The 46,788-nt window shown below is 58.8% G+C and carries 33 protein-coding genes, 1 tRNA gene and 1 pseudogene (1 of these 35 running past the window's edge); 24 read left to right on the forward strand and 11 right to left on the reverse strand.

Annotated features, from left to right (window positions below):
* From HMPREF9463_RS07790 to metK, 4 genes are all read right to left on the reverse strand, one after another.
* A protein-coding gene (locus tag HMPREF9463_RS07790) for an efflux RND transporter periplasmic adaptor subunit (protein ID WP_052044162.1) crosses the window boundary here: on the reverse strand, positions 1–1,185 show its 5' portion. It extends 252 nt beyond the left edge of the window; 1,185 of the gene's 1,437 nt are visible here — the first part of the coding sequence; the start codon lies at positions 1,183–1,185; its stop codon lies beyond the left edge, outside the window.
* A 132-nt stretch (positions 1,186–1,317) separates the two neighbouring features.
* Entirely contained in the window at positions 1,318–3,051 is a 1,734-nt protein-coding gene (locus HMPREF9463_RS07795) for a L,D-transpeptidase (protein WP_052044163.1), read from the reverse strand.
* Positions 3,052–3,200: 149 nt separating this feature from the next.
* On the reverse strand, positions 3,201–4,808 hold the full coding sequence (gene sdaAA / locus HMPREF9463_RS07800; protein WP_035138243.1) for an L-serine ammonia-lyase, iron-sulfur-dependent, subunit alpha: 1,608 nt from the start codon (positions 4,806–4,808) through the stop codon (positions 3,201–3,203).
* A 311-nt stretch (positions 4,809–5,119) separates the two neighbouring features.
* Positions 5,120–6,400, reverse strand: a complete 1,281-nt coding sequence (gene metK, locus HMPREF9463_RS07805) for a methionine adenosyltransferase (protein WP_035138245.1) — start codon at positions 6,398–6,400, stop codon at positions 5,120–5,122.
* 318 nt (positions 6,401–6,718) lie between these two features.
* On the opposite strand from metK, the gene gltX reads away from it, so the two are divergent.
* The 5 genes from gltX (at position 6,719) to HMPREF9463_RS07830 (ending at position 13,931) form a co-directional block, all read left to right on the forward strand.
* Entirely contained in the window at positions 6,719–8,194 is a 1,476-nt protein-coding gene (gene gltX, locus HMPREF9463_RS07810) for a glutamate--tRNA ligase (protein ID WP_035138247.1), read from the forward strand.
* 89 nt (positions 8,195–8,283) lie between these two features.
* Positions 8,284–10,737 carry a replication restart helicase PriA gene (priA, locus tag HMPREF9463_RS07815; protein WP_035138251.1) on the forward strand — a complete coding sequence of 818 codons (2,454 nt, stop codon included), beginning with the start codon at positions 8,284–8,286 and terminating at the stop codon, positions 10,735–10,737.
* 18 nt (positions 10,738–10,755) lie between these two features.
* A complete protein-coding gene (gene def, locus HMPREF9463_RS07820) occupies positions 10,756–11,292 on the forward strand; it encodes a peptide deformylase (RefSeq protein ID WP_035138252.1) in 537 nt (178 codons plus the stop codon).
* A 321-nt stretch (positions 11,293–11,613) separates the two neighbouring features.
* Complete coding sequence (fmt, locus tag HMPREF9463_RS07825) at positions 11,614–12,534, forward strand: methionyl-tRNA formyltransferase (RefSeq protein WP_035138253.1); 921 nt, start codon at positions 11,614–11,616, stop codon at positions 12,532–12,534.
* The gene (locus tag HMPREF9463_RS07830; RefSeq protein WP_035138255.1) at positions 12,531–13,931 is read left to right on the forward strand and encodes an RsmB/NOP family class I SAM-dependent RNA methyltransferase; all 1,401 of its coding nucleotides are present in this window, start codon (positions 12,531–12,533) and stop codon (positions 13,929–13,931) included. The genes fmt and HMPREF9463_RS07830 overlap by 4 nt, the downstream gene beginning before the upstream one ends.
* Before the next feature lie 161 nt (positions 13,932–14,092).
* Here the strand turns inward: HMPREF9463_RS07830 and HMPREF9463_RS07835 are convergent, their stop codons facing one another.
* The 7 genes from HMPREF9463_RS07835 to glgB form a co-directional block, all read right to left on the reverse strand.
* On the reverse strand, positions 14,093–14,329 hold the full coding sequence (locus HMPREF9463_RS07835) for an FmdB family zinc ribbon protein (RefSeq protein ID WP_035138256.1): 237 nt from the start codon (positions 14,327–14,329) through the stop codon (positions 14,093–14,095).
* An 89-nt stretch (positions 14,330–14,418) separates the two neighbouring features.
* Positions 14,419–17,715, reverse strand: coding sequence for a 4-alpha-glucanotransferase (locus tag HMPREF9463_RS07840; RefSeq protein ID WP_035138257.1), 3,297 nt, complete (start codon positions 17,713–17,715; stop codon positions 14,419–14,421).
* A 431-nt stretch (positions 17,716–18,146) separates the two neighbouring features.
* On the reverse strand, positions 18,147–20,267 hold the full coding sequence (glgA, locus tag HMPREF9463_RS07845; RefSeq protein ID WP_035138259.1) for a glycogen synthase GlgA: 2,121 nt from the start codon (positions 20,265–20,267) through the stop codon (positions 18,147–18,149).
* An 89-nt stretch (positions 20,268–20,356) separates the two neighbouring features.
* Positions 20,357–21,484, reverse strand: a complete 1,128-nt coding sequence (glgD, locus tag HMPREF9463_RS07850) for a glucose-1-phosphate adenylyltransferase subunit GlgD (protein ID WP_035138261.1) — start codon at positions 21,482–21,484, stop codon at positions 20,357–20,359.
* 4 nt (positions 21,485–21,488) lie between these two features.
* Positions 21,489–22,637, reverse strand: coding sequence for a glucose-1-phosphate adenylyltransferase (locus tag HMPREF9463_RS07855; RefSeq protein ID WP_035138263.1), 1,149 nt, complete (start codon positions 22,635–22,637; stop codon positions 21,489–21,491).
* Positions 22,638–22,745: 108 nt separating this feature from the next.
* Complete coding sequence (locus tag HMPREF9463_RS07860; RefSeq protein ID WP_035138264.1) at positions 22,746–25,172, reverse strand: glycogen/starch/alpha-glucan phosphorylase; 2,427 nt, start codon at positions 25,170–25,172, stop codon at positions 22,746–22,748.
* A 94-nt stretch (positions 25,173–25,266) separates the two neighbouring features.
* A complete protein-coding gene (gene glgB, locus HMPREF9463_RS07865) occupies positions 25,267–27,528 on the reverse strand; it encodes a 1,4-alpha-glucan branching protein GlgB (RefSeq protein ID WP_035138265.1) in 2,262 nt (753 codons plus the stop codon).
* A gap of 331 nt (positions 27,529–27,859) precedes the next feature.
* On the opposite strand from glgB, the gene HMPREF9463_RS07870 reads away from it, so the two are divergent.
* The 19 genes and pseudogenes from HMPREF9463_RS07870 to rfbA form a co-directional block, all read left to right on the forward strand.
* Positions 27,860–28,549 carry an HAD family hydrolase gene (locus HMPREF9463_RS07870; RefSeq protein ID WP_035138266.1) on the forward strand — a complete coding sequence of 230 codons (690 nt, stop codon included), beginning with the start codon at positions 27,860–27,862 and terminating at the stop codon, positions 28,547–28,549.
* A 9-nt stretch (positions 28,550–28,558) separates the two neighbouring features.
* Positions 28,559–29,200, forward strand: coding sequence for a thiamine diphosphokinase (locus tag HMPREF9463_RS07875; RefSeq protein ID WP_035138267.1), 642 nt, complete (start codon positions 28,559–28,561; stop codon positions 29,198–29,200).
* Between the two features lie 99 nt (positions 29,201–29,299).
* Positions 29,300–29,375 (forward strand) — tRNA-Ala (locus tag HMPREF9463_RS07880).
* A 766-nt stretch (positions 29,376–30,141) separates the two neighbouring features.
* Entirely contained in the window at positions 30,142–30,693 is a 552-nt protein-coding gene (gene loaP / locus HMPREF9463_RS07885) for an antiterminator LoaP (protein WP_232219779.1), read from the forward strand.
* Between the two features lie 53 nt (positions 30,694–30,746).
* Positions 30,747–31,541, forward strand: coding sequence for a sugar transferase (locus HMPREF9463_RS07895; protein WP_198019959.1), 795 nt, complete (start codon positions 30,747–30,749; stop codon positions 31,539–31,541).
* Between the two features lies 1 nt (position 31,542).
* Positions 31,543–32,646: a glycosyltransferase family 4 protein gene (locus HMPREF9463_RS07900; protein ID WP_035138271.1), complete on the forward strand. Its 1,104-nt coding sequence runs from the start codon at positions 31,543–31,545 to the stop codon at positions 32,644–32,646.
* Positions 32,646–33,929, forward strand: a complete 1,284-nt coding sequence (locus HMPREF9463_RS07905) for a glycosyltransferase family 4 protein (RefSeq protein WP_035138272.1) — start codon at positions 32,646–32,648, stop codon at positions 33,927–33,929. Before HMPREF9463_RS07900 ends, HMPREF9463_RS07905 begins: the two co-directional genes overlap by 1 nt.
* Before the next feature lie 3 nt (positions 33,930–33,932).
* The gene (locus tag HMPREF9463_RS07910) at positions 33,933–35,069 is read left to right on the forward strand and encodes a radical SAM protein (protein ID WP_035138273.1); all 1,137 of its coding nucleotides are present in this window, start codon (positions 33,933–33,935) and stop codon (positions 35,067–35,069) included.
* 45 nt (positions 35,070–35,114) lie between these two features.
* A complete protein-coding gene (locus HMPREF9463_RS07915; protein ID WP_082421946.1) occupies positions 35,115–36,245 on the forward strand; it encodes a polysaccharide pyruvyl transferase family protein in 1,131 nt (376 codons plus the stop codon).
* Positions 36,246–36,303: 58 nt separating this feature from the next.
* Positions 36,304–37,377 (forward strand): Coenzyme F420 hydrogenase/dehydrogenase, beta subunit C-terminal domain, encoded by a 1,074-nt coding sequence (locus HMPREF9463_RS07920; RefSeq protein WP_070100765.1) that lies wholly within the window; start codon positions 36,304–36,306, stop codon positions 37,375–37,377.
* Between the two features lie 46 nt (positions 37,378–37,423).
* Positions 37,424–38,362: a glycosyltransferase gene (locus HMPREF9463_RS10755; protein ID WP_082421944.1), complete on the forward strand. Its 939-nt coding sequence runs from the start codon at positions 37,424–37,426 to the stop codon at positions 38,360–38,362.
* 1 nt (position 38,363) lies between these two features.
* Complete coding sequence (locus tag HMPREF9463_RS07925) at positions 38,364–39,641, forward strand: glycosyltransferase family protein (protein WP_035138279.1); 1,278 nt, start codon at positions 38,364–38,366, stop codon at positions 39,639–39,641.
* 94 nt (positions 39,642–39,735) lie between these two features.
* Positions 39,736–41,010, forward strand: a complete 1,275-nt coding sequence (locus tag HMPREF9463_RS07930; protein WP_148334207.1) for a hypothetical protein — start codon at positions 39,736–39,738, stop codon at positions 41,008–41,010.
* Positions 41,011–41,012: 2 nt separating this feature from the next.
* The gene (locus HMPREF9463_RS07935; RefSeq protein WP_035138282.1) at positions 41,013–42,086 is read left to right on the forward strand and encodes a polysaccharide pyruvyl transferase family protein; all 1,074 of its coding nucleotides are present in this window, start codon (positions 41,013–41,015) and stop codon (positions 42,084–42,086) included.
* Positions 42,079–43,584 (forward strand): lipopolysaccharide biosynthesis protein, encoded by a 1,506-nt coding sequence (locus HMPREF9463_RS07940; RefSeq protein ID WP_052044164.1) that lies wholly within the window; start codon positions 42,079–42,081, stop codon positions 43,582–43,584. The genes HMPREF9463_RS07935 and HMPREF9463_RS07940 overlap by 8 nt, the downstream gene beginning before the upstream one ends.
* An 8-nt stretch (positions 43,585–43,592) precedes the next feature.
* On the forward strand, positions 43,593–44,810 hold the full coding sequence (locus HMPREF9463_RS07945; protein WP_052044165.1) for a Coenzyme F420 hydrogenase/dehydrogenase, beta subunit C-terminal domain: 1,218 nt from the start codon (positions 43,593–43,595) through the stop codon (positions 44,808–44,810).
* Positions 44,811–45,053, forward strand: a pseudogene (locus HMPREF9463_RS11605) (acyltransferase family protein); the annotation flags it as partial.
* Positions 45,038–45,766, forward strand: a complete 729-nt coding sequence (locus HMPREF9463_RS07950) for an acyltransferase family protein (RefSeq protein WP_369796804.1) — start codon at positions 45,038–45,040, stop codon at positions 45,764–45,766. The pseudogene HMPREF9463_RS11605 and the gene HMPREF9463_RS07950, both read left to right, overlap by 16 nt.
* 341 nt (positions 45,767–46,107) lie before the next feature.
* Positions 46,108–46,788: glucose-1-phosphate thymidylyltransferase RfbA (rfbA, locus tag HMPREF9463_RS07955; RefSeq protein WP_035138286.1), on the forward strand; the 681-nt coding region annotated here is incomplete at its 3' end.

Raw genomic sequence — 46,788 nt, forward strand, 5'->3', positions numbered from 1 at the left:
GTTGACGTAATAATGTTCGCCGTCTTCGGTCATGAGCGCCATCGTCGGCACCATCACCACGTCGTCGAGCTGCTCGGTCACCACCGATACCTCGGCCGTCATGCCCGGCTTCAGGCGCGCGTCGGGCGCCTCAATGAGAATGTCGACGTTAAAGGTTACGCTGCCGCCGCCACCGTTGGCGGCGTCGGAGTTTGCCACCGATGCGATAGCCGTGACGGTGCCCTGGCTCACGATATCGGGAAACGCAGGATACGTGACGTTGGCGCTCTGCCCAACGGCGATCTTGGCGATGTCCTTTTCGCCTACCTGCACGGTCACCTTCATCTTGGATAGGTCGGCGATTTGCATGCACTGCTTGCCGCCGCTCGTATCGCTTTCGCCCATGATCATGCCGCCTGTTACCGTGGCGCCCACCTTGGCGTTGAGCTCCACGATGCTACCCGAGCTCGGGGCCGTGACCGTACGGCTGGCTGCCTTGGCGTTCGCCTGATCGAGGTTTGCCTGGGCCGATGCGAGGCCGCGCTGTGCGGCCGATACGGCGTTTGTGTCCGCTGATGCGGCGGTGATGCCAGCTGCTGCGGAAGCTCCATCATCGTCCGTCGTTGGGGTGGCCTGCGCGGCAGCGGCGGCTTTCTGCGCGTTGGTGAGGTCTTCCTGGGCGGCTGCAACTGCACGCTGCGCCTCGGCAACGTTGCGATCGAGCTCGTCGTTTTTAATGGTCATAAGCACGTCGCCCTCGTTAACGGATTGGCCCGGCTGAACGTTGATCGAATCGACCGTGCCGTCGACAGAAGGGGAGACCACTGAGGACGAAATGGGTTTGAGCTGGCCTTTCGCCTCGACCGTTGTGGTAAACGTGCCCTCGGTCACCATGTCGGTCACAGGCTCGCTAGCGCCCTGTGGCTGCGCATTGATAACCAGGGTTGCGACAATGGCAATGAGCGCGATGGCACCCACGACGCCGGCGGCAATACCGCGTCGAATCAGCTTTTTGCGCCGACGTTCGGCACGTTTTGCCTTGAGCTTGGCGTATGCCTCTTCATCGGAAATCTCGGCCGCATCGTTCGCGCGTCCGTTCTGCTTATCGGCATGCACGTTTGTAATCAGAGGAATCGTTTCGGTGGCACCTTCGGGCGTGTGCTCGGTATCATCCGGGCCCGGGGTAATGGTGGGGACATTCGGCATAGCGTCTCCTTTATAGAAAGAACCTCGATAATTATATGCGCCCACCGGTTGGGGCGGGCGCATAGGACGGTTTCTTTCGGAACTGTTAGATTGGTCGCAGCGGTTCCACGTTGTAGGAATGCGCGCGCTGCACTACGAGTGGACAACCACGCACAGGCCGACTTTGATGCAGTCGTGAAGTGCCTTGGCGTCTGCCAGGCGCAGGTTGATGCAACCGTGGCTGCCGCACCACTTGTACGACTCGGCATTATCGAAGCTCTTGTCGTTTTGCCATGTAGCGTCGTGGAAGCCGATCATATTGCCCTCGAACGGCATCCAGTAGCTCACCGGGCTCTCGTATTTGGGCTTACCGGTCTCGGGGTCCTTGGCTCCGATCAGGGTGCTGCCACCGTCGTTGCTGTTGATCTGCCACACGCCCTCGGGGGTGGCGTCTTCGCCCGGTTTGCCGGAAATAAAGTTGGCCTCCCACACGATATTGCCGCTCTCGTCGTAGTAGCGCGCGTGCTGCTCGGACAGGTCGACGTCGATATACGCCTTCCAGTCGGGCTCTCCCTTTGCGGTAAAGGTGTCAGCCTTCTGGGAGTACTTGATCTCGATATCGCCGGTCTGCTTGTTGTTAATGGCGTCCTCGACCTGCTTGGCGAGCGAGCTGCTGTCGATGGACCAACCAAAGTCGCCGCCTTCGACGGCGCACTGCTTGCCATCGGCGCGCGTCCACCAGCGAGTGGAGCCCACGGTATTAAAGCCGTTGGCGAGCTCGGCTGCCCAGCTACTGATCTGCGACGTATCGAGCGTGGGGTTGGCCGGATCGGCAAAGCTGATCCACTGCAACACGGAGCTGCCGTCGACCTTGCCGGCATCCTCGCCGTTGAGCTTGAGGGTCACGTTGACGCCCAGGAAGTTGTTGGCGGCATCACATGCGTCCTGAATCTGATCATCTGTCAGCGTTCCATTGAGTGGCTCATAGGCATCGTTGCCGAGCTTGGAAAGATCTACGGTCTCGGCCAGCGAGGCAAGCTCGAGCTCGGCATACTTAATGACATGCTCGCGGTTGATTTTTTCGTTGGAGCGCGCCTTCTCGACGGTAAACTTGCCGGCCTGCTCGTCATAGGAGCTATTGGCCTCGAACGTGCCCGAACGGCCCTCGTTAAACTCGTCGATAGCGGCGCCCAGGTCCTCCTCAAACTTCTTTTGGTCAAAGGTATCGGAGAGCATGGACAGGTCGACGTCTTGATCAAGATCGACTTCGTTGGAGGTAGCAGTTGTTTTGGTCTTGCCGCTTAAGGATTCCACAAGGCGGACCGGCCAAATAAAGGCTTCGTTGTGGTTGATGATTTCTTTTGCAGCAGCTTCACCGTCGACGATGGGTTCATCGGACTCGGGCTGATAGGTCCAGCTAAAGTCATCTCCTGTCACGGTGAGTTTATAGTGCTTCCATGCCGAGTTGACCTTGGTGGCGGCAGACGACGCGTTGGAGAACGAGACGTCGACGCCGGCGACGGTGGTGTTGGGGTAGGCTACCTGCGAAAACGCTACGACGCCTACGATATAGACAATGACGATTAGACCAAGGACGACAAAGAGCGTTGTCTTTTTGCCCGACTTATTGTTCTCGGCGGACTTGCGCGCGGGGCCACGATCGCCTCGAGCGTGCGTGGGGGGCTGCTTGGGCGCATTGCCGTTTGCCTGACGCTGCTGACGTTGTTGACGCTGCTGTCGCTGTTGGTTCGGGCGTTGGGAAGCGTTTGCTGCACTACGCTGCTGACGGTGGCTCGGCGCGATAGGACGCGGCGACTGAACGCCGCCGGTGTGCCTGTTCGGCTGCTGCGGATCGGGAATCAGTTGAGTTCGATCGTTTTGCGACATCGTATGCATATCCTTCGATTTTCGCCTTGCGGTTCATCGTGTTTTTACTGGGCTTGCATTATAGCGATTGCCCTGCTGTTTGTGGTACGGAAACGGTGGCATTCGAAAGAGCTGGGACAAATGTCCCACCTTTGAGTCGTTCTTAGTCGCTATCCGCACACACCGCATTTTGCACAGGCCGAAAGTGCGGCCGGAGCCTGCGCGATGCCGCCCTTTGCCGTCTCGCGCAGCGTGGCTGGCAACGCGTGGCCCACCGAGAGCATTACATGTGCCATCTGGTCAAACGGCACCAAGCTCTTAATGCCTGCGAGGGCGAGTTGTGCCGAGTTAAAGGCCGCTGCTACGCCGATGGCGTTGCGGTTTTGGCAGGGCACCTCCACGAGGCCACCGACGGGGTCACAAACGAGGCCCAGCAGGTTACTCAGCGCGATGGAACTGGCGTCGAGCGCCTGCTCGGGCGTGCCGCCGAGCATCTGCACCAGCGCGGCGGCTGCCATGGCGGCGGCGCTTCCCACCTCGGCCTGGCATCCGCCCTCGGCGCCGGCGACGCAGGCGCTCGTGGTGAGGTTGAGGCCGATGGCGGCTGCGCAGTAGAGCGCGTCCATGACCTGCTCGTCGTCGAGCTGCAGGCGATCGGCGAGCGCCAGCACGCAGCCGGGCACAACACCCGCTGAGCCTGCCGTGGGGGCGGCGACGATCACGCCCATGGTGGCGGAGCGTTCGAGCACGGCCATCGCGCGGGCCACGGCATCGGTCTGAACGGGGCCCATCAGGCTTGCGCTCAAATCGTTGCGGCCGGTGGCTTCGACAAGCTTGGCCTCGCCGCCGATAAGCCCGCCGAGCGAACGCTGCGGATTGGCGATGGGGGCCGTGGTCTCCTCGCGCATGACGTCGAGCACGCGGCGCATGGCAGCGACGGCGTGGGCCTCGCCGGTCAGACGCGCCTCGCGAACGGCCATGACGGCGCCGATGCTGAGCCCCAGTTCCTCACACGCATCGAGCAACTGCTCGCCGTCGTCGAAGATTTCCTTGGCCGAGACGCCGGGGGAGAGCGACGAGGCAGAACCGGGGAGTTCGATAAACGTTGCGTAATCGACATTGTCGAGCTTGCGCAGCATGGGGACGACGGTGTCGTCGGGCGCGCCGTCGGTCTCAAAGACGGAGTAGGCCTGGCCGCCTACTTCGGTGCGGTAGGTGCGGCAGAAGGCGATGTTCACGTGTGCGTAGGCGAGCAGGTTGGTGAGCGCGGCGAGTACACCGGGGACGTCCTTGTGCGCCACGAAGAGCGTGGAGTACATGCCCGAGATGTCGACGCCGACGCCGTTAATGCGGCTGATGCGCATCTTGCCGCCGCCCAGGCTCTCGCCGCGAACCTGTGCCGTGGCGCCCGTGTCGTCTACCATGTCAATGTCGACGGTATTGGGGTGGATGGAGGCGTCGTCGCCCTTGATGTCAAAGTGATATTCGAGGCCCTGCTCGCGAGCGAGGTCGAAGGCCTGCTTGATATTCTCGTCATCGGTGTCGAGGCCTAGGATGCCCGCGACGAGCGCACGATCGGTGCCGTGGCCGCGGTAGGTGTGGGCGAAGGAGTTCCACAGGCCAAAGGTGACTTTGGTGATGCGGCCTTCCAGCAGGCTGGCAGCAACTTGGGCGCACCGCAGGGCGCCGGCGGTGTGCGATGAGCTGGGGCCGACCATGACGGGGCCCAAGATCTCGAATGCCGAGGTCGTAGCTAGTGTTTGCGGCTTGCCTGCCATGGGTGCTCCTTTGTTTTGTCCCATCGTCCCGAGGGCGGGGCATAAGGTCGCCTGCTCGGACAGTCCTGCTCGCACGGAGAGCACATTAAGTGCTCTCCGGCTCGTGCGGAACTCGCGATCGACCTTATGCCCCGCCCTCGGGACTAAGGATACATGGTAGAAGTGCCCGTGCTGCAAAATTCATTAGCTGGTGGCGCAGCGTAGGATCATTTCGAAGCATCTTCACCACTGGATTAATAAAAAAGAGGTACCGGTTGTTTCGGTACCTCTTTTTGGTGCGTTTCTATTTGGCTGTAGCTTTAGCCGCGTGCTTACAGGCCGCAGGCTGCTTTGAGTTCTTCGACTCGGTCGGTTTTCTCCCAGGTGAAGTCGGCGTCTTCTCGGCCGAAGTGACCGTAGGCTGCCGTCTTTTCGTAGATGGGGCGGCGCAGGTCCAGGTCGCGGATGATTGCGCCCGGGCGCAGGTCGAAGGTCTTCTCTACGGCTTCAACGATCTTATGCTCAGCAACATGTGCGGTACCGAAGGTGTCGACCATGATTGAGAGGGGCTTGGAAACGCCGATGGCGTAGGCAAGCTCGACTTCGCAGCGGTCGGCCAGACCGGCGGCGACCACGTTCTTGGCGACCCAGCGCGCGGCATACGCGGCGGAGCGGTCGACCTTGGTGCAGTCCTTGCCGCTAAAGGCACCGCCGCCGTGACGGCCGTAGCCGCCGTAGGTGTCGACGATGATCTTGCGGCCGGTGAGGCCCGTGTCGCCCATGGGGCCGCCCACGACAAAGCGACCGGTGGGGTTCACGTAGATGTCGGCGTTGTCCCACGGCATGTTCTCGGCGGCCATGACCGGGGTGATGACGTGCTCGATGAGGTCGGCCTTGATCTTGCCCATGTCCTCGATCTCGGCAGCGTGCTGCGTGGAGATGACGATGGTCGTGACCTCGACGGGCTTGCCTTCCTCGTAGCGCACGGTGACCTGGGTCTTGCCGTCGGGACGCAGATAGGCGAGGGTGCCGTCGTGACGCACGGCGGCCAGGCGCTCGGCTAGGCGACTCGCCAGGTAGTGCGGCATGGGCATGAGGGTCTTGGTCTCGTTGGAGGCATAACCGAACATCATGCCCTGGTCGCCGGCACCGATCAGGTCGATCGGGTCGGTGGTAGCGCCGGTCTGGGTCTCGAAGGACTCGTCGACGCCCTGGGCGATATCGGGCGACTGCTCGTGGATGAGGCTCATGACGCCGCAGGTGTCGCAGTCAAAACCGAACTTGGCACGGTTGTAGCCAATGCGGCGGATGACGCCGCGGGCGATTTCCTGCACGTCGACGTAGGCCTGGGTGCGAATCTCGCCGGCTACAATGACGGTGCCGGTGGTCACGAGGGTCTCGCAGGCGCAGCGGACGTTCTCCACGTTGGCAGGCACGCCGTTGGGGGCGATGTAGCCCTGCTCCTGTAGCTCTATTTCTTTGGCGAGGATTGCGTCGAGGACGGCGTCGCTGATCTGGTCAGCGATCTTATCGGGATGACCTTCGGTCACCGACTCCGACGTAAAAACAAAGGACCCGTGTTGGGGCGGGATGGAACGAAGTTCTTCTGACATGATTGTCCTTTCAAAAACGTGTCCCGGCGACCGTTACCATTCCGCCGGGCTCTCTATGCAAGGGCACATCATAGCGCGTAAATCAAACATTCACACCCTTTCCGCACCTACTCATTGGGGACAGGCTTAAATGGCCGGCCGGGTACTCATTGGGGACAGGCTTAAACGAACAGTCTTACCTAAATGCCGACAGGTTGCCCAAAGACTGGTCATTTAAGTCTGTCCCCAATGAGTAGGTCAGTGCCCTTTGTGCGGAGGTTGCTTTGATGCTTTATACTGGTGCGGTTAGACATCCATCCTGCAATCGAGGAGATTTCCATGGCATCAGACGTTCGCGTCCGCTTTGCACCCTCACCGACGGGCAAGCTGCACATCGGCGGCGCCCGCACCGCTATCTATAACTGGGCTTTTGCCCGTGCTAACGGCGGCACGTTCATCCTGCGCATCGACGACACCGACCCCACCCGCTCCACCGACGAGAACACGCAGATCATCCTGCGCGCCATGCGTTGGCTGGGCCTGGACTGGGACGAGGGTCCCGAGGTGGGCGGCGACTTTGGCCCCTACGCCCAGACCGAGCGCCTGGACCTGTACAAGCAGGCCGCCCAGAAGCTTTGGGATGAGGGCAAGGCCTATCCCTGCTTCTGCACCAAGGAGCAGCTTGACGCCGACCGCAAGGCCGCGCAGGAGCGCAAGGATCCCTTTCAGGGCTATCAGCGCCGTTGCCGCGATCTTGATCCCGAGGAGGCCCGCCGCCGCATCGAGGCCGGCGAGTCCTACGTCCTGCGCATCAAGGTGCCCGAGGACCGCGGCGACGTCGTCATCCACGACGCCGTCCACGGCGAGGTAACCTTCGACGCTAAGGAGCTCGACGACTTTGTCATCTTCCGCTCTGATGGCACGCCCACGTACAACTTCGCGACCGTCGTCGATGACGCCATGATGAAGATCACCCACGTCATCCGCGGCGACGATCACCTGTCCAACACCCCGCGCCAGGTCATGGTCTATGAGGCCCTCGGCGCGCCTGTGCCCACGTTCGCCCACATCTCCATGATTCTGGGCGCCGACGGCAAGAAGCTCTCCAAGCGCCACGGCGCCACCTCGGTGGAGGAGTACCGCGACGCCGGTTACCTGTCCGATGCCTTCGTCAACTACCTGGCGCTGCTCGGCTGGTCGCTCGACGGCGAGACCACGATCATCCCGCGCGACGTCCTGGCTAGCAAGTTCTCGCTCGACCGCATTTCCAAGAACCCCGCGACCTTCGACCCCAAGAAGCTCGACTGGGTCAATGCCGAGTACATCAACGGCATGTCCGACGCGCAGTTTGCCGACGAGATCATGGTCCCCGAGTTGCACGAGGCAGGCCTCATCGAGGGTAATGTCGAGTACGGTAAGGACTGGATCGACGCGCTTGCCGCCATCGTTAAGCCGCGCACCAAGATGCCGTCCGACGCCGTGACCGTCGCCGCTCCCATCTTTGCCACGGCCGAGACGCTCGAGTATGACGAGAAATCCGTCAACAAGGGCCTGGCCAAGGAGGGCATGGGTGCCATTCTGGACGCCGCCAAGGCCGCGCTCGAGGGTGTTACCGAGTGGACCGCCGCGAACATCGACGCCGCGCTTGAGCCGCTGCCCGAGCAGATGGACCTCAAGAAGCGCGTGGTGTTCCAGGCCGTGCGCGTCGCCGTTTGCGGCAACATGGTGAGCCCTCCGCTGGGTGAGACCATGGCGCTCGTCGGCCGCGACGACTGCCTGGCGCGCATCGACCGCGCCCGCACGATGGCGCTGTAATCGCTGCGCAAACGTATGTATCCGAGCCCCGTTCACCTCGAGCGGGGCTCTTGTTTCTGTAGACGAATGGGATAGGAGGTGCTGGGGCCATGGCCGAGCAACTTTCGCTGTTTGGTTCGCTGGATCCGGAGGAGACTCCGGCGGCGCCGGCATCCGGTGCTGCCCCGGCCAAGCCCGAGCCTTCACCTGAGCCCATTACCGCCTACACGAGCGTGGTTCTCGACATCCCCACCCGTGCGCTGTCTGAACCGTTTGCTTACGGCATTCCCGAGTCCCTTGCCGACGAGGCCCAGGTCGGATCGACGGTTCTGGTCCACTTTGGCAACCGTGCCGCCGCAGGCTACATTGTCGATATTGCGCCCGAGCTGGGCGACCTGCAAGGCAACAGGGCCCTCGATCCTGCGCGCATCAAGCCCGTCGAAGCCATCCTCAGCAAACCGCTCTTTACCGCCGAGGCTGCCCGTATCGCGCGCTGGATGAGCCGCGAGTACGTCGCGACGCTTTCTGAGTGCCTGCGCCTTTTCTTGCCTCCAGGCGGCAGCCCGCGCGTGGTCAAGGGCGATGACGGCGCATGGTCGGTTGAGCGCCCCGCCGTCAAGCCTATTCAAAACCGCTGGGTCATGCTCGCGCCCGAGGGCTTCGACTATACGCCGCCCAAGACCGCCGTGCGCCAGCGCCAGCTCATCGAGGCGCTCCAGTGCGGACCGGTCACGACGCGCGATCTCAACCTGCTCTACAACAGCATGTCGGCGACCATCAAGGCGCTCGAAAAACGCGGCGTCGTGGTGGTGGAGGAGCGCCGTGCCTGGCGCGGTTGCAGCGAGCAGACTTCGCTGTCCTCCGCGAGCGGCAAAGCGCCGGTCGCACTTACGAACGGCCAGCAGCAGGCGCTCGCGCAGATTGAGCGCGCCCGACTGGATGCGCACGGCGACGTGGTGCTCGTGGATGGTGTTACAGGCTCCGGCAAAACCGAGGTCTACCTTTCCGCTATCGAGCGCGTGCTCGCGGCAGGCCGCTCTGCCTGTGTGCTCGTGCCCGAGATCTCGCTGACGGCCCAGACCGTCGGCCGTTTTCGCTCGCGTTTTGGCGAGACGGTTGCGGTCTTTCACTCGCGTCTTTCTGCTGGCGAGCGTCTGGACCAATGGGATATGGTTGCCAGCGGGGCCGCGCGTGTGGTCGTGGGAGCCCGTTCGGCGCTCTTTTGCCCGCTCAGCGACCTTGGCCTCATCATCATCGACGAGGAGCACGAGACCAGTTACAAGCAGGGTTCCAGTCCGCGCTACCATGCGCGCGAGGTGGCGGCCGAGATGGCGCGCCGCTACCGCTGCCCGCTCGTGTTGGGCTCCGCCACGCCCTCGGCCGAGGCCCTCGATCGCTGCCGCCGTGGCACGTATAACGGTGTCACCTGGACGCGCGTCGAGATGCCCGAGCGCCCGGGACACGCCGTGCTGCCTACGGTTCGCATTGCCGATCTGCGCCGTGAGTTTTCTCACGGCAGTCGCTCCATGTTCTCAAAACCGCTGATGGAAGGCCTGGAGCGTGTGGTCGAGCGCCGTGAAAAGGCCGTGCTGTTGCACAACCGCCGTGGCTTTGCGCCGTTCCTGATGTGCCGCGAGTGCGGCTGCGTCCCCACCTGCAACCACTGCTCCACCGCGCTTACATATCACGAGCGGACGCACACGCTGCAATGTCACACCTGCGGTTCGTCTTGGCGCGTGCAGCCGTATCCCGCGCCCACGAGCCGTTGCCCCAAATGTGGCAGTCGCTACCTGGCAAAAATGGGTCTGGGCACTCAGCAGATCGAGGACGCACTGCATCAGATGCTTCCCGAGGATGTCGCCATTATTCGCATGGATGCCGATTCCACGCGCGGAAAGGACGCGCACAAAAAGCTGCTTGAGCAGTTCGATGCCGCCGATTGCGCCGTGTTGCTGGGCACCCAAATGATCGCAAAGGGCCTCGACTTTCCCGAGGTCACGCTTGTGGGCGTGGTCAATGCCGACTTCGCCCTCAAGCTGCCCGACTTTCGCGCAGGGGAGCGCGCCTACGATCTGCTGGAGCAAGTCGCCGGCCGTGCCGGTCGTGGTGATCGCCCCGGCGAGGTCATCATCCAGACCTACCTGCCCGAGGACCCGGTCATTCGCGCCGTCGCTGAGCATGACCGTTCGATCTTTACCGACTACGACCTGGATCAGCGCCTCGACGCGCTGTACCCGCCGTTTGTTCGCCTGGTCAACATCTTGGTGTGGTCGGCGAACCGAGACGACGCGCAGAATTACATCGGACGCATCGCAAAGCTCCTCAAGCGCCGCTGGCATGCCGCCGCGCCCGACTTTTTGCGGGCGGGCAGCGCGGTGCCGCAGGTGCTGGGCCCGGCTTCGTGTGTAATCGAGAGAGCCAAGGACCGTTACCGCTTCCATCTGCTTGTGAAGTCGCCCGTGGGGTACCATGTCTCTGATGATATCGACGCCTGCCTCAAAGAGGTGGGCTCCGTGCGTGGCGTGAGCGTGAGCGTTGACGTCGACGCCTATGATTTGATGTAACAACCCGAAAGGATGGCCATGGAAGCCAACGGAATCGTACTGTCGCCCGACCCTCGTCTGCGCCAGGAGTGCGCCGTCATCGAGGAGATCACCCCGGCGATCGAGGCGCTTGCCGAGAAGATGAAGAAGATGATGTTCGAGAACGGCGGCTGCGGCCTGGCTGCCCCGCAGATTGGCGAGCTTATTCAGCTCGTCACCATCGACTGCGACTACAGCGACAAGAATGACTATGATCCGTACGTGCTTATTAATCCCGTCATTGTTGAGCAGAGCGACCATCTGGTGCCCTTTAGCGAGGGCTGCCTGTCCATCCCCGGCATTAGCTGCGAGATCGAGCGTCCCGACCATGTCGTCGTCGAGGCGTACGACTTGGATGCCAACCTGATTCGCTATGAGGCCTCGGGCGATCTGTTCTGCGTGTGCCTGCAGCACGAGATCGATCACTTGCACGGCAACACCATGTTTGAGCGACTGAAGCCCATGCAGAGGATCAAAGCAGTCAAGGAGTACCAGGACGCCCTAGCCCGCGGCGCTCGACCGGGCGAGACGGAGTAGGTTTGTCCGTCCCCGGGGCGCCCGCCTATATCATCCCGTGCTCAAACATTCTCGCTGCGCTGCGAAACTGCGCGCGAGACGATATAGGCGGGCGCCCCGGGGACTACGTTGACGCTGCTTGACTCGCCCGGGTGCCGTCGGGCCAGGGAAGGGCGTCTTCGCTGATAGGTGCTTTGTTGGGAGGGCTGCTTTTATGCGGCTCTTTCTTTGGTTTTGGGTATATTTGTTCTTGTTGAACTGTTCTTGCGGCAGGGCGCGCTTGCGACCTGGAACGCTATTTTGTAGCCGTCTCGGCTCGTTATTGAGAGGAGACTAACTTTTATGCGTATTGTGTTTATGGGTACGCCTGATTTTGCTGTGCCTTCGCTGGTTTCGCTTGTTGAGGCTGGGAATGAGATTGCGCTTGTTATTACTCGCCCTGATGCTGTTCGTGGGCGTGGTAAGAAACTTGAGCCTTCTCCTGTTAAGGCTAAGGCGCTTGAGTTGGGGTTGCCGGTTGTTGAAGCTAATCGTATGACGGCCGAGGTTGTTGAGGCACTTCAGGCTGCCCGGGCTGAAATATTCTGCGTGGCTGCTTATGGGTGCATTTTGCCCGATGAGGTGCTGCATATGGCGCCGCTCGGCATTGTGAATGTTCATGCGTCCTTGCTGCCTCGTTGGCGTGGGGCTGCTCCTATTCAGCGTGCGATTCTCGCTGGTGACGAGGTTGCTGGCGTTTCTATCATGCGCATCGGGCATGGCGTGGATACTGGCGCTTATTGTGCTCAGGCTTCCACGTCGGTTGCCGTTAAGCATGCTGAGGCGCTGACCATGGAGCTTGCTGAGCTTGGCGGTAAATTGCTTGCCGATACGCTTCCTTCGCTTTCCGATGGCACCGCCGTGTGGACTGAGCAGGATGAGTCGCTTGTTACCCATGCCGCCAAGATTTCTAAGCAGGAGATGCGTCTTGATCCGCAGATGGGGGCGCTCAATTGCGTGCGTCATGTGCTGGCCTCGTCCGATACCGCGCCTGCTCGTTGCGTGATTGCCGGCAAGAGCGTGCGTGTGCTCGATGCTGCGCTGGCCGATGTGTCGCTTGGCGAGGGCGCCGTTGACGTTAAGAACAAGCGTGTTTACCTTGGTCTTTCCGATGGCTCGGTTGAATTGCTCGAGGTTAAGCCCGATGGCAAGCGTGCTATGTCTGCTTCTGCCTGGGCTGCTGGCCTGCAGGGCGCCGATCTTTCGTGGGGTGTTTTGTCATGAGCAAGCTGTCACCCGCGCGCAAGCTTGCGCTCGATGTATTGATGGAGGCCGATCGCCGCGGTATGTATGCACGCGACGTGTTGTCTTCCCGTGCTTCTGCCAAGGCCATTGATCAACGCGATTCCGCGTTTGCCGCTCGCTTGGCGCTGGGTGTCGCCGCCACGCAGGGTATTTTGGACGAGCTTCTCGATCAGTTTCTCGATAAGCCTAAAAAGGTTGCGCCGCGTGTTCGCATGGCGCTTCGTATCTCGGCCTTCGAGATGCTCTACCTTCATACCCCAGGCCGCGTTGCCGTAAGTCAGGGTGTTGAGCTGGTGCGCAGCGGAGCTAAGTCCGCCGCTGGCTTGGCCAATGCTGTACTGCATAAGGTTGCGGACAATGTTGAGGACTTTGCTACTGCATCCGATGTGGATGAGTCTGAGCGACGCTTGGTACGTCTGTCGCGCCTGATGGGTCTGCCGCGTTGGCTGTGCGCTCGTATTATGGCATCGTTCGACACGCCTGAGGGTGCGCTTAACTTTGCTGGCAATCTGGCCCCCGCCCCGCTGGCCCTGCATGAGAACGCCTTTGCGACCAAGGCCGACCCGTATATCTCGCAGCTCGTTGCGCCTGTCTTCCCGGGCTGCCATGCCCCGGTTGATGCCCAGGTTACCGTTGCTTCGGGTGTGTTTGAGCGTGCTGCCGCGGTGGCCTCGGACCTTAACGCCCAGCTCATTGCCACGGCAGCCACGCGCCCCGGAAGCTGCCTTGAGATTGGTGCCGGTCGTGGCACCAAGACCTATGTGATGATGTGCCAGGCCAAGCGTGCGGGCTATGAGCGTCAGCATACGGCGCTTGATCTTCATGACCGTAAGTGCGACCTGAATCTCGCGCGCCTTCACAAGGCGGGTATTCAGGGCGTTCGTACGGTTTCGGGTGATGCCTGCGAGCTTGATGAGGTGCTCACATCGTTTGATGCCATGCTTGGCGAGCCGGTTAAGTTCGACACGGTTTTTATCGATGCGCCGTGCTCGGGCACCGGCACCATGCGCCGTCATCCCGAGATCCCTTGGCGACTGACCGAAAAGGACGTGACGGTTGAGCTGCCCAAACTGCAGCTGACAATGCTCAAGGAAGCTGCCGCGCGCGTGGCTACCGGCGGCGAGCTCATCTATGCGACGTGCTCGGTCTTCGACGAGGAGAACACACAGGTGGTGGACGCGTTCCTTGCTTCTCCCGAGGGTTCCGGCTTTAGCGTGGCGCCGCTTTCCAAAGCACAGATTCTGCAACTCCCCGAGTTCGATCAGGCCAAGAAGCTCGTATCCGTACGCCAGAACGATCGAGGCCTCTTCCAAAGCGTCCCTGTAAACGCCGACTCCTACGACGGCCACTTCTGCGCCAGACTGGTCCACAAGTAACGACTAAGTTGCGGTGAAATAGGGATTGAAAAGCCGCTTCTGTCCGCCAAACAGTCCTTATTTCACCGCAACTCACAAGGAAACCTGGGTAGCTTGATTAGCTACCCATAGAGCAAAGAAATAGCCCCGCGATCGGCGTTGATCGCGGGGCCGCGTTGTTTCTAGCGGCTATGCGGGTAGTTGGCGCAGCAGCCACTGGTGGCGTTGGTACTGGAGCCGCCGCTTCGTTGATCGGTGTTGTAGAAACCGCTGCCCTCAAATTTTATGCCGCTGGCTGAGAACGTCTTGGCCGCCGGGGCACCGCAGCTGGGGCACACGACCTCGGGGGTCTCGGACATGGGATGCTCAACCTCAAACACGTTGCCGCAGCTCGAGCACTTGTAATCGTAGCGCGCCATAAATACTTCCTTTTCAGCACAAAGCGGGCAGATTACTCTGCCCGCAAAAATTCAAACGTCTGTAACTGTACCCTATATCGGGGGTTTTATCACGCTTCGCCCCAGAATCTATGGTTGTTGCGCAGGAGCCGCGCGGTTTTGCCCTCGGCGGCTGCAATGTCCGCCTCGTCAGCCTGCCAGGTCCAGTTGCCCGTGGCCACGCCCGGCACGTTCATGCGTGCGTCGTCGCCCAGCCCCAGCACGTCCTGCAGCGGCATCATCACCAGGGGAGCGTCGCTTGCTAGCGCGTCGCTCATCAGCTTGGCCGCCACCTCAACACCGCTCGGTTCATCGCCGCCCGCAAAAGAACGCGTACACCAGCCGGCGAGCGTCGACGTGTCGTGCGTCGAGGTGTACAGAATCTTGCCGGGCGTGGGATGCACACCGCAACGAACGTCGTAGTCGCTAAACTCCAGCACGTCCATGCCGGGGAAACCGCAGGTCGATGCCATGGCGCGAACACCGGGCGTCAGATAGCCCAAGTCCTCAGCGATAAAGTTGAGCGGACCCAGCTCGTCATAAGCGGTCTGGAACAGGTCCTTGCCCGGTCCCGCCAACCAGCGACCTTCGGCGCAAGCCTTGCCTGCGGGGATACTAAAGTAACTGTGGAATCCCAGGAAGTGATCCAGGCGCACGCGGTCGTAGAGCGAAAACGCACGACGCAGGCGATCCATCCACCAGCTATAGCCGTTCTGCTTCATGTGGTCCCAGCGGAACGTCGGGTTGCCCCACACCTGGCCCTCGGGCGCAAAGTTGTCGGGCGGCGCGCCGGAAATCTCGATTGCCTTGCCGGTATCGGACAGCCAGAAGTTCTCAGGTTCGCTCCACGCGTCTGCCGAATCGTCGGACACGTACATAGGAATATCGCCGATAACCTCGATGCCCTTCTTGTGCGCATAGTTCATGAGCTCGCACCAAGCCAAGTCAAAGCGGTACTGCATGTACGCCTGAAGCTCGGCCTCGTTGTGGAAGCGCTTGTCGTCGATCAGATGCTCGTTGTAGCGCGCGACATCTGCCGGCCAATCGTGGCGCGACTCGCCCTCAAAGTACTTTTTGACGGCCATATAGACGCAGTATTTCTCGAGCCAATCGGCATTGCGATGCTTAAACGCGGTGTACAGCGGGTCAGCATCCTCGCCGCCGCGGGCCTTCCAGGTCTCAAAGTCGGCTGCCAGCTCCTCGTGGCTCTCGGGTAGGAGGTCGATATTGCCTGCAAAGGCCGAAGGACCGGCGTAAGGGGAGCGGAAGAAGTCCGTGGGGTTGACGGGAAGAACCTGCCAGTAGCGCATGCCCATGGCGGCCAGATGGTCGATAAAGCGACGCGTGGGCGCACCGATCGTACCGGGTTTGCCGTCGTCGGTCGGCACCGATGTGATATGGCACACAACACCCGCACCGTGATCGAGCGGCTCCTGCAGGCGCTGCTCGGCGTGGTGATAGATGATCGACGAACCCAGTGGGTACAGGTCGAGCGTGACCGTACCGTTGTGGATCTCGCACTCGTGACCGCTAATCACATCGCTCGCGCATTCGCCGAGCGCCGGAATCGTCACGCGATGTGAATTGCGCAGGCTGCGGTTGATGATGACGGTCGCGGACTCGCCGTCTTTACCGGTACGGTTGTAGGCCAGCACCTCGTCATTGAGCGCGAAGGCCTTGATTTCACCGTCGATCATAAACGGCAGCGCGCGGCGCACAGCAGATGCGTTCTTGACGATCGCGAACGTATCGAAGTCGTGCAGGTCTTCCTTGGTCGGCATGGTGCGGCGATTACCCGGATCGGTGAGTCCCTCCAAGCCGTACTCGTCACCGTAATAGATTGAGGGAACGCCCGGGAACGTCATCTGCATGAGCGTCGCCAGCCAAAAGCGGCTCTTGGCCAGGCCCATGGAGTTCTCGTCCAGGCGCCATTTGCTGCGCTCACTCTCGGGCAGCTGCGACTCGTCGGGGCCACCGCCGAGCACCGAGATAATGCGCGGGCGGTCGTGGCTCGACAGCAGATTGAGCGCGCAGGACAGGGCTTCGCGTGGATAGTTCTCACGCAGGGTTTCGATATCCTCGGCTGCCTGGTAGGCGTTCTTGTAGCCCATCAAAAAGCCGATGACCATGTCGCGGAAGGGGTAGTCCATGGCGGAGTCGAGCTCAGAGCCCTGCAGGTAGCGGCGCAAATGACCATAGCTGATCTTGTTGGAGGCGTCTTCCCAGACCTCGCCGAGCAGCAGCGCGTCGGGCTTCTCGGCGAGCACGGCTTTTTTGATCTCGGCCAGGAAGTCGTCGGAAAGCTCGTCGGCCACATCCAGGCGCCAGCCGTGAGCGCCGGCGCGCAGCCATTTACGAATAACGCCGTCCTTGCCCAGGAGCCGCTCGCGTACCAACTCGGAGCTCTCATTGATGGCGGGCATATTGCCCACGCCCCACCAACAGTCGTACGAGCCGTCCTCGTGGAAATAAAACGCATCGCGCCACGGCGAGTCCTCGCTCTGCCATGCACCGACGCCGGGATAGTTGCCGTAGCGGTTAAAGTAGATCGAGTCGTCGCCCGTATGGTTGAAGACGCCGTCCAGGATGATGGAAATGCCCAGCTTCTCGGCTGCCTCGCACAGCTCAGTAAAGTCCTGCTCAGTGCCCAGAATCGGATCGATCTTGGTGTAATCGGCTGTGTCGTAGCGGTGGTTGCTCGCGGCTTCAAAAATGGGGTTGAGGTAGATGGCTGTAAAGCCCAGCTCGGCGATGCGAGGCAGGTCTTCCTGGATACCCTTGAGCGATCCGCCGTAGAAGTCCCAGGTCTTGATGGAGCCGTCCTCGGCGCGCTCGTAAACGGGCGGCTCGTTCCAGTCCTCGACCATCCGGCGCTGGATTCCGTTGCGCGGTTTTTCGACCTCGGCCAGCGTGCGCTCGCGCCAGTGCTCGTCGCGGGCATAGCGATCGGGGAAGATCTGGTAGACCATTCCGCGCTCGTACCACTCGGGTCGAACTTCGCGGTGCTTGTAGACGGTGACCTGGAATGACGGCACCTCGGCGTAGTCGTAGGTTACACCCTCGCCGCCGGTGCGTCCCTGCGGTGCGCCCAAGCGGACCTCGGGCTGGCCTTCGATATTGCAGATAAAGCTGTACCAGATAAGACAGGGCTCGGTGCACTCAAGCTCTACGCTAAATATGCCGTCACCTTCGTGCGTCATGGGATACAGAGACTCACCGATCTCATCGACCCAGGTGCGCAGCGTAAGCGTTGCCTGCGCGGGATCGGCATCCTCTAGAATCACGGAGAGCGAAAGGGTAGTTCCTGTGGTCACAGCGCCAAACGGAGTGCGAAACTGCGGCAGACGACTGTTGTGTATCAATCTCATAGTACGGTCCAGTTCAATAGAATCATGGCCAGCTGGCCATGGGCTTTACGCACAGGATGTAAGTATATCTGTTGTACACAGGCTGTATAAACAACATCCGTTTACCATCGGCGAACGGTTGTCCTAGAAAATCGTTTTACCACCCAAATTATCGCGATATTTAAAAACGTCTATACCGATACTATTTGTAGCCAACCAAAAGTACTTCGGTTTACTACGATGAATTGGATGATCTCAACCACGGTCATTTTGATGATATTAAAACCGCAGGTAGAGGCGTTGCCAATTTCGTAGATTACTCGCCGTGGTCAGCCGGAGCCATTTTGTTGTAGTAAACCGGGCTTCTTTTTACTAGAGAAGTTCAACCAAGAAGAGGGCGCCTGGTTGGGGCGCCCTCTTTTGCGTTGAGGATTAAGTTTGAATCGTCCGAATTAGTGGCGCTTGCGGGTGGCCGTTGCCTTACGGACGGAGGTCTTCTTGGTCGGAGCCTTTTCCTCAGTCTTAGCGGCGGGGGAGACCGGGGCCGCCTTGGCGGGCTCGGTCTTTGCCGTAGCCTTTGGAGCGGTCTTGACCTCAGCGGTCTTCGGCGCAGGCTTGGCCTTTACTGCGGGCTTGTCCTCGACCTTAGCCTCTGCCTTAGGAGCAGCAGCCTTGGTCGTCGTCGACTTTGCGGCCGCCGCCTTCTTGGCGGTCGCGGTCGTCTTCTTGGCAGTGGTCTTGGCCGGTGCCTTGACGGCGGGCTTGGCCTCGACGGCGGCTTCAGCCTTTACCTCGGGAGCGGCCTCGGCCTCGGCGGCCTTCTTGGCAGCTGCGGTGGTGCGCTTGCGCGTGGTCGTCGCCTTGGTAGCGGTGTTCTTGGTTGCCGCCGCCTTGGTCGCTGTGGCCTTCTTGGCCGTCGTCTTACGAGTCGTGGTCTTCTTTGCCGCAGGCTTCGCAGCAGGCTTCACCTTGGGCTCGGGCTCGGGAGTAGCCTCGACCTTCACCTCGGGCTCAGCCTCAACCGGCTTCTCCTCGGCCTTGGGCTCCTCAGCGGCCACCGGTTCAGCAACAGTCTCAGGCTCGTCGACAACAGCCGCCGGCCTCTCAATCTCCGGATGCATAAAGAAGTACAGGTCCAGATACTTGTCGGCCGAGCGCGTCCAGCTAAAGTCCTGGCTCATGGCCTGCGTGACCAGCTGGTTCCAGGCGTCGCGGTTATCCCAGAACAGGCGTGCCGCGCGGAACACGGCGTCGCCCATCTCGTCGCCGTTAAAGTTGCTAAACGAGAAGCCCGTGCCCTCGCCGGTAAACTCGTTGTACGGGATCACAGTGTCCTTCAGACCACCGGTCTCGCGAACAATCGGCAGGGTGCCGTAGCGCATGGCGATAATCTGCGACAGGCCGCAGGGCTCAAACTTCGAAGGCATCAGGAACATGTCGGCGGCAGCATACATGCGCTGTGACAGCGCCGGATCAAACTCGATGCGCGCGGCCATGGTGCCGGGGTACTTGTCCTGGAAGTAGCGCAGTCCGTCCTCGTAGTCGCGGTCGCCGGTGCCCAGCACCGCCACCTGCACGCCGCCGGCCAGGATGCGGTCGAGCGCGTACATGACCAGGTCCATGCCTTTCTGGCGCGTCAGACGCGTGACCATGACCATAAGCGGACGGTCGTCGCGAACCTCGAGCCCCAGCTCTTCCTGCAGCTTGGCCTTGCACACGGCCTTGCCGGAACGGTCCTCGACGGTGTAGTTGGCGGCAATGCGCTTGTCGGTCGCCGGGTCAAAGCCCGCGACGTCAATGCCATTCAAAATGCCCTGCAGCGCGTACGAACGCTCGCGCAGAACGCCGTCCAGGCCCTCGCCAAATTCGGGCGTCTGGATCTCGTTGGCATAGGTAGGACTTACCGTAGTGATGGCGTCGGCATAGCGCAGCGCGCCCAGCATGTAGTTGATGCTGCAAGCGTCGCAACGCAGCTGCGAGGCGGCCGCCGGAATATGTGCCACACCCAGGATATCCTCCATCACGGTGTCGCTAAACTGGCCCTGGAACGCCACGTTGTGGATCGAGAACACGGTCTTGACTCGGTCGTACAGCGGCAGGCCCTGGTAGAACTCGCGCAAAAACACGGGCGCCAGTGCCGTCTGCCAGTCGTTGCAGTGCAGGATGTCGCACTCAAAGCCGGCCGGCAGGTGCTGCAGGCTCTCGGTGATGGCCTTGGAGAAGAACGCAAAACGCTCGCCGTCGTCAAAGAAGCCATACGGATAGTCGCGCGCAAAGTAGCGCTCGTTGTCAATGAACATATAGGTGACGCCATCGTGCTCGAGCTTCTCAAGTCCGCAGTACTCATTGCGCCAGCCCAGGCTCACGTAAAAATCGGAGAAGTGCTCCATCTGCGCCTTGTACTCGTCCTTGATGGTGGCGTATTTGGGCACCATCACGATAACCTCGGCGCCGGCGCGCACGAGCGCCGCAGGCAGCGAGCCCGCTACGTCACCCAGGCCACCGGTCTTCACAAACGGTGCGCACTCGGCCGAGGCAAACACGATCTGCATCTTTTTGCTGGAATCAGCCATATTGTCTCCCTGTTGCAATTCGAGAATAGCCGCCTGGCGCTAACCGGGCGGCTATTCTACATGTTACGAGCGATGTTGCGGTGCCAAAGCTAGCTCGCGTTGGTGATATCAGAAGTTAACGGGGCCTTTCCCAGCACCAGGATGTTCTCGGGCGTGCCGCGAAGCTCGGTGTTGGTGGGAACCACGTTGTTCTTGTCCAGGATTGCATTCTCAACGCGGGCGCCGCTCTTGATGACGCAGCTCTGGTTGATGATCGAATTGGTCACCGAGGCGCCTTCCTCAACCACAACGCCGCGCGACAGGATCGAGTTGCGCACGGTTCCCTTGATGATGCAGCCGGCCGAGATGATCGAGTTGCAGGCGTGGCTGCCGGTCGCATAGCGCGAAGGCGGCACGTCGTGAGCCTTGGTCAGAATCGGGCGCTCGGGGTCAAAGAGATGGTCGGCCACGGTCTGGTCGAGCAGGTCCATGCTGCGACGATACAGCGACTTCTCGCTAAACACGCCCACGACCTCGCCCTTGTACTCGTAGCTGCACACGTCGATGTTGCCAAAGTCGCCCTGTAGTGCCTCGAGCAGGTCCAGATAGTCGGCGGCCTGGTAGTGGTCGATGATCTCGAGCAGCGTCTCGCGGTTGACGATGCAGCAGTCCATAGAGGCGTTGTCGCCGTACACGACGCCGGCGCTCACGCCCGTCAGGCGGCCGTTCTCGTTAATCTCGAGCTTGGTCTCGTCATCGACGTTGCGCGTGGCCTTGCAGTACACCACGGTCATCTGGGCACCGGAGTTCTCGTGCGCGTCAATGATGGTGTTGAGGTCCATGTTAAAGATGATGTTGGTGCCCATCATCACGACATAGGGCTTGTCCGAGCGCTGGAACAGCGTCTTGTTGGAGATGATGTCGCGCAGCAGGAAGCGCATGCCGCCCTTGGTGGTGCCATACGCGTTGCCGGGCACCATGAACAGGCCGCCCTTCTTGCGGTCCAGGCCCCAGTCCTTGCCCGAACCAACGTGGTCGATCAGCGAGCGGTAGTTGCCCGGCATGACGACGCCGACGGTCTTGATGCCGGCATTCATCATGTTGGAAAGCGGGAAGTCGATCAGGCGGTAGCGGCCCAAAAACGGAACGGACGCGATGGGGCGGTCCTTGAGCAGCACGCTGCCGTAGGTCGAAGAGTAGTTAGCGGTGATATAACCGATGGCCTTGCGATTGATCATCGGATCATTCCCCCTTCCCGATAACGACGTCATTTCCAACGACGGCCGTATCCTTGGTGGTATCGACAGAGCCGAGCTTCACGCCCTCTTCGACCGTGGAGTTCTCGCCCAAAATAGCGCGACAGATGTGTGCGCCGCTCTTAACGTGCGCACCCGGCAGCAGCACAGAGTCCTCGACCACGGCGCGCTCCTCGATGATGACATCGGTCGAAAGGATCGAGTGGCGAGCGGTGCCGTAGATCTTGCAGCCGTTGGAGACTAGGCAGTCGTCCAGGCGGCCGTCCGGGCCAATGTAGTGCGGCGGACGCGTGGTGATGTTGGACATGATGGGGAAGTTCTTGTCAAACAGATCGAACTCGGGATTGTTGCCCAGCAGGTCCATCGAGGTCTCGTGGAAGCTGGCGATGGTGCCGACATCCTTCCAAAAGCCGTGGAACTCGTAGCTGTACAGGCGCTTGTTCTCGCCGAGCAGCTTGGGGATGATGTCCTTGCCAAAGTCGTGGCTCGAACGCTGGTCCAGAGCGTCCTCCTCGAGCGCCTCGATCAGTACGTCGGCCGAGAAGATGTAGATGCCCATGGACGCGAGGTTCGAATCGGGCTTCTCGGGCTTCTCGGTAAACTTGGTGATGCGGCCGTCCTCGGGGTCGGTGGTCAGGATGCCAAAGCGGCTGGCCTCCTCCCACGGCACGGGCATAACGCTCACCGTGAGGTCGGCGTTGTTCTCAATGTGCGTCTTGAGCATCTTGCGGTAGTCCATGCGATACAGGTGATCGCCCGAAAGAATCAGGACGTACTTGGGGTCGTTGGCCTTGATGTAGTCGAGGTTCTGCGTAATGGCGTCGGCCGTGCCCGCATACCAGGCGCCACCGGTCTGCGTCTCGTACGGCGGAAGGATCGACACACCGCCGTCGCGGCTGTCCAGATCCCAGGCCTCGCCGGAGCCCACATAGGCATGCAGCAGGTAGGGGCGATACTGCGTCAGAACGCCCACCGTGTCGATGCCCGAGTTGGAGCAGTTGGACAGCGAAAAGTCGATAATGCGGAACTTGCCACCAAAGCTAACCGCCGGTTTAGCGATCTTTTGGGTGAGCGCCCCCAATCGGCTGCCCTGTCCTCCTGCGAGGAGCATCGCGATGCATTCTTTCTTACTCATCGATTTCTCCTTCTGTCATCGATGTTCTTAAACCCATTAGCGACGGGCGCAGCGCAACGTTGCGCCCGTCGAATAATGCCGTGCTGGCATAAGGGAGCTCGCGCGCCTCTACGCGTGCCAGATCTCGTCGCGGTACTCGCGAATGGTGCGGTCGCTCGAGAACCAGCCGGAGGAGGCGGTGTTGAGCAGCGCCTTGCGGTTCCAGGTCTCCTGGTCGCCATAGCTGCCCGTGAGCTTTTCCCATGCATCCACGTAGCTGCGGAAGTCGGCCATGACCAGGTCGGGATCGTTGTTGTTCATGAGCTCGTTGTAGATGCTCTCGAAGTTGCCCGAAAGACCCGCAAACGTGTTGTCCTTGAGCTCGTCCATCACGCGGCCCAGACGCTCGCGGTCGCCGTTGAGGGTATCCCACGCAAAGTAGCTGTTCGATGCCCAGAGCTGCTCGACCTCGGGAGCGGTCAGGCCGAAGATGGCCTCGTTCTCGCGACCGGCCAGGTCGGCGATCTCGATGTTGGCGCCGTCGAGGGTGCCCAGCGTAATGGCACCGTTCATCATGAGCTTCATGTTGGACGTGCCCGAGGCCTCCTTGCCGGCCGTGGAGATCTGCTCCGAGATCTCGGCGGCGGGGTAGATGAGCTGGGCGTTGCTCACGCGGAAGTTGGGGATAAAGCAGACCTTCATGACCTCGTTGACGCGCGGGTCGTTGTTGATGACGTCGGCAACGGAGTTAATGAGGCGGATGGTCTCCTTGGCAAAGGTGTAGCTCGAGGCGGCCTTGCCGCTAAAGATGAAGGTCGTCGGCGTCACGTGGAAGTTGGGATCGGCGATGCGACGGTTGTAGATGTCCATCACCTTCATGATGTTCATGAGCTGGCGCTTGTAGGCGTGGAAGCGCTTCACCTGAACGTCGAAGACGGTGTTGGGGTCGATGACCAGACCGGTCTCGGCCTTGACGTAGGCGGCCAGGCGCTCCTTGTTGGCGCGCTTGGAGGCACCCACGGCCTTCAGGAACTCGGTGTCGTCCTTAAACTCCTTGAGCTTCTCCAGCTCAAAGGCGTCCTTAAGCCAGCCATCGCCAATGGCCTCGGTCACGAGCTTGGCATAGGTGGGGTTGGCCTCGGCAAAGAAGCGACGGTGCGAGATGCCGTTGGTCTTGTTGTTGAACTTCTCGGGCGTCAGGGCATAGAAGTCCTTGAGCACGATGTTCTTGATGATGTCAGAGTGGATCTTGGCCACGCCGTTGACGCTGTGGCTGCAGATCACGGACAAGTTGGCCATGCGAATCTCGCCGTCCCACAGGATGGCGGTCTGGCGCAGACGCTCCTGCCAGCCCTCCTGCGTGGTGTCGAACGACTCGTGCCAACGACGGCTGATCTCGTCGATGATCTGGTACACGCGGGGGAGCAGCTTGGAGAACGTGCCGATGGGCCACTTCTCCAGAGCCTCGGGCAGGATGGTGTGGTTGGTGTAGCTCACGACCTGCATCACGATGTTCCAGGCGTCGTCCCACTCGAGCTTTTTCTCGTCGATGAGGATACGCATGAGCTCGGGGCCGCACATGGCGGGGTGGGTATCGTTGGTGTGGATGGCCACAAACTGCGGCAGCAGCTCCCAGTTCGCGCCGTGCTCCTTCTCAAAGGTGTCGAGCAGGCTGTAGATGCCGGCCGAGACAAACAGGTACTCCTGCTTTAAGCGCAGCAGACGGCCGTGCTCGCCGGCGTCGTTGGGGTAGAGGATGGCGCTGATGGCCTCGGCCTCGGCGCGCTCGGCGTCGGCCAGGGCATAGTCGCCGCGGTTGAAGGCCTCCAGATCGAAGTGCTCCTCGACCGGCTCGGCGGCCCAGACGCGCAGCTTGTTGACGGTCTCGCCGGCATAGCCCACAACGGGGATGTCGTAGGGGACAGCCAGGATGTCCTGCGTGTCCACCGTGCGGTAGAACGTGCGGCCGTTCTCCTCAAAGCCCTCGACGTGGCCACCAAACTTAATGGTCACGGCCTTGTCCTGACGGCGGACCTCCCAGGGATAGCCGTGGGTGAGCCACTCGTCGGTGGCCTCGACCTGGCTGCCGTTGACGATCCCCTGCTTAAACAGGCCGTAGCGGTAGCGCATGCCGTTGCCGTAGCCGGCAATGCCCTCGGCTGCCATGGAATCCAGGAAGCATGCGGCCAGACGGCCCAGGCCACCGTTGCCCAGAGCCGGATCGGGCTCCTGGTTCTCGATGACGGACAGGTCGAAGCCCATGTCGTCAAGCGCCTCGGCGACCATGTCGCGCACGCCAAAGTTGAGCAGGTAGTTGTCGAGCAGGCGACCGATCAAAAACTCGATCGAGAAGTAGTACACGCGCTTCTTGCCCTCGGAGACCGCACGGGCGTCGCTCTTGGTGGCAACGGTGCGTGCCTTCTCGGCCACGAGCTTGGCCAGGGCGTTAAAGCGGTCGAGGTCGCTGGCGGCCTCGACGCTCTTGCCGCTAATGCTCATGACGGCATCACGATAGAGCTCGGTAAACTCCTGCTTGTTGTCGAAGATCTTATTCATACGTTCCTTTCCCCCGGGGATGTTTCTCCCGGAACGGTTATGACTTGTATCCTACGCCCCCGCGGGGCGGGTAATTACAGTGGTAACACCTTTGTTACGCTTTCTTGGCGGGAGCCTTAACAGCAGCTGCCTTGGCCTTGGGAGCAGCCTTTTTGGTGGCTGCCTTTTTGGCCGTGCTGGACTTGGCCGAAGCCTTGGCAGCGGGCTTGGCAGCCTTCGCCTTGGCCGGAGTCTTCTTGGCAGCCGCGGCCTTGGGCTTCACCGAGGACGCACGCTTGCGCATCGCTTTCTTGGGAGCCTCGACCACGGGCGGCTTATAGCTGCTGGGACCGCGGCGCTTAAGCACCACGCCTGCCAGACCGGGCACCTTCATCTCGATGGAGTCCATCTGCCCGTTCCAGGGATAGGGCTCACTCGAGCAGGTGTAGGGCTCCTCACCGGCATAGCCGCTGCCGCCAAACTCGGGACGGTCGGAATCGAAGATGACCTCCCAGTCACCCTCGCGCGGCACGCCCACACGGAAGCTCTCATAGCTCGCCGGATCAAAGTTGATCAGGATCACCAGGTCGTCATCGATGTCCTCGCCCTGACGCACAAAGCTCACGATGGACTGCTTGGAGTTGTCCGCGTCGATCCAGGTAAAGCCGTCGTCGGTGTAGCCGCGCTCGTACAGGGCGGGCTCTGCGGTGTACAGGTGGTTGAGCGCCTTAATGAACGCCTGATGATGACGGTGGGTCTCGTACTCCTCGGTCAGGAACCACTGGATGGACTCGTAATAGCGCCACTCAATAAACTGGCCGATCTCGTTGCCCATAAAGTTGAGCTTGGCACCGGGGTGCGTCATCTGGTAGAAGGCCAGCGTGCGCAGACCGGCAAACTGGCGCCACCAGTCGCCCGGCATGCGGCCGATCAGCGAGCACTTGCCGTGCACGACCTCGTCGTGGCTCAGCGGGCAGATAAAGTTCTCGGTAAAGGCGTACATGATGGAGAACGTGAGCAGCCCGTGGTTGCCAGGGCGCCACGGAAAATCGGTCTGCATGTAGTGCAGGGTGTCGTTCATCCAGCCCATGTCCCACTTGTAGTGGAAGCCCAAGCCGCCGTCCTTCGGCGGGTAGGTCACGAGCGGCCACGCAGTGGACTCCTCGGCCATCATCATCACGTCAGGGAAGTGGGCCTCCACGGCGCAGTTGACCTGGCGGATAAACGCGCTGGCGTCCAGGTCCTCCTCGGTACCGTACTTGTTGAACTTCTTTTGGCCCGGATCGTCGATGCCAAAGTTGAGGTACAGCATACTGGACACGCCGTCCATGCGAATGCCGTCCACGTGGAAGTTCTCGAGCCAATACAGCACGTTGGAGACAAGGAAGGAGCGGACCTCGCCGCGGGCGAAATCGAACTTGTGCGTGCCCCAGTTGGGGTGAATCTCGTGCTCAAACAGCATGTGACCGTTAAAGGTGGCAAGGCCATGAGAGTCGGCACAAAAGCCACCGGGCACCCAGTCCATGATCACGCCGATGCCCGCCTCGTGGCACGCATCGATAAAGTGCATGAGCTGTTGCGGGTTGCCGTAGCGCGACGTGGCGGCATAGTAGCCGGTCGTCTGGTAGCCCCAGGAGCCATCGAAGGGATGCTCCATGAGCGGCATGACCTCGATATGCGTATAGCCCATGTCGCGCACGTAGTCCACGAGCTCCACCGACAGGTCGTCGTAGGTGTAGAACTCGCCGCGCTGCGCGGGGAAGGGGTCCATGGGACCGGGGTAGTTGCCGTACTCGTCCGGCTCGCCCTGCGGCGCATCGCCGTGGCGCTTCCACGAGCCAATATGCACCTCGTAGATATTGAGCGGCTGCGACATATGGTTGTGGCCGGCGCGGCGCTTGAGCCACGCGGCATCGTTCCACTTGTAGCCATCGAGGGTCCACAGCACGCTGGCGGTACCCGGAGGGCACTCGGCCTTAAAGGCATACGGATCGGCCTTGTAGAGCTTCTCGCCCTCGTTGGTCTCGATGAGATATTTATAGAGCTGGCCCTGCTCGGCGCCAGGAATAAAGCCTTCCCAAATAGCGCTCGTATGTACGGGCACCAGCGGGTTGGCCTCCTCATCCCAGTCGTTAAATTCGCCAATGACATGGACACTCTTTACGTCGGGCGCCCAAACGCAAAAGCGCCAGCCGCGCGTGCGCTGCTGCGTGTCGGGATGCGCGCCCATCTTTTCCCAGCTGCGCTCCCACATTCCAATGCCAAACAGGTAGACATCGTCCTTGGAGAGCTCCGGTGCGTGCGGAGCCGGTTTGCGGGTTGCGGGCTTTTTAGCCGTTGGCTTTAGCTTTGTATCGCTCACGTTTGATCCCATCATGACGCGGCAGCGTGTTGCCTTGGTGACTAGATGCGAAAGGTCCAAGGCTGCACGAATCGAAGGGACGGCGAAGTTTCTGTGATTCGTTCCACCTCGCGTGCTCGGTGGAACTTTCGGCAGAAACTACGATAACACCTGTGCGTTAGTTTTATGGACGAAAGCGGATTTGCAGGGGCGTTTAATCGGTAAGCGACATGTTTATACCACTGGCAGAATTGCCGTGGTAAAACTCTTGACAGTTTTACCAATTAGGGTTTCAAAATTGTTAGCCTGACGTTTGGTAAAACGTTTTTAGCAGGTTGTTTACCATTTGACATCGAAAGGTTCGTTTATGTCCCATACCGCCGCTCCCAAGGTTGCTTTTATTTTCGATTGCGACGGCACACTGGTTAATAGCACGCCCGTTTGGGCCTATGCCCAACCCGAGTTATTGCACCGTCACGAGATTGACATGACCGTGGATGACTTTGCCCAATTTGAGCACCTGTCGCTGGAGGACGAGTGCCAGGCCTACCACGACACGTGGGGCATTGGCGCGAACGGCGAGGAGTTATATCGCGAGCTGAGCGACATCCTGATTGATGGCTACTCCAAGGTGCCGCCGCGCGAGGGTCTTCTGGCATTTTTGGAGCAGGCGAAGGCGGTGGGCATTGCCATGTGCGTTGCCACGTCCACGCCGGCCGAGCTGGTGCAGTCCGCGCTCGCCGGTGCCGGGCTCGACGCATACATGGAGTTTGTTACCACGACGGGCGAGGCAGGACGCTCCAAACAGTTCCCCGATGTGTACGAGCTGGCGCTGCGCCGCCTGGAGGAGCGCCACGGGTGCAAGTTTGAGCGCGCTTGGGTGTTTGAGGACGCGGTCTTTGGCCTTAAGAGCTCTGGCACCGCCGGCTTTAAGCGCGTTGGTATATATGACCCGCACGGCCGCATGAAGCGCGACGACGTAAGCGCCAAATGCGATATCTTTATCGATAGCTACGAGGAGCTGGATCTGGCCCGCGTGCTTTCGTTTGAGGGATAGGCGAGGGCCGTGGCTTGCAAGGTATTAGTGGTCTGCGGCTCGCCCGTGGTGGCGAGCGCGGATCTGTTGCGTAGGCTTGCAGGGGAGTGCGACCACGTTGTCGCCGTGGACCGCGGACTCGACGCGCTGCTGGGCGCGGGGCTGGCCTGCGACGTGTATGTGGGTGATGCTGACACGGTGAGTGACGCGGGTCGCGCGCTGGTCGATGCCGCCACCGACTTTGAAGTTGAGCGCCACGACCCGTACAAGGACTATACCGATCTGGCGTTGGCGCTCGATTCCGTCCGCCGTCGCTGGCCGGGTGCCGAAGTAGTTGCGACCTGCGCCACCGGCGGCCGCCCCGACATGGCTCTTTCCGTACTGGGGTTGCTTGCAGGCTACGATGACGCCCCAGTCTGGATTGCCGAGGGCAAGGTGGTCGCCCGCATCCTTCGCCCAGGCGAATCGTGGACCATCGAAGGCGCCGAGGACAAGACGTTCTCCATCATCGCCATTGCCCCCAACACCGAGGTAAGCGAACACGGCTTGGAGTGGGAACTAGATCACAGACCCTTGGGATTACTAGCTGACACCGGAATATCCAATGTGGTCAGGAAAACGGCCAAGATCCAAGTCCACACCGGCACCGCCATCGCTTACCTCTACAAGTAAGGTCTATCCACCGTCCCAGGAAAACCCGTAAGTAAGAGATTCAACCCAAAAAAGTCCTTGCATCAAAGAAAGTCTTCCCCTATAGTATCTCCTCGTCACGGGGGCGTAGCTCAGCTGGGAGAGCGCTTGACTGGCAGTCAAGAGGTCAGGGGTTCGATCCCCCTCGTCTCCACCATCGTGAATACAAAGGCCTTCGGAATTCCGAAGGCCTTTTTTCATGTCAAAATGCCTCGCTCACATATCCTCAGCTACGCCAACAAAAAGTTGCACAATTTATTTCCCATGTCTGTACGTAGTTTGTTAGACAAACGCGATTATCGGCGCTGCTCGCTGCTTCATTTGGGCTTCAGGAACGCCCTTAATTACCGCCAGCACCCCAATAACCTGCATCAACGTGAACAACATCCCAAAACAACCCCCTTAAGCACGTCAAATGAACGATATGTTGTCCAACGCAGCCCAAATCAGTTTCGTTATCAGCTTGTGCTAGAATACCTAACGTTACATGAGTTCAACTGTGCTCACGGCTCCAGCAAGCCATAAAGCGCAGGGTCGATCAGCATCCGGCCGTAACGGCGGTGCCAGAAACACCACGAGCTCCGATAAAGAAGTCATGCAACGTTATTTATTTGTATTGGGTAATTCCATGATGCAATTAATAGCATGCATGCCAATAAGAAGCCGTTTTACAGCTGTTTGCGTGCGGTTCAGTTTTGTTCCCGCTTGACTGGTTCCCACGCAGCCAGCTGGAGACGCGGTCTTTTTGCGATACACGGCTGCATCTCTAGCAACTGCGTTTATACATACCGTTCACGGTGGGGCGGAGCCACGTGCTTGTCTAACTGGGCTCAGGGTTTGAATATGGAGCGCCTTCGCGCACAAGCGCCCTGGCGAAGCCATACACAAACCCTGTGAGCCACACGTAAGACAGCAAGGGGGTGGTGCTCGTGTGGTATGTGATTCAGGTCATTAACGGTCGCGAAGACGTAATGCGCGAGCGCATCGAGCGCATGGTGCCGGCTGGTGCCATGCAGGAGCTCTTTTATCCCCAATTTCAAACCGAGATTAAAGTACACGGCGAATGGGTCAATACGACCAAGCCGTTGTTCCCTGGTTATCTCATCTGCGATACGGCAGACCCCCGCACCGTTCAACAGTATTTGCTGCGCATGGATGACTTTGCCCGGGTACTCTCCCAGGACGGTCAGTTTGTGCCGCTGGCAAAAGAAGAGGTCCAGCTTATTGGTGGCTTTACGCATAGGGGAGACCGCGTAGTGCCCATGAGCGAGGCCCTAAAAGTCGGTGACCAGGTCGTAGTTACGGCAGGTCCGCTGCTGGGCCACGAAGGCCTTATCAAAACCATTAATAGACGCAAGTGCACTGCTTATTTGGAGCTCGACCTGTGCGGCCGACGCGTAACCACCCGCGTTGGCCTTGCGGTGCTTTCAAAAGAGCAGCGCGTTATGCGCAATCACAGAAGAGCGATCGCCTAGCTGCAAGCTCGCAAGCGGACGACCGAAGGCAAAAAGTATCGGGGGAGGGGCTCTTGGAGCCTACGATGATGACCATGGCACAGGGCGCGCGGGAGACGCGCACGGCCGCCACGGCGAATTCCGTCACTGCCGCAGCCGGTGCTGCGGGGGATTACCTTACAAACGAAGAAGCGTACAAGATGCTGCGCGGTGCCAACTCCGGCGTGAAGCCCGAGCTTGGGCACAGGCTCTACCGCGTTGTTAAGCGTACGGTGGACATTGTCGCCGCCGGCGGAGCCCTGGTGTTGCTCTTTATTCCCGGGGTAATTCTGAGCGTGGTCATTTGCATAAAGAGCCCGGGCGCCAGCCCCCTATATTCACAGTGGCGCGTGGGCCGCGTGCGCAAAGACGGCACGTTCTACCTGTTTAAGATCTACAAGTTCCGCAGCATGGTTCCCAACGCAGACCAAATGCTCAAGGACTTGCAGGCCCAAAACGAGGCCACTGGCCCCATGTTTAAAATGAAGCACGACCCGCGCATTATTCCCGGTGTGGGTAACTTCATTCGCAAGCACAGCATCGACGAGCTGCCCCAGCTCATCAACGTGTTCCTGGGCCAAATGAACCTCATTGGCCCGCGCCCCGGCCTGCCGCGCGAGGTTGCCCTGTACAGCGAGCACGACATGAAGCGCCTGGCGGTAAAACCCGGCTGCAGCGGTCCTTGGCAGGTAATGGGCCGCAGCCACCTGGGCTTCAACGAAATGGTTGAGCTGGATCTTCACTATATAGAGAATCGCAGCCTGCGCCAGGACCTGCGGTTGATATTCGGCACGCTGAAGACGATGTTCTCTGGGGAAGGTGCCGTGTAGCATGCGCATCGCCATGATAGGCCAAAAGAGAACGGGTTCGCGCGAGGGCGGCGTAGAAGTGGTGGTAGGCGAGCTTGCTCGCCGTATGGCAGACCTTGGTCACCAAGTAACCTGCTACGACCGTATGGGCGAAGGAGCTCCTTCCGAGCCCTACGAGAAGGATGGCTACCGCATCGTTCCCGTAAAGGCTCTGGACATCAAGGGGCTCTCTGCGCTCACGAGCAGCTTTGCCGCAACAAGGGCCGCCATCAAAGACGGGGCAGACGTAATTCACTATCACGCAGAGGGGCCGTGCGTCCCCCTTCGTTTTGCGCGTTCCGCGGACATCAGGACCGTGGCAACGATCCACGGCCTGGACTGGCAGCGTGCAAAATGGGGCGGCTTGGCTTCCAAGTACATCAAGTTCGGCGAGGCGACGGCGGCCAAGTGCGCGGATGCGCTCATCGTGCTTTCCCGGGGCAATCAGGAGTACTTCAAGGAGGCTTACGGCCGCGAGGCTACGCTCATTCCCAACGGCATCACTCCCGAGGCGGATCTTCCCGCGAAGGAGATCTCCGAGCGCTTGGGGCTCACCCAGGGCTCCTATGTCCTCTACCTCGGTCGCATTGTGCCCGAGAAGCGACCGGAACTGTTGGTGGAGGCGTACAAGCAGGTAAAGACGGATAAGCGCCTGGTTATCGCGGGCGACTCCTCCGATACGGACGACTACGCCGTGGCGCTCAAAGAGGCTGCCGCGTCCGACCCCCGCGCGCTCTTTACCGGCCACGTTGAGGGCAACCTGCTCTCCGAGCTGTACTCCAACGCGTATTGCTACGCGCTCCCCTCCGACGTTGAGGGCCTGCCCATGAGCTTGCTGGAGGCCATGTCTCACGGTGCGGCATGCGTTACCTCGGATATTCCCGAGTGCGCGGATGTTCTGCAGGGTTGCGGGCTCACGTTCCCACACGGAGACGCGGGGGCGCTGCGCGACGTGCTTGAAGGCCTGATAGCGGATTCTGCCCAAGCGGAGAGGCTGGGCGCCATGGCACGTGACCGCGCGATTAATGGCTATGACTGGAACAGCGTCGTCCAAAGGACGCTTGCTTTGTATGAGGGTGTTGCGTAATGAAGATCCTTCTTGTAAATAAGTTTCATTGGCGCAAGGGTGGAAGCGAGACGTACTACTTTGCTCTTGCCGATGGTCTTCGCGCTCTTGGGCATGAAGTTGCCTTCTTCAGCATGGAGGATGAGCGTAATGAGCCGACTGAGTGGTCGCGTTACTTTGTAACGAATCGCGACTATAACGGACCGAGCTCTATTGTCGATAAGGCGAAGGCCGCGCAGGCACTTGTGTATTCCAAAGAGGCGCGCGAGAAGTTCGATGCGCTGTGCCGTGAATTCCAGCCCGATGTAATCCATCTCAATCTCACTCATAGGCAGATTACGTTTTCCATCTTGGACGCTCCTTGGCTAAAGCAGCATCCAACGCCGGTTGTGTATACCTCGCACGACTTGATTCTTGCTTGCCCGAGCTATCTTATGCTTGATTCCGAGGGCAACGTTTGCGATTCGTGTCTCGGGGGTCATTTTGGCAATTGCCTTAAGAAGAAGTGCGTAAAGGGTTCGATCGCAAAAAGCGCGTTAGCGGTGGCTGAGGCGGAGTGGCTTAAACGGCACAAAACCTATTCACGTCTCGATCGCATCATCTGCCCGAGTGAGTTCATGCGGAACAAGTTTATTGAAGCGGGGCTTCCCGAGCGTCAGCTTGTCCTCATGCGGAATTTCCTGAATCCCGATTCGATGTCACGGGAAGTTGCCAACCAAAATAATGAAGATCCCTACATGCTGTATCTGGGACGCCTTTCTCGCGAGAAAGGCGTGTTAACGCTCGTGCATGCTTTTGAGAAGGCGGCACCGGTGATCCCTGATTGGCGTCTTGTTATTGCAGGCGATGGCCCTGAATGTGATGCTGTGAAGGTCAAAGTTTCCGCAATGCCAAACGAAATAAGCTCGAGGATTGAGCTGGTTGGATATAAAACCGGTGACGCCCTGCGCGGACTTGTGAATCGAGCCACTCTGGCGGCTGCGCCGTCAGAGTGGCTCGAGAACGCGCCATATGCGGTTCTCGAGGCACTCGCCGCGGGCAAGCCCGTTATCGGTACGAACATGGGCGGAATACCCGAGCTGGTACGTGAGGGTGAAACGGGCTTCCTGGCTGAAGCCCACGATGAGGCAGGACTCGCAGATGCAATCCGTAGGGGTGCGGCGGTGGCCGCCGATCCTGCGGCTTACGCCGCGATGAGCGCGCATTGCCGTTCATTCGTGGCAGAGAACTGTAATCAAGAGGAATACATCCGGAATCTCGTCTCCCTGTATCAAGAACTAATTGACCGGAAGGTGGTGGCCTAACCCATGGCCGAGAAGAAACTCAACGGAACCGTAATCGTAACGTACCGCTGCAACGCGCGCTGCACCATGTGCAACCGCTACAAGGCTCCCAGCCGTCCGGAGGAGGAGCTCTCCCTCGACGTGATCAAGAAGCTCCCGCGCATGTACTTCACCAACATCACCGGTGGCGAGCCCTTCATCAGGACCGACCTTGCGGATATCGTGCGCGAGCTGTACAAGAAGTCCGACCGCATCGTCATCTCCACCAACGGCTTCTTCACCGACCGCATCATCGCCCTTGCCGAGGAATTCCCCCAGGTGGGAATCCGCATCTCCATCGAGGGTCTGCAGCAGACCAACGATGAGATCCGCGGTCTCCAGAACGGCTTCAACCGCGGCTACGAGACGCTCAAGAAGCTCGTGGAAATGAAGCACCCGGACGTGGGCTTTGGCATGACGGTGCAGGATCGCAACGCTGCGGACTTGGTGCCGCTGTACAAGCTTTCCGACGAGCTCGGCATGGAGTTCGCCACCGCCAGCCTGCACAACAGCTTCTACTTTGTCGAGGCGAAGAACATCATCAAGGACCGTCCCATGGTGGCCCAGAACTTCGAGGACCTGGTAAACGAGCTCCTCAAGTCCAACGAGCCCAAGAAGTGGTTCCGCGCGTACTTCAACATGGGCCTCATCAACTACATCTATGGGCAGAAGCGCCTGCTCCCGTGCGATATGGCGTTCGACACGTTCTTCATCGACCCCTACGGCGACGTCATGCCCTGCAACGGCACCAAGGAGAAGCTCGTTATGGGCAACCTTAACGACGAGTCTTGGGATGAGCTGTGGGAGAGCGCCCAGGCCGAGAAAGTGCGCGGCTGCGTGCGCCACTGCGACCGCAACTGCTGGATGATCGGCTCCGTGTCTCCTGCCATGCACAAGTACATCTGGAAACCCGCGTCGTGGGTGCTGGCGCACAAGCTCAAGCCCGGCAAGAAGTTCGACATGCACGAGCTCCCCATCGTGCGCGACTACGAGTCGGGCAAGGTGACGAAGGAGGAGCTGGACGCTCTTTCCACCTGCGACATGCACGCCGCGATCAACGACGGCCTTTCCGACGCAAGCCGAGCCGACGCGCACGTGTACGAGACTGAGGAGGCGCTGTAGTGCAGCCGGGTGGAAAAATCGAATGCAAAAATTCAGAAATAGCGGTTGCTCGATATCAATCGGAGGAAACACGTGAAAGTATCCTGCATAACCAGGCACGCAATCTCTAATTATGGCTCCCTACTCCAGGCATATGCGACACAACGAGCGGTAGAGAGCTTGGGGCATGAGTTCGAGATTATGGACTATGTACCTGCTTGTGAGGACGTATCCCAGCAGGTGAGGACGCTTCTTTCGACAAAGCCGTCCTGGAACGGGAACCCGTTGAAGAAGTCTGTCTACAGACTTCTGATGGAGCCTGAGACAAGGGTGGCGGGCAAGCGGTTTGCGCGTGAGCGTTCCCAGCTGCTTAAGATGAGCCCTCACTATGCATCCCTGGAGGAGCTGAAGGCTAATCCGCCCAAGGCCGATGTCTATATGACTGGAAGCGATCAGGTGTGGGGTCCCATCAGCTCGGGCGCATACGACCTGTCATACGCGCTTGAGTTTGCTCCCGAGGGCGCAAGGCGCATCTCATATGCGGCAAGCTTTGGTAAGAAGAATATCCCGGATAGCGTGCGCCCCAGGTTTCTCGAGGACCTTCGAGCATATGAGGCCGTGTTCGTACGCGAGGATGCCGCGCGCGAGCAGCTTGCCTCGTGGGGCATAGAGGCCGGACAGGTTGTCGATCCCACGCTGCTGCTTGATGGCGAGGCGTGGAGAAGGATGGCGGCACCTGCCCCGAAGGGCGAATACATCCTCGTCTACCAGATTCACAGCGACCCGACGGTGGGGCAGTACGCCGTGAAGGTTGCCAAAAAGCTTGGCTTGCCCCTGATACGGATCTCCGCAAGCCTGCACCAGGCCTCACGCGAGGGCAAGTTCAAGTGGCTGCCGACGCTTGCTGAGTTTCTCTCGTATGTCGACAACGCAGCATGCCTAGTCACGGACTCGTTCCACGGTACGGCTTTTGCCATAAATCTCAATACGCCGCTGGTAGAAGTGCTGCCCAAGAACGGAACCTCGAGCAGGAACGTGAGTATTCTGCGACTCACGGACCTCACGGACAGAGTGCTTCAGAATCTAGATGATGTCGAGTTAGCATCCAAGCAGATTGACTTTGGTCGGGTCAACGACGTGATGGGTGCGGAGAGGGAGAAGTCCCTAGCGCAGCTCAAGAGCATGATTGAGGAGTAGGGCATTGTCAAACGTTGGCACTAGGACGGTATGCAAGAAGGATATGTGCGCTGGCTGTATGGCCTGCGTCGATTCATGCCGACATGGAGCGATTGCCATTGAGGATACGATTGAGGCGTATAACGCCCGTATTGATCCTACAAGGTGCGTGGGATGTGGACTGTGCGAGAAAACGTGTCCCCAGATGGTATCCCCATCTTCGTTGCGTCCTCTCGAGTGGCTACAGGGGTGGGCGAAAGATACATCGCTCAGAATGTCATCTTCGTCCGGGGGTCTGGCTACGGCCATCTCGGAGGCGTTTGTGGCGTCAAATGGATTAGTGTGTTCATGTGCACAGGAGGGCGGTGAGTTCCGGTTCCACCTCACTTCTGATGCGGATTACTTGAGGAGGGCTCAAGGCTCCAAATACGTCAAAAGCAATCCGCTTGGTGCGTACCGCGAGGTTAGGGAGGCCCTGCAAGGTGGTCAAAGGGTTCTCTTTATCGGTCTTCCTTGTCAGGTTGCTGCGATGCGTAACTTCGTTGGAAGCCGTTTAGCCGATTCCCTTTACACCATCGACCTTATCTGTCATGGTTCACCGTCCCCCAAGGTCCTGAGCCGATTCTTGGAAGAGACAGGTAACAACCTGTCTAATGAGCTGATACTGGACTTTCGAAAGAAAGTCCAGTTTCAGCTCCGCTATCGCGGAGCTGAAACTGTGGGTAGGACGGGTGTCCGCGATCGCTACTCGATTGCTTTCCTCTCGGGTTTACCGTATACGGAAGGCTGCTACTCCTGCCGCTACGCCAAGGGTGATCGTGTCTCCGATATTACGCTTGGCGATTCATGGGGTAGCGAGCTTTCTGATGAGGTCGCGAACGGGATATCCCTCGCACTTGTGCAGACAGACAAGGGTCGAGAACTGTTAGAAATGACGGACCTTGAGCTTTTGCCGGTTGATCCTGGTCTAGCTGTGGCCAACAATGAACAGCTTCAACGTCCTTCGACGAAGCCCATAGAAAGAAATACCTTTATGGACGGCTTTCGTAACGGGGTACGGGTCAACCGACTCGTTCTCAGGGCGAGGCCAAAAGACTGCGCCAAGTACTTGGTCAAGGATATACTGCTTGCACTGGGTTTGCTCAGGGGTTAACACATCGAGAGCGTTTGCTTTAGGCATTAATGATAAGGTAATCCATATGTTGAGTAATTCCAAGGTGCCAAAGTGCGTCGTATTAATGGCGTCATACAACGGCATCCCATTTATTTCAGAACAAATTGACAGCATTCTCTCGCAGGCTGAAGTTGACGTACGTCTTTTTGTCCGTGATGACGGGTCATCTGATGGTACTCGTGATCTTCTGCAGCGCTATGCAGATGAGGGCAGTCTGACTTTGTTAACAGGAGAAAACCTAGGACCTGCTTTAGGGTTTTTGACGTTGTTGCGGAATGCTCCCGAAGCTGATTACTATGCGTTTTCCGACCAAGATGATATTTGGGATAGCGATAAACTGATAACTGCGATTAAACAGCTTAAGAAGCAGGAGAATTTGGCTCTTTATCATTGCAATTCAAGACTTGTAGATTCAGCTGGTAATGAGATGGGCCGGTTAACCTATGGGCAACAAAGGTGCATATCTTATCGAGATAACGACCCTCTCAACCAGCTTTGCATTGGGTCACCTATGGGATGTACGCAAGTATTTGATAGGCGTATTTGGGAAGTTGTTTGCTTGCATGAGCTGCCCCATCCCGTCATCATGCATGATAAGCTGATAGCTAATCTATGCGTGCTGCTGGGTTATCGGATTGTTTTCGATGCTTCTCCTCATATGGGATATCGCCAGCATGGTCGTAATGTGGTCGGTGTGAGTACTGATTTACCATCTAAAGTGATTGAGAAAATCAATAGTTTTTGTCATCCGCGAGAGATTACTCTTGCAAAGCAAGTTACTGGACTTCTTTCAACTTATTCCGACTGCATTCTTCCTCCAGAGCGTGCTCTTGGAGAGTTGGTATCGAAAATGGACGCTTCTTTCATGGCTAGGTGCAGGGTTTCTTTCTCTTCGAGGCTGAATTTCGGCAGTCTACAAGAGGGCCTTTTCAATAGATCTCTCCTCTTGTTTGGGAAGCGATGATATGAGTAAAAGCATCCCCAAACCGCACAATAGTGGGTACGTCCTAGCGCTTGCCTTTTGCGACTATCTCAAGGACAAGACCGGCACCCCAAAGGCTATTATGGCGAGTCAGCAGGCCATGGCGTCGCACGGTATAAGTTACGTCTATCTCCACTCGGTTAAGAAGACCCTGTTCAGGGACGACCAGATGCTATTTTGCGAATTCGGGGTTACGGTCGACGGGGTGGAGGCTGGTGTTTTCAGTATTGCCCAGGTGTGCGAGGCCCTTTGCAGCTGGCAAAAAAGCGGCTTCAGCCTTCTTGAGCTTCATATCCACCACCTTCTGTACGTGAGCCTTGAGAAAGTCTCCGAACTGCTAAAAGTTACAGGCAAAACACCGGTCAGGGCCTTTCTCCACGACTATTACCTGTGTTGTACAAGCTATAACCTCCAAAATAGGAGCGGCTTTTGTGACAGCTCAATGCTCGGCGACGCTCCCTGCGAGAAATGCCCCCACTTCAGTAACAGCCTTCGTGTGGAGTCGAAGATCCAAGGGCTGTTTGACTCCATCAAAAATCTCCGTTTTGTTGCACCTTCGACCTATACGAAGAATCGGTTTCTCTCATTCAGGCCCCAATACGAGGGCCTTGTTGATGTAATACCGCACCAAAAGCTGCTTGGAGAGTATCTGGGCAACAGACGTCCTCTGAACGCAGGGGAGCGCATCAGGGTTGCCTTTCTGGGGATGCCGAGGAAGACAAAGGGCTGGGAGACCTGGCTTCGCCTCGTATCTGCGGTCGATGAACAAGAGTACGAGTTCTTCGTCTTCAACAGCTCGAACGATATGTATCCAGGGATGAACAAGCGGTTTGTCGAATTTGATGAGAAGCACCCAAATGCCATGACCGACTCTCTCAGGGAGTGCGAGATTGCCATCGTTGTCATGTGGCCATCTTGTCCAGAGACCTATAGCTACACCTGTATGGAATCTTACTCCGCAAACGCTTATACGATTTCGAGTGCATGTGCAGGCAATGTCGCCGACTTTGTCGTTGAGCATGGGTCCGGTTTGGTGCTGAATAACGAGGAGGAGCTAATCGGGCTGTTTAGGGATAAGAGCCGGCTTATCAGGGAGGTCAATCGTTTCAGGAGCGGAAAGCCTGGTCCGCTCGATCTTGTCGATTCAGATGAGATCGTAGACCTGCTTCCATGCTCCTCGGTAGGTCTCAACACGGGAGTTCACATGCACACGAGGCTGATTGAACGTGTGCTGCTGGAGGTACTCAATGCAAGATCATAGGCATGCGAGGCTCGTTATAAATAAAGCGGAGGAGCGGGCTGGTCGAAGAGGTCGTTGGTATCTCCCTAATAAGCAAGGCGTTCTAACCGTTTGCATGGGTGACCTGGCGGATGCGACGATCATTATAGGTATCTTGGCGCAGGTTTTCTTCCTTGAGTACTATGGTCTGGGGCGATACCTCAACTGGGTAATTACCGGCATGATTTGCGTGAGGGCGCTCTTCTCCGGATGGAAATATAGCGGTAGAGCGCTACTACTTGGGCTGATTACCGTTGCAGGGTGGCTGTCTGGTGCCCTCTTGGGTGGCAATATGGAAACGTTTAGGGCGAATATTTTGCTGCTCCTCTACCCGTTTGTCTATACGCTTTACTTCTTTCTTTTGGTCACTAACAAGAGGGATTTTCTTCTTGGACTCTTTGATGCAGGTTTTCCGGTCTTCAACGCCATATTGCTTCTCAATATGGCGATCATGTTTATCCAGTACTCTACCCATGGGATGATCGCTGCGACAACGAACGACATCAGTTACTTCGAGGACAATATCTCCGGCCTGTTCTCTTATGCGACCGTCCATGCGGTGGCCCTTTACACTTCATTCGTCGTGCTCTACAACTTCGTCTGGATTAGGAGGCTTCGGGGTCCTCTCTGGCCATCCCTTGCCATCGCTTACAACGTCTGCCTTATCGTCCTGTCCTTCTATCTTGCGACACTCAACGATAATAAGGCGCTCTTCATAATCCTTCCTCTCGTTTTAGTGATGTTCTGGCTTATTTCAGTCATGAGAGGAGAAGCGGATGTTTCGGGTCCCTTCTTTTGGCTTGTCGCCTTGTATTTTATCCTGACAATTGCATACGCCTTGGTGCCTGCGTTCCAGATCCTCGTGGATACGCAAGTGTTTGGTCTGTTCGATATGGTTGGCAGTTCAGCTTCCGTCGGTACTGCTGCCGACGGCAGTAACGAGAGGATTGCTATCATCGGCTTCGCTCTCTTGAGACCGGCTACATGGAGTCTCGGAGAGGGTCTTGGAGCCTCAAGCTTCTACGCGTCCGGGTTCATGTCGTTTAACCACTTTGGTCAAGCGGATATGGGGTCTTTCTTGATTCTCATGGGGGTTTGGGAGACGGCAGCGTATGTAGCGTTTTTCCACTCCGTGGTTAGTGAGTTTATGGAGCAGGAAAAAGGATCTAATGGCCGGATTGTTCGTTTGCTCCTTTTGCTAACAATTCTTATTACCTTTCTGTATACGCAGTGCTTTACAAGGGTGAACTGCTGCTTGTGCCTACTGCTGCTCTGTGGAGCGCTGGCTTGGTCGTGGAATTCCTCGGCTGCAGACTATTTGATTATTGATAGAGACGAAGAACAGGTTTGAACATGAAAATAGGCATTTCCACATTTACGCATGGGGACAACTATGGGCAGAGGCTCCAGAACCTTGCTGTCCAAGAAACTCTCAAACTCTCGGGTGCAGATGTCCTTACGTTCAGACAGAAGGACTCGAGATCTGCCAAATACAAGCTCAAGTCTTTGGCTTCGCTCATTCCAAAGGGGCTTGCCGTTGCCCACATCCAGAGGCATCGTTCGTTTGAGGATTTCAATTCCCGTAACATTTCCTTTAGCCGGGAGGTTATATCTGATTCCAACCCTCCACGTGACATTAAATCCTATGACTTTTTCGTTGCTGGGAGCGACCAAGTTTGGTCTCCGTATTCCCCTGACGCTAACTCCACTATGTTTCTCACGTTTTCGCCAAGAGAAAAGCGCATTGCTTTTTCGCCAAGCTTGGCAGCTCCGACGATTCCCGAGGAGAAGCGTGAGCTGTTCCACGGCTATTTCGACGGGTTTGATAGGCTGTCCGTTCGTGAGCAGAAGAGCGCCGAGCTTATAAACAGTCTGTACGGCTTAAAGGCCGAGGTGTTGATTGACCCAACACTGATGTTTGACGGCTCCTGGTGGGAAAGGTATGAAAAAGAGCCGCACTGCGGGCTTCCAAATGATTATGTATTGACGTACTTCCTCGGGAGTGCAGCTTACGAAGAGAGGGTTGCCGAAATCTGTGATTCACTTAGCTGCAAGAGGGTCGATTTACTAGGGGATGCGCGCTACTACGCCCTCGGGCCTTCAGAGTTCCTCTATGCCGTCCGTCACGCAAAGCTTGTAGCGACAGATTCATATCACGGATCAATTTTCTCGATCTTGTTCGGGAAGCCGCTGATTTATTGCCCTCGTGAGTCCACTGGTCCAGACATGAGCAGCCGATTCGACACGCTAGCCAGCGAGCTGCGTGTTTCTTTCGTTGAGCGGTCAATTCTTTCCGTATGTAATTCGGAACTGCTCGAGAGTGACTATTCAAAGGCGTATGACAGGTTGGCAGCTCAGAGGAAGATCGTTGTTGAATTCCTCGATAGATGTGGATTGAGCATTCCCTCGGAGGCCGCCCGTGGCTAGCCAGCGTAAGGCGGGCGCCCTCCTCGGCTACGCCAACATCCTCGCAAAGAACCTCGTCAACCTCGTCTACACGCCGATGCTACTGTCCTACGTGGGGCAGGCGGACTACGGCGTCTTCCAGAGCTCGAACTCCTTTGTCTTCTCGCTGACGCTCCTGTCCTTCGGCTTCTCCGAGGCCTACGTGCGCTTCTACACGCAGACGGTGGCGCACGGCGGCGAGCGCGACATCCGGCACCTGAACGGCATGTACCTCACGCTTTACGTCGCCGTCACAGCCGCGGCGGTCGCCCTCGGCATGGGCTTCTCCGCAAACGCCGGCGCGGTGTTCTCGGCCGGGTTCACCGAGGCGCAGGTCTCGCTCGCCCGGGAGCTGCTCGCCATCATGACGCTCAACGTCGCCTCGACGTTGTTCACCGTCGTGTTCAATTCCTACATCACGGCGCACGAGCGCTTCGTCTACCAGCAGACCAGGCAGCTCGTCACCACGCTTGCGACGCCGCTGTGCGCCTGGGCCCTGCTGGCCGCCGGTATGGGGCCCGTGGGCGTTGCCCTAGCACAGCTCGCGGTGAACCTCGTCCTGCTCGCCCTCAACGCGCGCTACGCCATCGTCGTGCTGGGCATGCGCTTCGAGCTCAGGGGTGCCGACTGGGGCGTCATGCGCGGCATCGCCGCCTTCAGTGCCTGGATCTTCGGTAACCAGGTCTGCGAGATGGTCAATCAGAGCGTGCCCAACATCATGCTGGGGGCCATCTCGGGCGCGACTGCGGTATCTCTGTTCGCGGTGGCCGTGAACATCCGCCAGGTCTTCTACTCGCTCTCCACCACGATGTCGAACGTCTTCATTCCGAAGGTCAACCGCATCGTCGCCACCTCGGACGACAACGCCGAGCTCACTCGCCTTATGACGCGCGTGGGCCGCTACCAGATGGTACTGTTTTGCTGGGTGTACGGAGGTTTCGCTATTCTCGGGAAGTTTTTCGTGACGAGGTGGGCGGGCCCGGGCTTCGCCGAGGCCTACTGGCTCGTGCTCGCCATGACGCTACCCGTCATGGTGCCCCTCTGTCAGAACGTCGGCATCGAGATCCAGAGGGCCAAGAACATGCACCACGCCAGGAGTCTCGTCTACCTTGCGATGGCGGTCGGGAACGTTGCCTTCACCGCCGCGGCCGCCCCGGCGCTGGGGCCGTGGGCCCCCGCGATCGCCTATGTCGTCAGCATCGTGCTCGGCAACGGACTGTGGATGAACTGGTACTACCAGAAGCGGGTCGGTCTCGACATGCTCTTTTTCTGGAAGCGGAACCTGCCGGTGCTGCTCGCCTGGGCTGCCGTCACCGTCGCCTGCCTCGCTGGCACGGCGGTCCTGCCCGTCAACGGATGGCCCGCGTTCCTCGAGTGGGGCGCCGTTTACAGCGCGCTTTTCGCCATAGCCCTTTGGCTCGCCGTCCTAACGAAGGACGAACGTATCGCGGTCGTCTCTCGTCTCCCGTTCCTTAGATAGGGTCCATCATGAATGATTCCGAGAAATCCCCGAGGGTCGTCTCGCTTGGCGACCGTTGCTGCGGCTGCGGCGCGTGCGCTGCCCGCTGCCCCAAGTCATGCATCTCCATGGAACCCGATGATTGTGGCTTCCTACACCCCACCGTCGACGCCTCCGGGTGCGTAGGCTGCGGGGCGTGCGACGCCGTATGCCCGGCGCTCAACGCCCCTGGGGAGGACGGGTGCGAGTTCGCCCTCTGGGCGAAGGCTCATGACGTCGGCTTGCTCGATAGATCGTCGTCGGGCGGCGTGTTCGGTCTACTCGCCGGTGACGCTCTCTCGCGCGGCGGTGTTGTGGCGGGCGCCGCGTGGACGGACGGTTGCCGCGAGCTTCGTCACGTGCTCGTGGAGGACAGGCCGGCGCTCGGCGCCGTTATGCGCTCGAAATACGTTCAGAGCGCGGTTGGCCGCGGCGTCTTCGAGGGCGTCCGCGCTGCCCTGCGTGAAGGCAGGCCGGCGCTCTTTGCCGGTACTGCATGCCAGGTGGCTGGCATGCGCTCATACCTGGGGAAACTCGCCGACTCTGACCTCTTCCTCGGCGTCGACGTCATCTGCCACGGTGTTCCGTCTCCAGAGCTCTGGTCGCGCTGGGTCGACTACCGTGGTGAGGCCTTCGGGTCGGACGTCTGCGACGTCAATATGCGGAGTAAGACAACCGGATGGTTGTCTTACTCCGCTATGTACAAGCACATAGCGGAGAAAGACAACACCGGGGACACCGAGTCCCAGATATTCGGCAAAGACTGGTACATGAAAGCGTTTCTGGCCAATGCGAGCCTTCGTTCGTCCTGTCTGGCATGTCCAGCAAAGCGCTCCAGCGGCGCCGATATCACGCTCGGTGATTTCTGGGGGTTCCAGAATACCCATCCCGAGGTCGACAACTCCAAGGGCGTATCTGCCGTCCTATGCAATACCGAGAAGGGCGTGCGGGCATTCGAGGCTATTTCTGGGCTTACCGCAAACGGTCCGGCGACGCTTGATGGGGTAATCGCGGGCAACCCTAGCCTCGTCCATTCTGTCACGCCTTATCCAAAGCGCGACGAGTTCTTGAACGACGTGTCTGCCGGGCTTTCCATCCCAGATCTCATGGACAAGTGGGATTTCCGTCCCACTCTCTGGCAGCGTGTCCGCGGCAAGCTTGGTGGTATTAAACGACGACTAAAGAGACTCGTTGGAAGGAGAGCCTAGATGGCCAAGGATCGCTACCTTCAAGCTCTTCGTGGGCTTGCGATTTCCGCTGTGGTGCTTATCCACTGTCTTCCTCAATGTGCCGCGTCGGTCGCCATTCGCCCATTCCTCAACTTTTCTGTTGCGTTGTTCTTGTTTTTATCCGGTGTTCTTACCGACGAGCGCAAATTTAATGCGGGGGGGGGTCTTCGACGCCGCATTAGCAAGGTTGCCGGACCTTATGCGTTCTGGAGCGTTATCTATCTTGCGGCGTTTCCCGCCCTTCATGGGCGTCTGGGTTTCTGGCGTTCGCCGTGGGCTCCGTATCGGCTCAGATGTACTATCTATTGGTCTATTCACAGCTTGTGCTGCTTACTCCGGTACTGTTCAGGCTCCTTTCACGGTATAGGTTCTTTGTCTATTGTGTGACACCGGCTTGCTTGCTTCTAAGGGAGCTCGCTGCCGTTGCCGGTATCGCATTGCCTCTAATACAGGTTTTCTGCCCCATGTGGCTCATCTTTTATGTTTTCGGTCTCGACTGGAGGCGTTGGGCTGCGCTCATTGAAGGACGAACCACTCAGCTTGTTGCAGTGCTCTTTATATTTTTAATAATTCAGGAGGTCGCAGGCTTCTGGTGGTATTTGACTGGCGATTTCAATATGGCCACAACTCAGCTTAAGCTCGGTTCTGCCGCGACCTCTTTAGCTGTGATCGCGCTTCTTATGGCGGTTCCGGGATCATTCAAGTCGCGATTATCTTCTACTTTGCTTGTTGACCTTGGGAACGCCTCTTTTGGAATCTACCTCTGCCATATACTTGTTCTCAAGGCCGTTTGGAAACTGCTTGGATTATTCGTCATTCCACTTGGTGTTTCGACATTTGCTGTTTGGGCGCTAACTCTTGCCGGATCTTATTCGCTTGTATCACTTTGCGGTCGTTATTTGCCCGAACGAATTCACATCATTGTGGGATTATAAATTGATTTTCGATACTGGCGCTTTTCATAGCGTTGAAGCAAAGTGAGTCCATTACCAACATTTGGCACGCGATCATCGGTGAAGATACCGGACTTCCTGTTTTCGAACGAGAAGATGACTTTTTACTCAAAATGGCTGATTGGATTAACCAACCTGAAATAACCGGAATCAATCTCCCTTGGTCGAGCATCGAAAAATGGAAGGGGCAATTCAGGTAGCCATATTCCGCAGTCATTACCTTGCCTATTTCGTTAAGAATGAGGGGGTTTAGCAAAATAGGATACCCAAGTCTTATTTATCACTCGATCTAAAGCGCATTTCGATTGTAGAGGACAGATTAAATGAAAGGCATCATCCTCGCGGGCGGGTCCGGCACGCGACTGTACCCGCTCACTCTCGTGACCTCCAAGCAGCTGCTGCCGGTCTACGACAAGCCCATGATCTACTACCCGCTGTCCACGCTCATGCTGGCGGGCATCAAGGACATCCTGGTCATCTCCACGCCGACCGACCTGCCCAACTTCCAGCGCCTGCTGGGCGACGGCTCGCGCTTCGGCGTGAACCTCTCCTACGCCGAGCAGCCCTCGCCGGACGGCCTGGCGCAGGCCTTCACCATCGGCGAGGAGTTCATCGCCGGCGAGCCGTGCGCCCTGGTGCTCGGCGACAACATCTTCTACGGCAACGGCCTGTCGCGCCACCTGACGCGCGCCGCCCGGAACGCCGAGTCGGGCCGAGCCACGGTCTTCGGCTACCACGTGGACGACCCCGAGCGCTTCGGCGTCGTGGAGTTCGACCGCGGGGGGAGGGCCGTGTCCATCGAGGAGAAGCCCGCCCGCCCCAAGAGCTCCTACGCCGTCACCGGCCTGTACTTCTACCCGGGCGACGTCGCCGTCAAGGCCCACAAGGTTCAGCCTTCCGCCCGCGGGGAGCTGGAGATCACCACGCTCAACCAGATGTACCTGGAGGAGGGGACGCTGTCCGTGGTCACCCTCGGCCGCGGCTACGCGTGGCTGGACACCGGC

It is taken from the genome of Collinsella sp. 4_8_47FAA, from assembly GCF_000763055.1.
Taxonomy (GTDB): Bacteria; Actinomycetota; Coriobacteriia; order Coriobacteriales; family Coriobacteriaceae; genus Collinsella.

What these genes read in the sequence shown, in the direction of transcription:
- HMPREF9463_RS07795 (WP_052044163.1), bottom strand. Translation starts at nt 3,051, where the DNA reads ATGTCGCAAAACGATCGAACTCAACTGATTCCCGATCCGCAGCAGCCG.
- sdaAA (WP_035138243.1), bottom strand. Translation starts at nt 4,808, where the DNA reads ATGGCAGGCAAGCCGCAAACACTAGCTACGACCTCGGCATTCGAGATC.
- HMPREF9463_RS07870 (WP_035138266.1), top strand. Translation starts at nt 27,860, where the DNA reads ATGTCCCATACCGCCGCTCCCAAGGTTGCTTTTATTTTCGATTGCGAC.
- HMPREF9463_RS07920 (WP_070100765.1), top strand. Translation starts at nt 36,304, where the DNA reads ATGGCCTGCGTCGATTCATGCCGACATGGAGCGATTGCCATTGAGGAT.
- HMPREF9463_RS07945 (WP_052044165.1), top strand. Translation starts at nt 43,593, where the DNA reads ATGAATGATTCCGAGAAATCCCCGAGGGTCGTCTCGCTTGGCGACCGT.
- HMPREF9463_RS07935 (WP_035138282.1), top strand. Translation starts at nt 41,013, where the DNA reads ATGAAAATAGGCATTTCCACATTTACGCATGGGGACAACTATGGGCAG.
- HMPREF9463_RS07905 (WP_035138272.1), top strand. Translation starts at nt 32,646, where the DNA reads ATGAAGATCCTTCTTGTAAATAAGTTTCATTGGCGCAAGGGTGGAAGC.
- HMPREF9463_RS10755 (WP_082421944.1), top strand. Translation starts at nt 37,424, where the DNA reads ATGTTGAGTAATTCCAAGGTGCCAAAGTGCGTCGTATTAATGGCGTCA.
- HMPREF9463_RS07855 (WP_035138263.1), bottom strand. Translation starts at nt 22,637, where the DNA reads ATGAGTAAGAAAGAATGCATCGCGATGCTCCTCGCAGGAGGACAGGGC.
- priA (WP_035138251.1), top strand. Translation starts at nt 8,284, where the DNA reads ATGGCCGAGCAACTTTCGCTGTTTGGTTCGCTGGATCCGGAGGAGACT.
- gltX (WP_035138247.1), top strand. Translation starts at nt 6,719, where the DNA reads ATGGCATCAGACGTTCGCGTCCGCTTTGCACCCTCACCGACGGGCAAG.
- HMPREF9463_RS07925 (WP_035138279.1), top strand. Translation starts at nt 38,364, where the DNA reads ATGAGTAAAAGCATCCCCAAACCGCACAATAGTGGGTACGTCCTAGCG.
- glgD (WP_035138261.1), bottom strand. Translation starts at nt 21,484, where the DNA reads ATGATCAATCGCAAGGCCATCGGTTATATCACCGCTAACTACTCTTCG.
- glgB (WP_035138265.1), bottom strand. Translation starts at nt 27,528, where the DNA reads ATGATGGGATCAAACGTGAGCGATACAAAGCTAAAGCCAACGGCTAAA.
- HMPREF9463_RS07860 (WP_035138264.1), bottom strand. Translation starts at nt 25,172, where the DNA reads ATGAATAAGATCTTCGACAACAAGCAGGAGTTTACCGAGCTCTATCGT.
- HMPREF9463_RS07835 (WP_035138256.1), bottom strand. Translation starts at nt 14,329, where the DNA reads ATGGCGCGCTACGATTACAAGTGCTCGAGCTGCGGCAACGTGTTTGAG.
- glgA (WP_035138259.1), bottom strand. Translation starts at nt 20,267, where the DNA reads ATGGCTGATTCCAGCAAAAAGATGCAGATCGTGTTTGCCTCGGCCGAG.
- def (WP_035138252.1), top strand. Translation starts at nt 10,756, where the DNA reads ATGGAAGCCAACGGAATCGTACTGTCGCCCGACCCTCGTCTGCGCCAG.
- HMPREF9463_RS07930 (WP_148334207.1), top strand. Translation starts at nt 39,736, where the DNA reads ATGGGTGACCTGGCGGATGCGACGATCATTATAGGTATCTTGGCGCAG.
- HMPREF9463_RS07910 (WP_035138273.1), top strand. Translation starts at nt 33,933, where the DNA reads ATGGCCGAGAAGAAACTCAACGGAACCGTAATCGTAACGTACCGCTGC.
- HMPREF9463_RS07830 (WP_035138255.1), top strand. Translation starts at nt 12,531, where the DNA reads ATGAGCAAGCTGTCACCCGCGCGCAAGCTTGCGCTCGATGTATTGATG.
- fmt (WP_035138253.1), top strand. Translation starts at nt 11,614, where the DNA reads ATGCGTATTGTGTTTATGGGTACGCCTGATTTTGCTGTGCCTTCGCTG.
- metK (WP_035138245.1), bottom strand. Translation starts at nt 6,400, where the DNA reads ATGTCAGAAGAACTTCGTTCCATCCCGCCCCAACACGGGTCCTTTGTT.
- HMPREF9463_RS07840 (WP_035138257.1), bottom strand. Translation starts at nt 17,715, where the DNA reads ATGAGATTGATACACAACAGTCGTCTGCCGCAGTTTCGCACTCCGTTT.
- HMPREF9463_RS07900 (WP_035138271.1), top strand. Translation starts at nt 31,543, where the DNA reads ATGCGCATCGCCATGATAGGCCAAAAGAGAACGGGTTCGCGCGAGGGC.